The organism is Pseudomonas sp. 5.2 (genome assembly GCF_059025405.1).
On sequence record NZ_JBYBHH010000024.1, the window covers coordinates 1 to 57,671 of the forward strand.

The following is a 57,671-nucleotide window of genomic DNA, read 5'->3' on the forward strand; positions in this document are numbered from 1 at the left end:
GAACCGCTCCGAGGTGCGCCGTAGGTTGTTCCTCCACACCGACTCGTACACGAAGTTGTGGAAGTAGTAGTACTCCAGGTGCTTGAACTCGGTCTTGCAGGCCGAAAACAGCTCTTCGCAGACTTTGACGTGGGCATCCATCGAGCCACCGATGTCGAACAGCAACAGCAGCTTGACGGTGTTGCGCCGCTCCGGGCGCATCTGGATGTTCAGCAACCCGGCGTCGCGTGCGGTGTGGTCGATGGTGCCGTCGATATCCAGCTCTTCGGCAGCGCCTTCACGGGCGAACTTGCGCAGCCGGCGCAAGGCCAGCTTGATGTTGCGCGTGCCCAGTTCGACCTGGTCGTCGAGGTTCTTGTACTCGCGCTGGTCCCACACCTTCACCGCCTTGCCCTGGCGCTGGCCAGCCTCGCCCACGCGGATGCCTTCGGGGTTGAAACCGCCTGAACCGAATGGGCTGGTGCCGCCGGTGCCGATCCACTTGTTGCCGCCGGCGTGGCGTTCCTTTTGCTCTTCAAGGCGTTTCTTGAATTCCTCGATTAGCTTGTCCAGGCCACCCAGCGACTGGATTTGCGCGCGTTCTTCATCGGTGAGCGAGCGCTCGAACTCCTTGCGCAGCCAGTCTTCGGGGATCAGCGCTTCAAGGTGGCGGTCGAGGTTTTCCAGGCCCTTGAAGTAGGCCGAGAATGCTCGGTCGAATTTGTCGAAATGCCGCTCGTCCTTCACCAGGATCGCCCGTGCCAGGTAGTAGAACTCGTCCATGTCGGCGAACACCACGCGTTTTTGCAGGGCATTGAGCAGGTCGAGCAATTCGCGTACCGACACCGGCACCTTGGCCGCGCGCATTTCGTTGAACAGGTTGAGCAGCATGGCCGGCCCCTCAGCGGTTGCCGCGTCGGCTCATGAACGCCAGGCGCTCGAGCAATTGAACGTCCTGCTCGTTCTTCACCAGGGCGCCCGCCAGGGGCGGGATGGCCTTGGTTGGGTCGCGCTCGCGCAGCACTGCTTCGCCGATGTTGTCGGCCATCAGCAGCTTGAGCCAGTCGACCAGCTCGGAGGTGGAGGGCTTTTTCTTCAGGCCCGGCACCTTGCGCACATCGAAGAACACGTCCAGCGCCTCGCTGACCAGCGATTGCTTGATGTTCGGGTAATGCACGTCGACGATCTGTTGCAGCGTGGCGCGGTCGGGGAAGGCGATGTAGTGGAAGAAGCAGCGGCGCAGGAAGGCGTCGGGCAGTTCTTTTTCGTTGTTCGAGGTAATGATGATGATCGGGCGCTGCTTGGCCTTGATGGTCTCGTCGGTTTCGTAGACATAGAACTCCATCTTGTCGAGTTCTTGCAGCAGGTCGTTGGGGAACTCGATGTCGGCCTTGTCGATTTCGTCGATCAGCAGGATGACCCGCTCTTCAGCCTCGAAGGCTTCCCAGAGCTTGCCCTTTTTCAGGTAATTGCGCACATCGTGGACTTTTTCGGTGCCCAACTGCGAGTCGCGCAGGCGGCTGACCGCATCGTACTCGTAGAGGCCCTGGTGGGCCTTGGTGGTGGACTTGATGTGCCAGGTGATCAGCCGGGCGCCGAAGGAGGCGGCGAGCTGTTCGGCGAGCATGGTCTTGCCAGTGCCCGGTTCGCCTTTGACCAGCAGCGGGCGTTCGAGGGTGATGGCCGCGTTTACCGCCAGTTTCAGGTCGTCTGTGGCGACGTAGTCGCGGGTGCCTTCGAACTTCATGGGAGTGTCCTCTGCGGGTGGCTGTGCCGGCCTTTTCGCGGGGCAAGCCCGCTCCCACAGGAGCACCACAAGCCTTGAGAACTGTGGTATCCCTGTGGGAGCCGGCTTGCCGGCGATAGGGCCATAACAGCCAGTACCTATTGTTGATTTGTTACCGACTATAACGCGGGGCTCGGCGCCTGCAAACGCAGACCGGGTATTCAGTCCCTGAATGCCCCGTCACGCGCTTTCAGTCGGACTTTGGCGCAGGCTGCTCATACCGGGCATTGAACGCCTGGACAAAGCCATTACGCAGGATCTGCAAAAACGCCTCGAAGGCACTGACATCCTGCTTGTGCACACTGCCACTAAGCTCCACCCGGGTGGCGAACTGGTTTTTCGGCTGGTTTTTCAACACCGATTCGGTGCCCCCCACCAGCGCCTCCCACACCGAGCGGAAAAAGCCCTTGTCCTTGTTCTGCACGTCCTGCTGCCAGTTGAACACATCGACATCGCGCAGCAACGGCTTGATATAGCCCGTAAGCCGGCCCTTCTCAGCCTGGGCTTCGATCACCAGGTCGCCATGCCCGGCATTGAAGTCGAACTTGCCATAAGCGCTGGCAAAGTCATTGAGCTTGCGCAACTGAATGTCAGTGGCGCGCAGGCGGAATTCGAAGTCGTCGAAGTCGCTGAACGGGTCGAAGGTAGCGCGGCTCTCGACCTTGGCATCCCCGAACAACACGGCATGGGCGTCGAAACTGGCGTCGCGTCGGCCTTTTTCGTTGCGCACGTTGGTCAGGTTACGAATGCTGGCGTCGAGCCGGGTGGCCTTGAGGTTAACGGGGGGCTTGGAGGTGAAGTTGCGAAAGGTCAGCACGCCGTCTTCGATGCGTACTTCGTTGAGGGTGATCGGCAGCAGTTTTTCCAGTTGTTGGCGCCAATCGGTGCCGCGGCCGGTCTGTGACGCCTGCTTGCTGCCGCCGTCGACAAAGTTCAGCGCTGGCCGCACGAAGGTCACCTCGGCCACTACGGCGCGGTCGTGCCACAACGCGTGCCAGCTCACCGACAGGTCGATCAAGGGCGCATCGAGCAGCGGCACCGGGACCTTGCCGCTGGTCTTGACGATCTTCAGGCCGTTGATCTGGTAAGCGCCGCGCCACCAGGCCAGGTCGACGTCGACGACCTGGCCGCGGTAGTCACCCATGTCGGCCAGCTTGTCGTTGAGGTAGTCGCGCACCAGGTAGGGCAGGGCCAGGTGCAGGGCCACCAGCAGCACGACCAGGCTGGCCAGGCCGACCAGCGGCCAGCGGTAGCGACCTTTCATCGAAGGTTCTCCTAGGCTGGATGTGCGGTTGACCGCAGCCGCCGCCTGGGAGTTCGAACAGGCTTTACGGGCCAACGGGGCAGGCTTACCCTTGAAGTCTTTCCCTGCATCTTCATGTTCAAGGACCCCTGCCATGAGCCGTATCTACGCAGACAACGCCCATTCCATCGGTAACACGCCGCTGGTGCAGATCAACCGCATCGCCCCGCGTGGGGTGACCATCCTGGCCAAGATCGAAGGGCGCAACCCGGGCTACTCGGTCAAATGCCGGATCGGCGCGAACATGGTCTGGGACGCCGAAAGCAGCGGCAAGCTCAAACCCGGCATGACCATCGTCGAGCCCACCTCGGGCAACACCGGCATTGGCCTGGCGTTCGTTGCCGCCGCCCGTGGCTACAAGCTGATCCTGACCATGCCGGCCTCGATGAGCCTTGAACGGCGCAAAGTGCTCAAGGCCTTGGGTGCCGAATTGGTGCTGACCGAGCCGGCCAAGGGCATGAAGGGCGCCATCGAGAAGGCCAACGAAATCGTCAACTCCGACCCGGCCCAGTACTTCCAGCCAGGCCAGTTCGAAAACCCGGCCAACCCGGCAATCCATGAAAAGACCACCGGCCCGGAGATCTGGAACGACACCGACGGCGCCGTCGATGTGCTGGTGGCCGGTGTGGGCACTGGCGGTACCATCACCGGCGTTTCGCGCTACATCAAGCAGACCCAGGGCAAGTCGATCCTGTCGGTGGCGGTGGAGCCGGTGGCCTCGCCGTTGATCAGCCAGACCCTGGCCGGTGAAGAACTCAAGCCCAGCCCGCACAAGATCCAGGGCATTGGCGCGGGCTTTGTGCCGAAGAACCTCGACCTCTCCATGGTCGACCAGGTCGAGACGGTGACCGACGAAGAGTCCAAGGCCATGGCCATTCGGCTGATGCAGGAAGAGGGTATTTTGTGCGGTATTTCCTGTGGCGCAGCGATGGCGGCGGCAGTGCGCCTGGCGGAAAAACCAGAGATGCAGGGTAAGACCATCGTCGTAATCCTGCCCGACTCTGGCGAGCGTTACCTGTCGAGCATGCTGTTCAGCGATATGTTCAGCGAGCAGGAAAACCAGCAGTAATCGCCTCGTCCTCTGATCAGGCGCAACACTCGGTAAACCGGTTTATTGCAGAATCTTCATGAATGAGATCCCGCCCAGGTTGTTTTTACCGGGGCGGGATGGGTTTATGATGGCCGGATGATTTTTTCGGGAGCAGGCGGCGCAGGCCTGCTTCCTTTCCAAGGAGTGTTGCATGACCTTTTCCTTTGCAGCCAAGGCGGGTGTCCTGCTGGTGTTTTTCGGCAGCGTGCTGTTCGTGCACCTGCGCGGCAAGGCGCGCCTGCCGGTGTTGCGCCAGTTCGTCAACCATTCGGCGCTGTTCGCCCCCTATAACGCCTTGATGTACCTGTTTTCTGGCGTGCCGTCCAAGCCGTACCTGGACCGCCAGCGCTTCCCCGAGCTGGATGTGCTGAAGGACAACTGGCAGGAAATCCGTGAAGAGGCCATGCGCCTGTTCGACGAGGGCTACATTCGCGCAGCTGAAAAAGACAACGACGCCGGCTTCGGTTCGTTCTTCAAGAAGGGCTGGAAGCGCTTCTACCTGAAGTGGTACGACAAACCGCTGCCGTCGGCCGAGGCCTTGTGCCCGCGCACCGTCGAGCTGGTCAGCAGCATCCCTAACGTCAAGGGCGCGATGTTCGCCTTGCTGCCCGGTGGCAGCCACCTGAACCCGCACCGCGACCCGTTCGCCGGCTCTTTGCGCTATCACCTGGGCTTGTCCACGCCCAATTCCGACGACTGCCGCATCTACGTCGATGGCCAGGTGTATGCCTGGCGTGACGGCGAGGACGTGATGTTCGACGAAACCTACGTGCACTGGGTCAAGAACGAGACCGACGTCACCCGCGTGATCCTGTTCTGCGACATCGAACGCCCGCTGAGCAGCCCGCTGATGACCCGCATCAACCGCCAAGTCAGTGCCTTCCTCGGCCGCGCCACCGCGCCGCAGAACACCGACGACGAGCGCGTCGGCGGGATCAACCAGGCGTATGCCTGGAGCAAGCGTTTCAGCAACAAGATCAGTAGCCACGTGAAGCAGTTCAAGCGCGCCAACCCCAAGGCCTACCGCATTCTGCGGCCGGTGTTGGCGGTGGTGGTGGCGTATCTGTTATATCGCTGGTTGATCTGATTTCTACCCACTGGGGCTGCTTTGCAGCCCTCTCTGGCCCAAAATCTGTAATCGGATGCAAGTGCTTGTGTATTAGGGGTGTGCTATCTCAAGAAGTCGAACCCGTCGAACGTATAGGAAATACGAAAAGTTCCGGGTACAGGAAGTATGCTGCCCTGTGTTTCAGTGGATTGATGCAAGGCTTCAAGGTGCATAAAAAGTTGCTCTACGTAAGCGGAATGCATGTCGAATGCACGGTATTCCCCCCTGAGGGAATAGTCACCTTCTAGGGCATAATATCGCAGTATTCGAGGGTCCTCGCTTGGCGGTGTTCTGGGGGTTACTTCAATGTTTCTAATTATTCCGTTGCAGGCCTCTGTGACGAACGCTGAATGAGCGAGTGGCAGTTGTGAGTTTCTGAAGAAACTACTCGTTGATTCGAGGCTTTCCAGAACTTTGTCTACATTGCCAAAAGCCATCCTCCATGTGGCCTTGCGGATACAGAAATTGGGCAAGGCATCACTGTCCGTGTCAGACGCATAGAGGCCGTAGAACGTCCCAGTCTTCTTCTCAAATACTGAAATGCCGAGTGTTAATTTGAAAACAAGCAGCGCTTCGTCCGAGAAGGTTGCGCTGATTGTTGTGGCCTCGTGCATCAAGGCGCTCACCAGCTGGCGTGCCCCTGGAGGGGAGATATAAGCTTGCATGCGGGATTGATGACCAGCAGGCGTTTGGGTCAGGTCTTTTTCCCATGAGAGGTTGTGCATTATCATTTCCTTCGCATGTCTTTCAAGCGGCCGAGGAATTCGGGGTTTGTTGATTTGAACCGATCTACAGTCCAAACATTAGAGCGGGAGTCGATGGCGAGGTTTCGCCGTGAGTCCCCATAGTTAGCTTTTTCCTCGTGTGCATCAACACCTTGGTTTTTCCACCATTTATCATCCCGAGCCGTCAGCTTTCCAACCGGCGCATCAGGGATTTCGAAATCATCATCCGATGCCTCATTGTGCTCCTCGTTGAAGCTCAGGCGGTTTTTCCAGCTAGAGGTGTTGTCTTGATCTGCCCACGAAGGCGTATTGTCAAGCTTGAATGAAGATTCAAACCCACCAAGGTCCTGGTTTGAGCCGTTGTTGGAGTTTGTCGTGATGGTGCGACCGGTCAGCGCGCTAAGCAACCGAGCAAAGAAACTACTAAGCGTCTGACTCAATGCTTGCTTGCCATCAGGGTCCACATATTTGTACGGGTTACCCAAGTATCTCGACGCGAGCAGTCTCCCCCCAGGTAGCGGTGCAAAGCGGCCAGACGGTGTTGCTGGGGGGCTTGATCAAACAGAACGAGGCCGACAGTCAGAGCCGTGTGCCTTGGTTGGGCAGGGTGCCTGGGGTGGGCTGGCTGTTCAGCGATACGCAGCGTAGCCATGGCCGTACCGAGTTGATCGTGCTGATCACGCCGAAGGTGGTGAGTGATGCCAGCACGGCCCGCCAGGTGACGGATGAGTATCGGCAACAGTTGCAGCTCATACGGCCTGGATTGAGTGAGGGGTGAGCCACTGATTAACTGATTATCCCGCCGTGTTGCGCTGAGTAATGCTGTGTGTGGAAGGTCCGGGCCGGGCGTGATAGCACAGCCCGGACCTTAGCGATCAGTTAATCAGCTCCCGTCGCAACGATTGGTACAAGAGGAGCGAGGGCAGCGCCCTCGCACTTGGTGTTGCTGGAGTCATTATTGTTGCGTGATGCCAAAATTTTTCAGATAGGTTTGCGCGAGCGTCCCATCGGGCCCAGGTTTTTTTGAAATGGCTGCAAGTTCGCCAATGGAAATGAAGTGATCATGGATCACCTCTTTGAACTCGCCATTAAAGAATTCTCGCTTGACCGCTATTACCGCCAATTCGTCGCATGCGCTTTCAATGGCTAGCCATTCCATGTTGCGGCTACATAGAACTATCGGGTAATCGAGCGTGCCGTCAAAAAAAGTCCTGTTGCCATGCTCAAATTCTTCAAGGTCATTGAGGGTATTCTTTCCACTGAAGGAAAGGCAGCTACCCTCTTGAGTGGCCTCACCCAGATATTTGACGATCACCGGTGCGCAAAATTGATGGGTGCTGGAGTCGATAAGTGACGCCATTACCGTGTCATTGTCCAGCATGGGCCTTTCTATAAAATAGAAAACACAATCACGATATTTGAATACGTTCTGTGGGAGCTCCTTGTCAAACGCTAAATGCTCAGAGATTTTGGTTGTAATATCAACGGTGTCTTGAAAATTTAACTTTAGCATCATGGTGTTGATCCAAATCGTATTTTTGTCAGATCTTTTTTGCCACCTGTCATGCGCATCGCAGCTGACGGGCCGCCGGTGCTCGTGGCTTTTTCATAGAATCTATAGGTTTTTCTGGCTATTGGTGAGTGGGGACGGATCCGTCTTTCGAGGTGCTGTGTTTGTAGCCATTAGATTTAGCGTCGATTGCTGCCTCGGGCGTGCGGTCTGCTTGAATTTGGTTTGAACTGTTTTTTGTGAATTTTGAGGGGGAACTGACAGGCGTCCAAGGCGCGTTTTCGGCAGTCGTCAGCGTTTTTCCGAAGCTTGCTATATTTTCCCACCCCGTATCGCGTCTATCGCGTCTATCGCGACGCTTGCGAGGCCAGGGACAGAGGGAATTACAGAAATCACAGCATCGAAGGCAAAATACCAACACAACCACCTGGCTATCCCCCTGCATTATCAGGGCGCACAAAAAAGGCGGTCATTGCCGTGACCGCCCCTCAAGCCCGCGCTACGCTAGCTCACGCCGGCTCCAACGCCTCGACCACCTTCCCGCGGCTCAGGTGCACCACCTTGTCCGCCGTATCGAAGTAGCGGTCATCATGCGAGATCACGATGATGGTCTTGCCCAACCGCTTCAGGTCCGGCAGCAGCTCGGTGTAGAACACCCGGCGGAAGGTCGGGTCCTGGTCCGCCGCCCATTCGTCAAACACCAATACCGGCCGCCCATCCAGCCAGGCGTTGACCAGCGCCAGGCGTTTGCGTTGGCCGGTGGAAAGGTCGGTGGTGGTAAACGCACCATCGCGCACGCTCACCTTATGGGCGATTTCCAGCCGCTCCAGGTAGCGCGTGGCATCGCTGGGCAGGCTGTGCTCGTGCTCGGGCAGGTCTTCGAACAGGTAGTAGTCGGCGAACACGGTGGTGAACAGCTGGCGGTAGTCGTCCAGCCCTTGCGGGTCAACGGCCTTGCCGTTCAGGCGCACTTCGCCGCGTTGCGGGGTATACAGGCCCAGCAGCAGCTTGATCAGCGAGGTCTTGCCGCAGCCGTTTTCGCCGACGATGAACAGGATCTCGCCCGGCGCGATGCTCAGGTTCACCGGCCCGACGCGGAAGGGTTCGTTACCGTCCACCGGTGGGTAGGCGTATTCGACATTGTGCAGCTCCAGGTGCGCGCTGCCGGGGGCGGTGTGCTTGATCGGCTGGTCCAGCAGCAGGTGCGGTTCGGGCGAGGAAAAGCGCTCGGACAGGTCGGCGATGCGGCGGAACGCCACTTGCGCGCGGCCGAGAATCGGCAGGTTGCCGATCAGTGTCTCCAGCGGGCCTTTCATGTACAGCAGCACCAGCACGAACCCGCTCATTACGGCCGGGTCGTTGCTCGGCCACAGCGACTGCAGGGCCAGGGTCAGGCCGATGACCACGAAGAACAGCATCGACCCGAGGCTCTTGGCGGCCACGAAAATGTTGATGGCGCGGATGTGGGTGTTGGCGATGAAGTCGGCGGTGCCCTGGATGTTGCGGGTCAGCATGGCATGGCGGCGGCGGCGGTCGATGCGCAGCTCTTTGGCGCCTTCGGCAATCGCCGAGTAGTGCTTTTGCAGGTTGTCCTCGGCATCGCGGGCGGCGTTGAAACCGGCCACGCCTTTTTGCCGGGCCACGTACTGCACGGCGCTGCCGATGCCGATCGCCACCAGGGTGATGAGGAAGATCGGCCACGACAGCCAGGCCAGGTAGGCCAGGCAGCCAGTCACGGTGGTCAGCGAGATGGCCAGCGGGGCGAAGGCGAAGGCGAAGTCGCTGATGGTGTCGACGTCACGGGTCAGCACCGGGATCAGGCGGTGGGTGCGGTAGCGCTCGATCTGCTCGATCGGCGCCGACAGCACCTTGGCGCCGAGGTCTTTGCGCAGCCGGGCGATGACCTTCTGGCCAACGTAGTTGGTGCCACTGTCGGCGGCCACGCTGCTCACCAGCGCCAGCACGCACAGGCCGGCGAAGGCCAGGATCACGCCCTGGCTCATGCCGTCGGGGGCATGCAGGCCCTGGTTGACGGTGGCCAGCAGCGCGGTCACGGCCAGGCCGCCGACCATGCCCAGCAGCACCGAGACGATGACCGCTGGGCGGTAGGGTTTGAGCAGGCCCAGCAATTCGCGGATGGCCCCGGGGGAAGACGTTTTCATGAAGCGCGATCTCGGTGAGGGAGTGGAGGTGGGCGGCGCGGCGGGGTCAGCTCCCGAGGGCCAGGGTGCCCTTCATCAAGGTGCTGTGGAACGGGAACGAGCAGTAGAAGCTGTAGGCAGTGCCGGCCTTCAACGAACGGGTGTCGAGGGTGACGCTGTCTTTTTCGCCACCGCCAATCAGGCGGGTATGGGCGATGACCCGGGTATCGCCTGGCTTCACGTAGTCCTGTGCCTCGCCTGCCTTCAGGCCGTCGTCCAGCACGCCTTGCATATCTGCCTGGGTGCTCAGGACCCAGTTATGACCCATGACGTTCTTCGGCATTTCGCCAGGGTGGGCGAGGGTGACGGTGAACGACGTGCAGGCCTTGGGGATGGTGATTTCGGCCTTGTCGAAGGTCATCTGGTCGGTGCCGTGTATTTCCACGGCGCAGTGCTCGGCCGACCAGGCGACGGCAGGGGCCGCGGCAAGCAAGGCGAGGAGCAGAAGCTGGCGAGTCATGTAGGGTTCCTGGACGATAAAAGGGTGCACATCGTTCAGACGAACCGGCGCGCGTTCGCTTTACCTGTGTGTTCGCGCGGGTGAATTTCTGCCGGGCATGCTCGTTCATCTAGTCAGGCGCCCTGATGGCGCAGCATCCCTTTCGCCGCCACGGCGGCCCTGGCTTGAGGTGACGGTACATGAGTGAATTGCTGAGCTTTGCGATCGAACCCCTGGACGCTGCCCGCGGCGACCTGCCGTTGTTGGTGCGCGCGCCGGAGCCTGGCATCGACCTGCTCGACGCGTTCGACGAGCTGAAACCGCTGGTTGACCGCCACCTGCTGCACGCAGGCGGCATCCTGTTCAGGGGCTTCCAGGTGGGCGGGGCTGAGGCTTTTCGCCAGTTCGCCGCCGCGTTCGGCCACCCGCTGCTCAACTACGAGTTCGGATCCACGCCGCGCAGCAACGTGACCCAAGGCGTTTACACCTCGACCGAGTACCCGGCGCACCAGAGCATCCCGCTGCACAACGAGCAGGCCTACACCCTCGAGTGGCCGATGAAGATCTGGTTCTACAGCGTGATCCCCGCCGAGACCGGCGGCGAGACGCCGATTGCTGACAGCCGCGAGGTGTATCGGCGGATGCCAGCGCGTATTCGCGAGCGCTTGGTCGAGAAGGGCCTGATGTATGTACGTAACTACGGCAACGGCCTGGACGTGGAATGGTCGCAGGTGTTCAACACCGAAGACCCGCGGCAGGTCGAGGCCTACTGCCGTGCGCATGCCATTGAGTGCATCTGGAAGGAGGATGGCGAGTTGCGCACACGCCAACGCTGCCAGGTGGTGGCGCGTCATCCGGTGACGGGGGAGGACGTGTGGTTCAACCAGGCGCACCTGTTCCATGTGTCTAACCTGCAGCCGGAGGTGCGGGAGGCGTTGATGGACATCGTCGAGGAAGAGGACCTGCCGCGTAATGTGTATTACGGCGATGGCTCGATCATTGAGGACGCGTTGCTTGATGAGATACGCGGGGTGTTGGATGAGTGCACTATCAGTTTCCCTTGGCTGGAGAATGATGTGCTGATGCTCGACAACATGCTCGCGGCGCATGCGCGTTCGCCGTTTACGGGGAAGCGCAAGGTGGTGGTGGCGATGGCGGAGGGGCATTCGCAGGTGGGGCGGTGAGGAGGTGCATGCCTTGGGAGTTTTGTCGCCTGTGAGATCGAGCGCCGCCCGCGCGGCGCTTCGCAGCACAAGGCTGCTCCTACATCTGTTTCGGGCCAATTATTCCTGAGGCATCAGCGCGCGGCCCCTTGGCGCCTGACACGATATCGAGTCGAACAAACAAGGCGGTCGCGCGCCTCTATCACAGGCTTTACTGGCCGGAGACAGATGTAGGAGCAGCCTTGTGCTGCGAAGCGCCGCGCGGGCGGCGCTCGATCTCATAGGCGCCACAACCCTTAAGGCATGCGCCCAGCAGCCCCCAAAACTGGCCACCCCTAAATCAGCCCCCCATGCCTTCGTCTGACAGTTACCGCTCGACTGCCAGGACACCGCTCGACATGAATGCTGAACAGACGCTCAAACTCGCCCGCCGCTTCATCGAACTCAGCCCCGACAAGCGTCGCCTGTTCCTCAAGGCGTTGCAGGGCGAGGGCATGGACTTCTCGGTGTTGCCGATTGCGCCGGGTGTCGAGGTCGACGAGCGTGACCGGTTGTCCTACGCCCAGCGGCGCATGTGGTTCCTCTGGCAGCTCGACCCCCAAGGCGCAGCCTACAACCTGCCGATGGCCGTGCGCCTGAATGGCCCATTGGACCTGAGCGCCCTGCAACACGCCTTCGACGCCTTGGTCGCCCGCCACGAAACCCTGCGCACCCGCTTTGTCGCCGACGGCGATGATGTGCGTCAGCACGTGGATGCCGTCGCGGCCCCGCTGCAATTGCGCCAGGACTGCCTGAGCGAACTGGCCGAAGCGGCCCGCCAACACACCCTCGAATCGATTGCCGAAGCAGAGGCCCTCGCGCCTTTCGACCTGGCCACCGGCCCGCTGCTGCGCGTGCGCCTGCTGCAACTGGCAGCGCAGGAACATGTCCTGCTGCTCACCCTGCACCACATCGTCGCCGATGGCTGGTCGATGAACGTGCTGATCGACGAATTCCTGCACCTGTACGACGCCGCCGTGGCCGGCACCCCAGCCACACTCGAGCCCCTGCCGATCCAGTACCGTGACTACGCCCTGTGGCAGCGCAGCTGGCTCGAGGCCGGTGAGCAGGACCGCCAGCTGGCGTACTGGCAGGCGCGCCTGGGCGATGATCACGCCCCACTGGAGCTGCCGCTGGACCGCACCCGCAAAGGCCGGCCAAGCTACCGCGGCGCTCGCCACGCATTCCCGATTGCTGCCGATGTCGCCGAGCGCCTGCGCGGCCTGGCGCGTCGGCACAACGTTACCTTGTTCATGGTTTTGCTGGCGGCCTTCAAGCTGCTGCTGCAGCGCTACAGCGGGCAGGGCGCAATCCGCGTCGGCGTGCCCATCGCCAACCGCAACCGCGCCGAAAGCCAGGGTTTGATCGGCTGCTTCATCAATACCCAAGTGCTGCACACCGAGCTCGACCCGTTGCTGGATATCACCGGCCTGTTGCAGCGCGTGCGCGAAACCGCCGTGGGCGCGCAGAGCCACCAGGACCTGCCGTTCGAGCAACTGGTCGAAGCCTTGGACCTGCCCCGTAGCACCGACAGCCCGCTGTTCCGCGTGCTGTTCAACCACCAGGCCCAGGTGGCGGATGTCGAAGCCATCAAGACCCGCTCCGGGCTGAGCCTGGCGCCGATCACCCTGGAAAAGCACAGCGCCCGTTTCGACCTGGCGCTGGATACCCACGAGCGTGCCGGGCAGCTGCATGCGGCCTTCACCTATGCCCTGGACGTGTTCGATGCGGCCACGATCGAGGCCCTGGGCGAGCAATGGCTGGCCCTGGTGCAGGCGCTGGCCGATGACACCGCTGGCGCGGTGGGCGAGTTGCCGTTGCCTGGCCTGGCAGCCACTCGGGGTGTGCCAGGTCATTTGGTCGAGCCGCTGCTGGTTCACCAGCGCTTTGCCGACGCCGCCCGCCGCCACCCCACACGCACCGCAGTGATTGCCGCTGGCGAGGCAGCCAGCTACGCCGAACTCGACGCCCGCGCCGAGGCCATCGCCGACAGGCTGGTCGAAGCCGGCGTGCAGCCAGACACCCTGGTCGGCGTGCTGGCTGACCGCAGTGTCGGTATGCTCGCCAGCATCCTCGGCGTGCTCAAGGCGGGCGGCGCGTACCTGCCCCTGGAGCCTGAACAACCGGCCGAACGCCTGGCCTACTTGCTCACCGACAGCGGCACCCAGCGGGTGCTGGCGCCTGGCAACTGGCAGGCGGAACTGCCAGAAGGCGTTTCCCGCCTGGCGTGGGAACATACCCAAGCCCTAAGCCAAAAAACGCCACGCCCTAGTGCTGCCGCAGCCAACCTCGCCTACGTGATCTACACCTCCGGCACCACCGGCCAGCCCAAGGGCGTCGCGATCAGCCATGGCGCCTTGGGCAACTACGTTGAGGGCATCGCCGCACGCCTGCCGGTGGGGCAGATCCACAGCATGGCGCAAGTCTCGACCCCGGCTGCGGACCTCGGCCACACCATGCTGTTCGGCGCCCTGTGCGGTGGCCAGACCTTGCACCTGATGCTGCGCGAGCAAGTGTTGGATGCCGAGGGCTTTGCGGCCTACCTGGCACAGCACCAGGTGGACGCCGTTAAGATTGTGCCCTCGCACCTGGAGGCCATGTTGGTCGCCGGTCGCGCGGCACTGCCTGGCCAGTGCCTGGTGCTGGGCGGCGAAGCCATCAGCCCGGGCCTGCTCGGCAAAATCCGCGCCCTGGCGCCGGCACTCAAGGTGTTCAACCACTACGGCCCGACCGAGACCACGGTCGGCGTGCTGGTGGCTGAACTGGACGATCAGGCGTCGCTCGGCCAACCGCTGGCCAACGCAACCGTCAGCGTGCTCGACAGCTGCCTGCAGCCACTGCCGGCCAAGGCCAAGGGCGAGCTGTACATCGGCGGCGCCGGCCTTGCCCGTGGCTACCTCGGCCGCCCGGCGCTCACCGCCGAGCGCTTCGTGCCCGACCCAAGTGGTGCCCACGGCGAACGCCTGTACCGCAGTGGCGACTGGGTACGGCACAACGCCGCTGGCGAGCTGCAGTTTGCTGGGCGCATGGACGGCCAGGTGAAAATCCGCGGTTACCGCGTGGAACTGGCCGAGATCGAGCAGCAGTTGCTTAGCCTGGAAGGCGTCGCCAACGCCGTGGTCCGGGTCAAGGGCCAGGCACCGGAAGCGGTGCTGGCTGCCTGGCTGGTGCCCAGCCAAATGCCGGCAGACAGCCAAGCTTGGCAGGACACGATTCGCGCCACGCTCAAAGGCCTGCTGCCCGAGCACATGGTGCCGACCCACCTGATGGTGCTGGCGCAACTGCCGGTCACGGTCAACGGCAAGGTCGACGTCAAGGCGCTGCCCGAGCCGGTGGCCACCCAGGCGGCTTACCAGGCACCGGTGACCCCGCTGCAGGTGCAACTGGCGCAGATCTGGGCTGAAGTGCTGCAGGTGCCGCAGGTGGGCCTGAGCGACAACTTCTTTGCCCTGGGCGGGCACTCGCTGCTGGCCACCCAGGCCGTATCGCGGGTGCGCAAGCACCTGGGCCTGGACATCCCGCTGCGTACCCTGTTCGACACGGTCGACCTGCAGGCCTTCGCCCAGGCAGTGGCTGAGGGCGAGCAGGGCGCTGGGCTTGAGATCGAGATCCTCGACCGCGAGCAGCCACTGCCGGTGTCCCGCTCGCAAAACCGCCAGTGGCTGTTCTGGAAGCTCAACCCCGAAAGCCTGGCCTACAACACGCCAATGGCCGTGCGCATGCAAGGCCCCCTTGACCGTGCTGCGGTGCAGGCCGCGCTGGACGCGCTGGTGGCGCGCCACGAGTCACTGCGCACGGTATTCGTCGAAGCCAACGGTTTGCCGTGGCAACGCATCCTGCCCGCCGCCTCGGTGCCGATCGGTTTCGAAGACCTCAGTGGCCAGGACGACGCCGCGCAAATGCGCAAGCTGGAGGCCGAAGCCTTCGCCCCGTTCGACCTGGAGCACGGCCCACTGCTGCGTGCCCGCCTGTTCAAGGTGCATGCGCAGGAGCACCTGCTGTCGCTGACCCTGCACCACATCGTCTCCGACGGTTGGTCGATGAGCCTGCTGGTACGCGAGTTCGCAGCGGCCTACAACGCGGCCGCCAGCGGCCAGGTGCGGGCCTTCGAACCGCTGCCGGTGCAGTACGCCGACTTCGCCGCCTGGCAGCGCAAATGGCTGGCCGAGGGGCAGATGCAGGCACAGATCGACTATTGGAAGGCGCGCCTGGAAGACGACTTCGAAGTCCTCGAACTGCCCGCCGACCGTATTCGCCCGCAGGTCAAAAGCTACCAGGGCAGCCGCTTCGATGTGCGCCTGCCGCTGGCCCTGACCGAGCGCCTGCGGGCATTGGCGGTGGCGTCCAATGCCACGCTGTTCCATGTCTTTTTGGCGGCCTATGCCATCGTGTTGTCGCGCTACAGCCGCAAGGACACGATCAACATCGGCGTGCCAGTCACCAACCGCAACCGCCTGGAGCTCGAAGGGCTGATCGGCTTCTTCATCAACGTGGTGGTGGCGCGGGTGGGCGTCGATGGCAGCCTGCCGTTCCCGCAACTGCTGGCCGCGATCAAGGAGACCACGTTGCAGGCCCAGGCCAACAAGGACGTGCCGTTCCTTGAGGTGGCCGAAGCCCTGTACCCCGAGCGCGACCAGGGCGTGAACCCGTTCTTCCAGGTGCTGTACAACCACTTGCGCGACTTGGGCGAGCAGGTGTCCAGCGATGCCCTGCACGGCCTCAAGGTCCGGGAAGTGGACCTGCTGGAGCCGGGCGCGCAGTACGACATCTCGCTTAACACCCTGGAACGCTCCGACGGTGTAACGGCCTCGTTCAACTACTCCACCGACCTGTTCGATGCCCCGCGTATCGAGCGCATGGCCGGGCACTGGCAAGCGCTGCTCGAAGCCATCTGTGCCGAGCCGCAGCGCTGCATCGCCGAGCTGGACTTCTTGGCCGACGCTGAGCGCCGTCAACTGACTCAAGGCTGGAACCCGGCACCGCAGGCCAGCAGCGGCCTGTGTGCGCACCAGTTGCTGGAGCGTCAGGCAAGTGCGCGGCCCGACGCCGTGGCGCTTATTTTTGACGACCAGCAACTGAGCTACGCCGAGCTGGACCGCTGCAGTAATCAGTTGGCCCACCGCCTGCGTGCCCTGGGCGTAGGCCCAGACCGCCTGGTAGGTGTAGCCGTCGAGCGCGGCCTGGGCATGGCGCTGGCGCTGATCGCCATTCACAAGGCTGGCGGTGCCTATGTGCCGCTGGACCCGGACTACCCGCAAGAGCGCCTGGCGTACATGGTCGAGGACAGCGGCATCGGCCTGCTGCTGGCCGATGCGCCGTCGCTGGCGCGCTTGCAGTTGGATAAGCAGCTGCCTTGCGTGGTGCTCGAACCCGGCACCCAGTGGCTGCACGCCTGGCCAGCCGAGCCGCTGCCGAACCTGGCCGCGCCGCACAACCTCGCCTATGTCATCTACACCTCCGGTTCCACCGGCATGCCCAAGGGCGCGGCCATCGATCACCATGCCTTGTCGGTGTTCTGCCAGGTGGCTGGCGACTACTCGCGCCTGAGCCCGGAAGACCGTGTGCTGCAGTTCGCCACCTTCAGCTTCGACGGCTTCATCGAGCAGTTTTTCCCGCCGCTGGCGCAAGGCGCTTGCGTGGTGCTGCGCGACCTGCGGCTGTGGGACACCAACACCCTGGTGGACGAGATCAACCGCCACGGGGTTACTGTGGCCGACTTGCCGGCGGCCTACTGGCGGCTACTGGCCCTGGAGCGTCGCGCACCCGAGGCCTATGGCCGGCTCAAGCAGATCCACGTGGGCGGTGAAGCGGTGCCGGAAGATGCCCTGCGCGCCTGGCTGGCCGACGGGCCGCCGGCGGTGCGCCTGCTCAACACCTACGGCCCGACCGAGGCGACCGTGGTCGCCACCACGTTCGACTGCTCGCCAATGACGCCCGAGCAGATCAGCGCAGGCGGCGTGCCGATTGGCCGAGCGTTGCCAGGCCGGACCTTGCACGCCCTGGACGACGGCCTGGCGCCGACCCCGGTCGGCGTGTCGGGCGAACTGTTCATCGGCGGGGCTGGGTGCCTGGCGCGGGGTTACCACCAACGCCCATCGCTGACAGCCGAACGCTTCATTCCCGACCCGTTCGACCCCGTGGGTGGAGGCCGGTTGTACCGCACCGGCGACCTCGGGTACTACGACGAGCAGGGGCAACTGGCCTATCGCGGGCGAGCTGACCACCAGGTGAAGGTGCGCGGCTTCCGCATTGAACTGGGCGAGATCGAGCAGTACCTGCGCGCGCACCCGGATGTGCGCGAGGCAACGGTACTGGCCATCGACCTGCCCAGCGGCAAGCAGCTGTGCGCCTATGCCGTGCCTGTCGAAGGCAGCACTGGCGACCTGCGCCAGGCGCTTAAGCAGTACCTGAAGGCCAGCCTGCCGGACTACATGATCCCGTCCTACCTGGTGACCCTGCCGAACATGCCGCTGACCCCCAGCGGCAAGCTCGACCGCAAGGCGCTGCCGCTGCCCGACCCCAGCCAGCCGCAGCACGACTACGAAGCGCCGCAGACCGAACTGCAACAGCAACTGGCGCAGATCTGGGCGCAATTGCTGAACCTCGGCCAGGTTGGCCTGAACGACAACTTCTTCGAGCTCGGCGGCCACTCCCTGCTGGCCGCACAGGCGGTTTCGCGCATCAACGTGGAGCTGGGCCTGGACCTGCCCCTGCGGCTGATCTTCGCCCACCCCGAGCTGCGTGCGTTCGCCCAGGCACTGGACGAGCAGGGCCTGTCGCTGAGCGACGATGGGCTGAGCGATATCGAAAAAATGATGAATGAATTCACAGAGGCCTGACATGGAACTCACTGCAGCACAACGCATTGCCCAACGCTTCGTCGGCCTCCCTGTGGAGCAGCGTCAGCAGATCCTGGAGAAAATGCAGGCCACTGGGCAAAGCTTCCGCCTGTTGCCCATCGTGCCCGCACGCCAGGGCCTGGCGCGCATTCCGTTGTCGTTTGCCCAGCAGCGCTTGCTGTTCCTGTGGCAGTTGGAGCCCGACAGCCCGGCCTATAACGTGCCGATGGCCGTGCGCCTAAAGGGCGCACTCAACCTGGCGGTATTGCAGCAGGCGCTGGATGCGCTGGTCAGCCGCCATGAATCACTGCGTACCCGCTTCGTCTCGGATGAAGGCGAGTTCCATCAGGACATTCTCGACGCCTGCCCGCTGGTGCTGGACGTGGTCGAGTGCCAGGACGATGAAGCCGCCTTGAGCGTGGCTGTCGATGCCGCGCTGAAGCAGCCGTTCGACCTGCTGGCCGGGCCGTTGATGCGGGTTACGCTGCTGCGCGTGGACGCCGAGCACCATGTGCTGGCCCTGAGCATGCACCACATCATCTCCGACGGTTGGTCGAGCGACCTGCTGGTGCAGGAATTCATCCAGTTGTACACCGCGTTGGCTGAAGGCCGTCAGGCCGAATTGCCGGCTCTGCCGATCCAGTACGCCGATTATGCGATCTGGCAGCGTGCCTGGCTGGAGGCCGGTGAGGCCCAGCGCCAGCTGGCGTACTGGCAGGCGCAACTGGGTGACGAGCAGCCGTTGCTGAGCCTGCCGCTGGACTTCGAGCGGCCGGCCACGCCGAGCTATCGCGGCGCGGTGCTCAAGCTGAACATCGGCGCCGAGCAGGCCGAGGCTTTGCGCGCCCAGGCACGCAAGGGCGGCCACACCGTATTCGTGCTGATGCTGGCGGCCATGGCGGTGGTGCTGTCGCGCTACAGCGGGCAGTCGGACATCCGCATCGGCGCACCGAATGCCGGGCGTAACCGCAAAGAGCTGGAAGGCCTGATCGGCTTCTTCATCAATACCCAAGTGCTGCGTGTGCAAGTGGACGAGCGCGCGACCTTCGCTGCGCTGCTGGAGCAGGTCAAGGACGTGATCGGCGGCGCCCAGTCGCATCAGGAGCTGCCGTTCGAGCACCTGGTGGATGCCTTGCTGCCAGAGCGCAACCTGGCCCACAACCCGCTGTTCCAGTTCAAGATCAACCAGCACGTGGTGGCCGGCGACCCCTCGCGCAAGCGCCTGGGCGAGCTGGAGGTAGAAGGCTTTGCCCGCGAAGGAGGCGATGCGCGCTTTGACCTGGCCTTCGACTTCTCGGACAAACCCGAAGGCATCGAGGGGTACTTCACCTACGCCACCGACCTGTTCGAGCAGGCCACCATTCAGCGCCTGGCGGATTCGCTGCGGCGTGTGCTGGACGTGCTCAGCCACGCCCCGCACGCGCCGATCGTCGAGCACCTTGAAGTGGCGGCGCAGCAGCAGGCCGCGCCAGCAGTTTACCCGCACCGCGACTTCCTCGCCTTGTGGCACCAGGCGATGGCCCAAGGGCAGGCCCAAGGTGGCGTGCGCGCAGGTGACCGCTTCATGACCCAGGCCGGGCTGGACGCTGCGTCCAACCGCGTGGCCGACTACCTGCGCCAGCGCGGCGTCGGAGCTGGCAGCATCGTTGCCCTGTGCCTGCCGCGCTCCATCGAGTGGGTCATGGCCTTGCTGGCAGTCCTCAAGACCGGCGCCGCCTACCTGCCGCTGGACACCCAGCAGCCGCAGGAGCGCTTGCAGCAGTTGATCGTCGACAGTGGCGCTGCCGTGCTGCTGCATGAGCCGGGCGATACACGCTTCGCGGGCCTCGACGGGGTGCAGGCGGTTGCCTGTGAACCCGCCACCTGGGCAGGCTGCAGCGACAGCCGGGTAGAGGTTGCAGTCAGCCCTGAACAGCCGGCCTACCTCATCTACACCTCGGGCTCGACCGGCCAGCCGAAAGGCGTGGTGGTCAGCCACGGGGCGCTGGCCAGCTACCTCCAGGCCGTGCTGGAGCGCCTGCAACTGCCCGCCGGCGCGAGCATGGCCATGGTGTCCACCACCGCCGCCGACCTGGGCCACACCGTGCTGTTCGGTGCCCTGGCCTCGGGCCGCCTGCTGCATTTGTTGCCGCAGGAACTGGCCTTCGACCCCGACGGTTTCGCCAGCTACATGGCGCAGCACCAGGTGGGCGTGGTGAAGCTGGTGCCAAGCCACCTGCAAGGCCTGCTGCAAGCGTCCCGCGCCGCCGAGGTGCTGCCTGCCGAAGCGTTGATTCTGGGCGGCGAAGCGTGCCCTTGGAGCCTGTTGGAAAAAGTCCGTGAGTTGCGCCCGGGGTGCCGGGTGATCAACCACTACGGCCCGACCGAGACCACGGTCGGCGTGCTGACCTTCGAGCCAAGCCAGCGTCTGCAAGGCTGCCGCACAGTGCCGGTCGGTCGCCCGCTGGGCAATGCCTGCGCCCAGGTGCTCGATGGTTACCTCAACCCGCTGGCGCCGCACGTGGTCGGCGAGCTGTACCTGGGTGGGCAGGGCGTTGCCCAGGGCTACCTGGGCCAGCCGGGGCTGACGGCCGAGCGCTTTGTGCCGGCTGCGGGTGGCGCCCGCCTGTACCGCGCGGGCGACCGAGCGCGAATGAGCGCTGAAGGCCTGATCGAATTCATCGGGCGTGCCGATGACCAGGTGAAAATCCGTGGCTATCGCGTCGAGCCGGGTGAAATCGGCCGAGTCATCGCCGGGCTGCCCGGTGTCAGCGACGCCGTGGTCCTGGCCGTGCCGCTGGAAGGCGATGCCGAGCGCCTGCAGTTGGTGGCCTACGTGGTGGCTGAAGGGGGCATGAGCACGCAGCAGTTGCAGGCGCACCTGCAAACGCGCCTGCCTGACTACATGGTGCCCGCACACATCCTGTTGCTCGAGCGCCTGCCACTGACCGCCAACGGCAAGCTCGACAAGCGTGCCTTGCCCACACCGGGCGCGGTGAGCCGCGGCTATGTGGCCCCAGAAGGCGAGGTCGAAGAGAAGCTCGCCGCCGTGTGGGCCGATGTGCTCAAGCTGGAACGCGTGGGCAGCAGCGACAACTTCTTCGAGTTGGGTGGCGACTCCATCCTCAGCCTGCAGATCATTGCCCGGGCCAAGCGCCAAGGCATCAAGATCACCCCCAAGCAGCTGTTCGAACAGCAGACTGTTGGCCAACTGGCCCAGGTCGCCAAGCGCATCGAAGCCAAGCAACCGCTTGCAGCCCCCGTGGATACCGCGACCCGCGGTGAGGTGGCGCTGCTGCCGGCCCAGGTGCGTTTCTTCGAGATGGACATCGCCCAGCCTGCGCATTGGAACCAGTCGGTGCTGCTGAAACCGGCCCAGCGTGTGCAAGTGGAGCACCTGGAAGCGGCCCTGCGTGCGGTGCTGGAACAGCACGATGCCTTGCGCCTGCGCTTCAGCCGCCAGAACGGCCCGTGGCAGGCCCGCTTCCAGGCCGTGGACGCTTCGCCGGTGCTGCGCCAGCGCAGCCTCGCGGCGTTGAGCGAACTGGACGCTGCGGGCACTGAGGTGCAAGCCAGCCTCGACCTGGAGCACGGGCCGCTGCTGCGTGCCGAACTGTTCGACGTCGCCGATGGCCAGCAGCGTTTGCTGTTGGCCATTCACCACCTGGTGGTAGACGGCGTGTCATGGCGGGTACTGCTGGAGGACCTGCAAGAGGCTTACCAGCAACGCCTGAACGGGCAAGTCGTTAGCCTGCCGGCCAAAACCTGCGGCGTGAAAACCTGGGCCGAGCGCTTGGTCACTCACGCCAGCAGCCCAGCGCTACACGCCCAGGCTGACTACTGGCAGCAGGTGCTGCAAGGCAGCCCGGCAGAACTGCCGCGTGACAACCCGCAGGGCAGCCTGGGCAACCAGCATGCCCGTACCGCTGCATCGCGCCTGGATGCCGCGCGTACCGCCCAGTTGCTGAAGCAGGCACCCGCCGCCTACCGCACCCAGGTCAACGACCTGCTGCTGACCGCGCTGGCGCGTACCCTGTGCCAGTGGAGCGCGCAGGACGAGGTGCTGGTGCAACTGGAAGGCCATGGCCGCGAAGAGCTGTTCGACGACCTTGACCTCAGCCGCACGGTGGGTTGGTTCACCAGCGTGTTCCCGGTACGCCTTGCCCCTGGCCAGGCGCTGGGCCCGTCGATCAAGGCAATCAAAGAGCAATTGCGCGCGGTGCCGGACAAGGGCATCGGTTACGGCCTACTGCGTTACCTGGGCGATACCCCGGTCCGCGAGCGGCTCAGCGGCACTGCGCAGCCACGCGTCACCTTCAACTACCTGGGCCAGTTCGACAGCAGTTTCACGACCGACGATACCGCCGTGTTCAGCCCGAGCGGCGAAAGCGCCGGGCGTACCCAATGCGCCGGTGCGCAACTGGGCAACTGGCTGAGCATCACCGGCCAGGTGTATGGCGGCGAGCTGTTCCTGGAGTGGACCTACAGCGACGACGTCTACCGCCCGGAAACCATCCAGCAGCTGGCCCAGGCCTACGAGCAGGCACTGGCCGAGTTGGTCGAGTATTGCTGCCAGGCGCAGCACCACGGCGTGACGCCTTCGGACTTCCCATTGGCCGCGCTCACTCAGGGCCAGTTGGACAGCTTGCCTCTACCTGCAGCGCAAATCGCCGATGTGTATCCGCTGTCGCCGATGCAGCAGGGCATGCTGTTCCACACGCTCTACGACCAACAGGCCGGCAACTACATCAACCAGTTGCGGGTCGATGTCGAGGGGCTGGATGTACAGCGCTTCAAGCAGGCCTGGCAGGCCGCGCTCGATGCCCATGACATCCTGCGCAGCGGTTTCGTGCTGCAGGGCGAGCTGGAGCAGGCCGTGCAGGTGGTGCGCAAATCGGTGGCGTTGCCGTGCAGCGAGCATGACTGGCGTGGCCAGCCGGCGCTTGAGCAGGCCCTGCAGACGCTGGCCGAAGGCGAGCGCCAACAAGGGTTCGACCTGACCGAAGCGCCGCTGCTGCGCCTGGTGCTGGTGCAAACGGGCGAAGCCCGCCACCACCTGATCTACACCAACCACCACATCTTGATGGATGGCTGGAGCACCTCACGCCTGCTGGGTGAAGTGCTGCAACGTTACGCAGGCATGGCGCCAAAGGCCCAGGCCACGCACTACCGCGACTATATCGCCTGGCTGCAAGGCCAGGACGCGGCGGTCGCCGAAGCCTTCTGGCAGGCCCAGTTGGCCGCGCTCGACGAGCCGACGCGCCTGGCCCAGGCCATTGCCGGTAGTGCGGGCGTTGCGGGCAGCGGCTACGGTGATCATCGCCTGGCCCTCGATACCGAGCAGACCGCCCGCATCGAAGCCTTCGCCCGCGCTAACCGCGTCACCGTCAACACCCTGGTGCAATCGGCCTGGCTGCTGCTGTTGCAGCGCTATACCGGCCAGGCCAGCGTCTGCTTCGGCGCCACCGTGGCCGGCCGCCCCGCGGACCTCGCCGGGGTGGAAGAGCAGATCGGCCTGTTCATCAACACCCTGCCGGTGATTGGCGCGCCCCGTGCCGAGCAGACGGTAGCCGAGTGGATCAGCCAGGTGCAGGCTTGCAACCTGGCCGTGCGCGAGTTCGAGCACACCCCGCTGTACGACGTACAGCGCTGGGCCGGGCAGGGCGGTGACGCGCTGTTCGACAGTATTCTGGTGTTCGAGAACTACCCGGTGTCCGAGGCGCTGCAACAAGGCGCGCCGGGCGGGTTGCGCTTTGGCGACGTGGCTGTGCAAGAGCAGACCAACTACCCGCTGACGCTGGTAGTAGAACTGGGCGCGACTCTGTCGATGCAATACAGCCATGACCGTGCCCTGTGGAGCGACGAGAGCATTGGCCGGTTGGCGGGTTATTTCACCCGCCTGCTGCAGGCATTGGTCGCCGATGCGGATGCAGTAGTCGGCGAGCTGCCGATGCTGAGCCTGCAAGAGCAGCAGATGATGGTCGAAGGCTGGAACGACACCCTCGCGGCGTATCCGAATGAGCGCAGTATCCACTCACTGATCGAAGCCCAAGTGTTCGCCACCCCGGACGCCCCGGCGTTGATGTTTGGTGAGCAGACCCTGAGCTACGCCGAACTCAATGGCAAAGCCAACCAGCTGGCGCACAAGCTGCGTGAACTGGGCGTGGGCCCGGACGTGCTGGTAGGCATCGCCATGGAGCGCAGCCTGGAGATGGTCATCGGCTTGCTGGGTATCGTCAAAGCCGGTGGCGCCTATGTGCCGCTGGACCCGGAGTACCCGCAGGACCGCCTGAGCTATATGTTCGAGGACAGCGGCATTGCCTTGCTGCTGACTCAGTCGCACCTGCGTGATGCCTTGCCGATCCCCGTCGGCCTGCACAGCCTGGACCTGGACAGCGAAAACCTCGATGGCTACAGCGATGCCAATCCTGGCATCGACGTAGCCCCGCTGAACCTCGCCTATGTGATCTACACCTCCGGCTCCACCGGCCGCCCGAAAGGCGCCGGCAACAGCCACCAGGCACTGGTTAACCGCCTGTGGTGGATGCAGAAAGCCTATGGCCTGGACGCCAGCGACAGTGTGCTGCAGAAAACCCCGTTCAGCTTCGACGTGTCGGTGTGGGAGTTCTTCTGGCCGCTGATGACCGGCGCGCGCCTGGTCATGGCTCAGCCGGGTGCCCACCGCGACCCGCAGTTGCTGGTCGACACCATCAACCAGTACGCCATCAGCACCTTGCACTTCGTGCCGTCGATGCTGCAGGCGTTCATGACCCACGAAGCGGTGGAAAGCTGCCGCAGCCTCAAGCGTGTGGTGTGCAGTGGCGAGGCATTGCCGGCCGAGCTGGCGCGCCAGACCCTGCAACGCCTGCCAGCCGCCGGCCTGTACAACCTGTACGGCCCGACCGAAGCGGCCATCGACGTCACCCACTGGACCTGCCGCCCGGACGAAAGCATCAGCGTGCCGATCGGCCAGCCGATCGACAACCTCAAGACCCACATCCTCGAAGGCAGCCTGCAACCGGCGGTACGCGGCAGTGCCGGCGAGCTGTACCTGGGCGGCGTAGGTTTGGCACGTGGTTATCACCAGCGCCCGGCGCTGACGGCCGAGCGTTTTGTGCCGGACCCGTTCAGCGACAACGGCGGGCGCCTGTACCGCACCGGTGACCTGGCGCGTTACAACGCCGATGGCGTGATCGACTACGCCGGGCGTCTCGACCACCAGGTGAAGATCCGCGGGTTGCGGATTGAACTGGGTGAAATCGAAGCGCGCCTGTTGGAATTGCCAGCGGTGCAGGAAGCGGTGGTACTGGCCCAGGACGGGCCGAGCGGTAAACAGTTGGTGGGCTATGTGGTACCCGCCGACAGCACGCAAGACGAGGCCGCATTGCGCGACAGCCTGCGTGAGGCCCTCAAGGCCGGGCTTCCGGATTACATGGTGCCCACGCACCTGCTGTTGCTGAGCAAGCTGCCGGTAACACCGAACGGCAAGCTGGACCGCAAAGCCCTGCCACAACCGGATGCCAGCCTGCTACAAGGCGAGTACGTGGCGCCGCAGAGTGAGCTGGAGCAACAGATCGCGGCGATCTGGGCCGATGTGCTGAAGCTGGAGAAGGTCGGCCTCACTGACAACTTCTTCGCGCTAGGTGGCCATTCCCTGTTGGCGACTTCGGTGATCGTGCGCATCCAGGAGCAAGCCGGTGTCTCGGCCGAGCTGAAAGAGCTCTTCGAGTTCCCTGTCCTGGCTGACTTCAGCCGCCAGCTTGAAGCCAAGGCGCCCGCCATCGACGCTACCCAGGACCAGTTGGCCAAGTCCCTGGCGTTGCTCGACAGCTTGAGCACGGAAGAGCTCGATGAGCTGGTTTCCTAGCTTTTTGACTTAGCAGGGAGCGTGTGGGAGCCGGCCAACCGGCGCCCACACGGTAAGCGGCGCGAATTTCCATCTAAATCCTTGCCAGTGCTCAATCGTCTACCTACGGAGGAAATTGAAGAGCTGATTTCTTAGGAGATTCCCTGTGCAAGAGCTGCTCGATACGGTCGTATCGTTGTCCACCCAAAAACGTAAGGCGTTGGCAGCCTTGCTCAAGAAACAAGGCGTCAACCTGTATGGGGTCACGCCGATCTTCCCGAGGGATCCAGAAGAGCCGGTACTGCTGTCCTATGCCCAGCAGCGGCTGTGGATACTGTCACAACTGGGGGAGGTGAGTACCGCGTACAACCTCTCGTCCGTCTTGCGCTTCAAAGGGCAGTTGGACACTGCTGCCCTGCAGCGCAGCTTCGAGGCGTTGATCGCCCGTCACGAGACATTGCGCACCACCTTCCGCCTGGAAGGCGAGCAGGCCATACAAGTGGTCCATGCACACACCCCCTTCGAATTGATGTTCGAACAGCTGGAGCAGGCCGATGACGCCAGCGTGCGTCGTCACGTCGAGCGCGAAGCCCATCTGCCCTTCGACCTGCAAACGGGCCCGCTGTTGCGGGTGAAGTTGCTGGGGCTGATGCCGGGCGAACAGGTGCTGGTGCTGACCCTGCACCACATCGTATCTGACGGCTGGTCGATGCCGCTGATGATCAATGAACTGGTGCAGCTCTACCAAGGCTACAGCCAAGGGCAGGCGGTGGACCTGCCTGTGCTGCCGGTGCAGTACGCCGACTACGCCATCTGGCAGCGAAACTGGATGGAGGCCGGCGAGCAGGCGCGACAGCTCGCCTACTGGACCGAACAACTGGGTGACGAACAGCCCGTGCTGGCGCTGCCCACCGACCGGCCGCGGCCCACGACCAGCAGCTACCACGGCGCCCGCGTTACTGTGGCAATCGACAGCACGCTGGCTGGCGCGCTGAAGCAGTTGGCCCAGCAACAGGGCGCCACGCCCTTCATGGTGTTGTTGGCCAGCTTCCAGGCATTGCTGCACCGCTACAGCGGGCAGTGCGATATCCGCGTCGGTGTGCCCGTCGCCAACCGGAATCGGGTCGAGACCGAGCGGCTGATCGGCTTCTTCGTCAACACTCAAGTGCTGCGCGCAGAATTCGACCTGCAGATGACCTTCACTGCGCTGCTGCAACAGGTCAAGCAACGTGTGCTGGGTGCTCAGGCGCACCAGGACCTGCCGTTCGAGCAACTGGTGGAGGCCCTGCAGACCGAGCGCAACCTCAGTCACAGCCCTTTGTTCCAGGTGATGTACAACCACCAGACCCAGGCCAAAGGCGAGCGCCGCCGTCTGCAGGGGCTGGAAATGGAAGAACTGGCCTGGGACAGCCACACGGCCAAGTTCGACCTGACCTTGGACACCTTCGAGCATGAGCAAGGCATCAGTGCTGCGCTGACCTATGCCACTGACCTGTTCGAGGCTAAGACTATCGAACACATGGCCCGGCACTGGCTGAACTTGCTGCAGGGGATTGTTCACGAACCACAGCAGCGCGTTGCCGATCTGCCTCTGCTGGCAGAACAGGAGCAGGCCCGAATCATTCAGGACTGGAACCGCAACCCGGCGAAATTCCCCAGCGAGCACACGCTTCATCAGTTGATCGAAGCCCAGGTCGCGTTGTCGCCGAATTCACCCGCCTTGAGTTTTGCCGGCCAGACACTGAGCTACGGCGAATTGAACCGCCGCGCCAACCGCTTGGCGCACAAACTGTGCGAACTGGGTGTCGGGCCCGACGTACTGGTGGGGCTTGCCGTGGAGCGCAGCCTGGACATGGTCGTCGGCCTGCTCGGCATCCTCAAGGCGGGCGGCGCTTATGTGCCGCTGGACCCGGAATACCCCCAGGATCGCCTTGCCTACCTGTTCGAGGACAGTGGCATCGGCTTGTTGGTGACCCAAAGCCACGTGCGCGATGCCTTGCCGATTACGCCAGGCATGCAGACCGTGAACCTGGACGATAGGGCGCTGGCCGACTACAGCGAGGCGAACCTGGATCGCGTGGTATCACCGCAGAACCTGGCGTATGTGATCTACACCTCGGGTTCCACGGGCAAACCCAAGGGTGCGCTGCTGGCGCACCATAACGTGGTGCGCTTGTTCGCGGCGACCCAGGGCTGGTTCCGGTTCGATGCCAGCGACGTATGGACGGTATTCCACTCCTACGCGTTCGACTTTTCAGTGTGGGAGCTGTACGGCGCGCTGCTGTATGGCGGCAAGGCGGTCATTGTGCCGAGGGATGTGGCGCGTTCACCGCAAGATTTCCATGCGTTGTTGGTCAGCGAGCAGGTCACAGTCCTGAACCAGACGCCCTCGGCGTTTCAGCAACTGATCCCGCTGGCCTGCAACGCAGCGCAGGCTGGCAACCAGCTGGCACTGCGGCATGTGGTGTTTGGCGGTGAGGCGTTGGATGTGAGCAGCCTCAAGCCCTGGTTCGACGTTTTCGGTGACCACCAGCCGCGCCTGATCAACATGTATGGCATCACCGAGACCACGGTGCATGTGACCTATCGGCCAATCCGTCGGGACGACCTCAAGCAGGTTGGCAGCAGCCCGATTGGCGAGGTGATTCCTGACCTGAGTTGGTACCTGCTGGACGGCGCCTTGAACACGATCGTGCCCGGTAGCCAGGGTGAGCTGATGATTGGCCAGGAGGGCCTGGCACGTGGCTATCACGGTCGCCCGGCGTTGACTGCGGAGCGTTTCGTACCGAACCCATTCGATAGCCACGGTGGCCGCCTGTACCGCTCGGGAGACTTGGCCCGCTATGGCGGTGATGGCGTGATCGAGTACCTGGGGCGCATCGATCACCAGGTGAAGATTCGTGGTTTCCGTATCGAGTTGGGTGAGATCGAAGCACGCCTTCAGGAGCAGGGCGCAGTGCGCCAGGGGGTGGTGGTTGCCCAGGATGGCCCGCATGGCAAACAGTTGGTGGGGTATGTGGTACCTGTCGACAGCGCGGTCCTGGACAGCCTCGAAGGCCAGGTTGTGCTGCGGGCTTCCCTGCGCGAAGCGCTCAAGGCAAGCCTGCCGGAATACATGGTTCCGACTCAGGTGCTGTTCCTCGCCAGCTTGCCGCTGACCGGCAACGGCAAGCTGGACCGCAAGGCGCTGCCGCAACCGGATGCCAGCCTGCTGCAGGGCCAGTTCACGGCGCCACAAAGTGCATTGGAGCAACGGATCGCAGCGGTCTGGGCCGATGTGCTGAAGCTGGACAAGGTGGGCCTTTACGACAACTTCTTTGAACTGGGTGGCCACTCCTTGCTGGCGACCCAGGTGATGGCTCGCCTGCAGGTTGAGCTGGGCATCAACTTGCCGCTCGCCTTGCTGTTCCAGGCCCAAAACCTGCAGGCATACGCAGCCATGATCAGTGGCTTGAATACCAATACCGATGCAGACCTGGACGACCTCCAGGACTTCATGAGCGAGCTTGAGGCAGTTTGAGATGCAAACGGATAACAGAAATTTGGAACTGGTAAAACGCTTCATTGGCCTGCCCCTGCCACAGCGCAAGCTCTTTCTTGAAAAGCTCGCATCGAAGGGCATGAGCCTTGCGCAGTTACCGATCCCGCAGAGCCGTGGCGATGTCGACCCGATACCGCTTTCCTTTGCTCAGCAAAGGCAATGGTTCCTTTGGCAGCTGGAGCCGCAAAGTTCTGCCTATAACATTCCTGCTGCCTTGAAGTTCACAGGTGCACTGGACATCAGCGCTTTGCAGCGCAGTTTCGAGTCGTTGATCGCCCGCCACGAAACGCTGCGTACCACCTTCCGGCTGGAGGGTGAACAGGCGGTACAGGTCCTTCATCCGCACATGCCGTTCGCGCTGGTCGTGGAGCCTGTCGAGGCCACTGCGCCTTCTGTTCGTGCCTGCCTTGAAGCTGAGGCCCAGCTGCCCTTCGACCTGGAACATGGGCCACTGATGCGGGCCAGGCTGTTGCAGTTGGGGGCGCAAGAGCACGTGCTCACACTGACGTTGCACCACATCGTGGCTGACGGGTGGTCCTTGCCAGTGATGGTGCAAGACCTGGTCAAGCTTTATGAAGGGTTCAGCCAAGGCCGCGACGTGCAGTTGCCGGCGTTGCCGATCCAGTACGCCGACTACGCCATTTGGCAGCGGGCCTGGATGCAGGCGGGTGAACAGGACCGGCAACTTACCTACTGGAAAGCACAGTTGGGTGATGAGCAACCGGTGCTGGAGTTGCCGACCGATCGTCCTCGCCCGGCGGTCCACAGCCAACAGGGTGCACGGTTGGAAATCCCTTTGGACGGGGAACTGGTCGGTTCGCTCAAGCAATTGGCGCAGCAGCAGGGCGTGACACCGTTCATGCTGTTGCTCGCCAGCTTTCAAACGCTGCTGCACCGCTACTCAGGGCAGGCGGATATCCGCGTGGGCGTTCCGATCGCCAACCGCAACCGTGCCGAGACGGAGCGCTTGGCGGGCTTCTTCGTCAATACCCAGGTGCTGCGTGCCGAGTTCGACCTGGGCATCACCTTTACCGAGCTGCTGGAGCAAGTCAGGCAACGTGCTTTGGGCGCGCAGGCGCATCAGGATTTGCCTTTCGAACAACTGGTCGAAGCTTTGCAGCCGGAGCGCAGCCTCAGCCACAGCCCGTTGTTCCAGGTGATGTACAACCACCAGACCGAGACCAAAAAAAGCGAAGGGCGCAACCTGCCAGGCCTGCTGATGGAGGAGTTGGCGGCGCAAAGCCATGTGGCCAAGTTCGACCTGGCACTGGACACGTTCGAGCACGAAGCGGGTATCAGCGCGGCGTTGACGTATGCGACCGATCTGTTCGACGCGGCCACCATCGAGCGCATGGCAGGGCACTGGGTCAACGTGCTCGTCAGCATCGCAGGGCAGCCGCACCAGCCTGTTGCAGGCTTGTCGATGCTGAGCCCGCAAGAGCAGCAACGCGTCATCAGCGACTGGAACAGCACGCAAGCGGATTACCCTGCCGATAAAGCCATGCACCAATTGTTCGAAGCTCAGGTGCGTGTGTCACCCGACGCCCCGGCTTTGTTGTTTGGCGAACAGGTGTTGAGTTATGCAACGCTGAACGAACGGGCCAACCAGTTGGCGCACAGGCTTCGTGAGCAGGGGGTAGGCCCGGATGTGCTGGTGGGCATCGCTATGGAGCGCAGCCCTGAAATGGTGGTTGGCCTACTGGCGATACTCAAGGCGGGTGGCGCCTATGTGCCGCTCGATCCTGAATACCCGCAGGACCGTATCGAGTACATGCTCGAGGACAGCCAGTCGGTTTTGCTGTTGTCCCAGTCGCACCTGCTTGCGCGCATGCCTGAGGAGTTCCATGCCAGGACTTTGTTGCTGGATCAGTTGTCGCTGCAGGCATACCCGGTAACCGATCCGGTCTGCCTGACCGAACCGGGCAATTTGGCCTACAGCATCTATACCTCTGGGTCCACAGGCAAACCCAAGGGTGTTCTGATCGAGCACCGCAACGTAACGGCGCTGATTGGTTGGGCACTGACGGTTTACAGCCAAGAGGACCTGTGCGGTGTGCTGGCCTCGACCTCGATCTGTTTCGACCTGTCGGTGTGGGAGCTGTTCGTCACGCTGTCGGCCGGAGGCTACGCGGTGCTTGCTGCCAACGCGCTGGAGCTGCCACACCTGGCGGCCAAAGACCGCGTACGCCTGGTCAACACCGTACCTTCGGCAATCAAGATGCTGCTTGAGACCGATGCCCTGCCGGCAACCGTTCGCACCATCAACCTTGCCGGGGAAGCGCTGAAGCAGTCGCTGGTCGACGACTTGTACGCGACCGGGCATGTGCAACAGGTTTATGACCTGTACGGCCCTTCCGAGGACACGACCTACTCCACCTTTACCCTGCGTTGCGCCAATGGCAAAGCCAACATTGGCCGGCCGATCGCCAACAGTGCGGTTTATCTGCTGAGTGAAGCGGTAATGCCGGTACCGGTAGGTGTAAACGGCGAGCTGTACATGGCCGGTGCGGGGTTGGCACGGGGTTATCTCGGCCGCCCAGGCCTGACAGCCGAACGCTTCATTCCCGACCCGTTCGATGAGCAGGGCGGCGGCAGGATGTACCGTACCGGCGACCTCGCCCGCTACCAGGAAAACGGGCTGATCGAGTATGCCGGTCGCATCGATCACCAGGTGAAGATTCGTGGCTTCCGTATCGAGCTGGGTGAGATCGAGGCGCGGCTGCAGGCCCAGGAGGCTGTCCATGAAGCGGTCCTGTTGGCTCAGGATGGCCCAAGTGGCAAGCAATTGGTGGGCTATGTGGTACCGGCCGATGATGCCGTGATGGACACACTCGAGCAGCAGTCAGCGCTGCGTGATGCGTTGCGTGGCCAGCTCAAGCAAAGCCTGCCGGAGTACATGGTCCCGGCGCAGCTTGTGTTCCTCAAAGCGTTGCCGCTGACGCCCAATGGCAAGCTGGATCGCAAGGCGCTTCCACAGCCCGATACCAGCGTGTTCCAAGCCCAGTACCTTGAGCCTCGTACCGAACTGGAACGCAGTATTGCTGCGGTCTGGGCGGGTGTGTTGAAACTGGAAAAGGTCGGGCTGACCGATAACTTCTTCGAGCTGGGTGGCGACTCGATCATTTCCTTGCAGGTGGTCAGCCGTGCGCGCCAGGCAGGCATCCAGTTCACGCCCAAGCAATTGTTCCAATTCCAGACCGTACAAGGCTTGGCATCGGTTGCGCGGTGTGCCGATAACGTTGTCATCGACCAAGGCGCAGTCACCGGCACCTCGCCGCTGACACCTGTTCAGCACTGGTTCTTCGATCAGGCGATGCCCCAGCCTGAGCACTGGAACCAGTCGGTACTGCTGGCACCCAGCGTAAGCATCGACCCGCAGCATCTGGGTGCCGCACTGCAACACGTGCTGCAGCACCACGACGCGCTGCGCCTGGGTTTTGATCAGGCAGGCGGAAGTTGGCAAGGCACGTTCAACGATGTCGAAGCCCAGGACGTACTGTGGCATCGCTCGTTCAGCGACATGGACGCGCTTTTGCGCGCGGCCAGTGATGCGCAGCGCAGTTTCACGCTCGGTGGCCCCTTGATGCGGGTATTGCTGGGCACGTTGCCTGATGGTGACCAACGGCTGCTGTTGGTGGTCCATCACCTGGTCGTTGACGGTGTGTCATGGCGCGTACTGCTTGAGGATCTGCAGCAGGCCTATCTGTCAGTCTCGGCCGGCCAGCCTGTCGAATTGCCTGCCAAGACCAGCGCCTACAAGGCTTGGGCCGAACGGCTGCAGGCGTACGGCAAAAGCGCCGATCTGGCTCAGGAGCTGAGCTACTGGCACGCACAGTTGCAGCATGCTGACGACGATTTGCCCCGTGATCATCTGCAAGGCGGTAACCAGGTCAGGCACGCCGCCTACGCAAGCACCCATCTGGATGCACAGTGGACGCGCAAGCTTTTGCATGAAGCGCCCATGGCCTACCGCACCCAGATCAATGACCCGCTGCTCGCAGCGCTGGCGCGTGTGGTGGCCCGTTGGACCGGGCGGACTAACGTACTGGTGCGCCTGGAAGGGCATGGCCGTGAGGACGTGTTCGACGACCTGGACCTGACGCGCACCGTGGGTTGGTTCACCAGCATCTATCCGGTGACCTTGACCGCTCAGGCGCAACTCGACAGCTCGATCAAGGTCATCAAGGAGCAACTGCGGGCAGTCCCCAACAAGGGTATTGGATACGGGCTGCTGCGCTATCTTGGCAGCGATGACAGCCGGCAGGTGCTGGAGAGCCTGCCGCAGGGTGAAATTGTCTTCAACTACCTGGGGCAATTCGACGGCAGTTTCCAGGAGCAAGACAGCGTCTTCACGCCAGCCAAGGAGGATGGCGGGGCCAATCAAAGCGAAGAGGCGCCCTTGGGCAGCCTGTTGGCACTGAACGGGCAGGTCTATGCGGGCGAGCTGAAAATGGGGTGGACCTTCAGCCGGGAACTGTTCGACGCGTCGACCATTCAGCGCTTGGCTGATGAGTATGCCCAGGAACTCAAGGCGCTGATCACCCACTGCTGCCAGGCGGCCAATCGTGGGGTCACGCCTTCGGATTTCCCGCTGGCCCGCTTGAGCCAGGCCGAACTGGACAGCCTGCCGGTACCCGCCGCCGAAATCGCCGATATCTACCCGCTGGCACCCATGCAGCAGGGCATGTTGTTCCATACGCTGTACGAGCAGTCGGCCGGCAACTACATCAACCAGCTCCGTGTAGACGTGGACGGGCTGGACGTGGAACGCTTCAAGCATGCCTGGCAGGGCGCGCTGGGGGCGTACGATATTCTGCGAACCGGTTTCGTCTGGCAGGGAGACCTGGACCACGCGGTGCAGATCGTACGCAAGCACGTCGAGCTGCCGTTCACTGAACAGGATTGGCGCAATCAGCCAACGGCAGATCAAGCGCTGGACGCGTTGGCCGAGCGTGAGCGACAACGCGGCTTCGTGCTGGATGCAGCCCCCTTGTTGCGCCTGGTGTTGGTGCGTACCGGTGAGCAACGTCATCATCTGATATGCACGCATCATCACATCCTGATGGATGGCTGGAGTACGTCGCGTCTGTTGGGGGAAGTGCTGCAGCGCTATGCCGGTCAGGCACTGCCGACCCAGAGCGCGCATTACCGCGAATACATCGCGTGGTTGCAGCGCCAGGATGCGGTTGCCGCTGAAACCTTCTGGAAGGAGCAATTGACGGCGCTGGAACAACCGACGCGTCTGGTGCACGCGATACGCATGGCGCCGGGTGAGCAGGCGTCTGGTCACGCAGCCTTCCACCAGGTTTTCGACCGCGAGCAGACCGCACGTGTCGAAGCGTTCGCCCGGGCTAACCGGGTCACGGTCAATACGCTGATGCAATCTGCGTGGATGCTGCTTCTGCACCGCTATACGGGGCAATCGACCGTGTGCTTCGGCGCTACGGTAGCAGGGCGACCGGCTGACCTGCCGGGTGTGGAGGAACAGATCGGCTTGTTCATCAACACCTTGCCTGTGATCGGTTCCCCTCGCGTGGAGCAGACGGTGGCTGAGTGGATCAGCCAAGTGCAAGCGAGCAACCTTGCCCTGCGTGAGTTCGAGCACACGCCGTTGTACGAGGTGCAGCGCTGGGCAGGCCTGGGCGGGGAGGCACTGTTCGACAACCTCCTGGTGTTCGAGAGCTATCCGGTGTCCGAAGCCCTCCAGCAAGGCGCGCCGGCCGGCTTGCAGTTTGGGGAAGTGGCTAACCGAGAGCAGACCAACTACCCCCTCAGCGTGGCAATCGGGCTCGGCAATGTGCTGTCCGTCCGCTACACCCATGATCGAACGCTGTGGAGTACGCAAGCGATCCAAGGGGTCGCCAGCCACTTCGCCAATCTGCTCGAGGCGCTCGTCGACAATGCCACCACGGCACTGGGCGACCTGCCTCTGCTGGATCCGCAAGCAGCTCGCCTGATGGTCTCGGACTGGAACTACCAGGCCGCCGTCAGCACCGATGAGCTGAGTGTCAGCCAGTTGATCGAAGCGCAGGTAGCACAGACGCCTGATGCCGTGGCGGTGCTTTTCGAGGGGCAGTCGTTGAGCTATGCCGAGCTGAACCACAGGGCTAACCAACTGGCAGGCCGGTTGCGTGAGCTGGGTGTAGGCCCCGATGTGCTGGTCGGTATCGCCATGGCGCGCAGCCTGGAGATGGTGGTGGGGTTGCTGGCTGTGCTCAAGGCGGGCGGCGCCTATGTGCCGCTGGACCCGGACTACCCGCAGGACCGCTTGGCCTATATGCTCGAGGACAGTGATATTCAGCTGTTGCTGACGCAGGCATCATCGGTTGCGCACGTACCGGTGCCGGCACGGATGCACTGCGTTGTCGTCGACCGACACGATGAATTTGCAGGTTACCCGGGCGAGAACCTGACGCAAACCAGCGTCGCGCAGAACCTGGCCTACGTCATTTACACCTCTGGCTCGACCGGCAAACCGAAAGGTGCAGGCGTTGATCAGCAAGCACTCTGTGGCCGCCTGCGCTGGATGCAGAACGCCTATGGCCTCAACGAGCACGATGTGGTCTTGCAAAAAACATCGTTCAGCTTTGACGTGTCCGTGTGGGAGCTGCTCTGGCCATTGACCTGTGGTGCCAAGGTGCTGCTGGCACGGCAGGGTGATCAGCGTGACCCGGCGCTTCTGATCGATCTGATTCGTGCCCATGGCGTCACGACCCTGCACTTCATTCCGTCCATGCTCAAGAGTTTCCTCGACGCGGAGCACGTTGCCCACTGCCATAGCCTGAAGCGTTTGTTCTCGGGTGGCGAAGCCATCACCCATGACCTGCTCAACAGGGCCCTGGAGTGCTTGCCGCACGTGGCAATCTACAACCGTTACGGCCCGGTCGAGGCGACGATCAATGCGACTCACAGTGAGCGTTTGAGCGTTCGGCAGGGCGACGTCGAGATCGGCAAGGCGCTGCCTGATACGCGGATCCATATCCTCGACTCGGGCCTCAATCCGGTGCCGGTTGGCGTCTGTGGAGAGCTGTACATCGGTGGTAAAGCCCTGGCACGCGGTTATCACCGCAAGGCCCAGCTCTCGGCAGAACGGTTCATCCCCGATCCGTTTGGAGCCCCGGAGGGTGAGCGCCTGTACCGCACCGGTGACCTGGCGCGCTACCGCATCGATGGGGTCGTCGAGTACGTCGGGCGTATTGACCATCAGGTGAAAATTCGCGGTTTCCGTATCGAACTCGGTGAAATCGAAGCGCGCCTGCAGGCGTTACCAGGGGTGCGTCAAGCCGTGGTATTGGCTCAGCCAGGGCCGCAGGGACACCAGTTGGTGGGTTATGTGGTGCCGACCGAGCCATCGGTGATGCAAGGCGGCCCTGATAATCAGTCGACGCTGCGTGATGCCCTGCGGGTCGAACTCAAGGCCGCACTGCCTGAATACATGGTGCCTGCACACTTGCTGTTCCTGGATCAGCTGCCGCTGTCGCCGAATGGCAAGCTGGACCGCAAAGCCCTGCCACACGCGGATGCCAGCCTGTTACAGCAGGCCTACCTTGAACCGCAAACGGACCTGCAGCGTACGATTGCAGTGATCTGGGCGGACGTATTGAAACTGGACAAGGTGGGGCTGGCCGACAACTTCTTCGAGTTGGGCGGCGACTCGATCATTTCCTTGCAAGTGGTCAGCCGGGCACGTCAGGCCGGCATTCAATTCACGCCCAAGGAGTTGTTCGAGCACCAGACGGTACAGGGGCTGGCATCGGTTGCCCGGTTGTCGGCAGGCTTGAGCATCGACCAAGGCCTGGTCGTGGGCGACATGCAACTGACCCCGATCCAGCGTCGCTTCTTCGATGCGGATATCCCCGAGCGCCATCACTGGAACCAGTCGTTGCTGCTCACGCCGAATACCGCACTGGAAGCGGATCGACTGAATGCGGCGTTGCACGCGTTGCTTGCGCATCACGATGCGCTGCGCTTGCAGTTCGCACCGTCAGGTGGCAATTGGTCGGCCAGCTTCGGCACAGCAGCGCCGTCAGCGTTGTTGTGGACCCGTACGCTGCGCGACGACGAAGCGCTGCGCGGGCTTGTCGACGAGGCGCAACGCAGCCTCGACCTGGAACAAGGGCCGTTGATGCGTGCGGTGCTGGCGTTGCTGCCTGATGGTGGCCAGCGGTTGCTGCTGGTGATCCACCACCTGGTCGTGGACGGTGTTTCATGGCGGGTATTGCTGGAAGATTTGCAACAGGCCTATGCCTCGCTGGGTTCCGGTCAAGCGCCGAGCTTGCCGGCCAAGACCAGTTCGTTCCAGGCCTGGGCCCAACGCTTGCAGGCCTATGCCAGTAGCGTCGAGCTGGAGCATGAGGTCAGCTATTGGCAAGGTAGCCTGCAAACGGCACGAGGCGCGTCGTTGCCTGTGGACCATCCGGGTGGCGAAAACCTGGTCAGGCATGCCGCCTCGGTGACGACCCGCCTGGATAAAACCTGCACCCGTCAGCTCTTGCAGGATGCGCCAGCGGCCTATCGCACGCAGATCAACGACTTGTTGCTGACCGCGCTGGCGCGGGTGCTTAGCCGCTGGATAGGGCAGCCGGACGTAGTAGTTCGTTTGGAAGGGCATGGACGGGAGGATGTGTTCGATGACCTCGATCTGACCCGCACCGTTGGATGGTTCACCAGTGTTTATCCGGTGAAATTGACCCCGAGCGCTGGCATGGCTGATTCGGTCAAAGCGATCAAAGAGCAACTGCGCGCGGTGCCTGAAAAAGGCATTGGTTATGGTGTGCTGCGCTTCCTGGGGAGTGACGAACAGCGTCAGGCACTGGCGCAGTTGCCACAGGGTGAAATTGTCTTCAACTACTTGGGCCAGTTCGACGGCAGCTTCGGCGATGAGGCAGGCCTGTTCGTTCCCGCTAAAGAGTACAGCGGTGACCCCCATGACCAAGCCGCGCCACTGAGCAATCTGCTGGCAATCAACGGTCAGGTGTATGCCGGTGAGCTCAAACTTGGCTGGACCTTCAGCAGCGCGTTGTTCGATGCGTCGACAGTGCAACGCCTGGCCGACGAGTACGCTGAAGAGCTCAAGGCGTTGATTGCCCATTGCTGCGTACCCGGGCATCGCGGGTTCACCCCGTCGGACTTCCCGCTGGCACGTTTGAGCCAGGTACAACTGGACCACCTGCCGGTGGCGGCGGCTTCGATCGCCGATGTCTATCCGTTGTCGCCGATGCAGCAGGGCATGCTGTTCCACACGCTCTACGACCAACAGGCCGGCAACTACATCAACCAGTTGCGGGTCGATGTCGAGGGGCTGGATGTACAGCGCTTCAAGCAGGCCTGGCAGGCGGCGTTGGATGCGCACGACATTCTGCGCACCGGGTTTTTCTGGGAAGGGGACCTGGACCAGGCGATGCAGGTGGTCCGAAAGCAGGTGACGCTGCCGTTCAGCGAGCACGACTGGCGTGGAGCACCAGCGCTCGAAGCGGCGCTGCAAGCATTGGCCGAAGACGAGCGTCAGCGTGGTTTTGCGCTTGATGAGCCGGCGCTGCTGCGCCTGGTGCTGGTCCGTATCGACGATGACCGTTACCACCTGATCTATACCAACCACCATATTTTGATGGATGGCTGGAGCACCTCGCGCCTGCTGGGCGAAGTCCTGCAGCGTTATGCTGGCCCGACGACCGGGTTCCAGGCCACGCACTATCGGGATTACATCGCCTGGCTGCAACGTCAGGATACGGCAGTTGCCCAAGCCTTCTGGCAGGCCCAGTTGGCCGCGCTCGACGAACCGACGCGCCTGGCCCAGGCCATTGCCGGTTGCGCAGGCGATGCGGGCAGCGGCTACGGTGATCATCGCCTGGCCCTCGATGCCGAGCAGACCGCACGCATCGAAGCCTTCGCCCGCGCTAACCGCGTCACCGTCAACACCCTGGTGCAATCGGCCTGGCTGCTGCTGTTGCAGCGCTATACCGGCCAGGCCAGTGTCTGCTTCGGCGCCACCGTGGCCGGCCGCCCGGCAGATTTGCCAGGCGTTGAGGAGCAGATCGGCTTGTTCATCAACACCCTGCCGGTGATTGGTGCACCCCGCGCCGAGCAGCGTGTCGGCGAGTGGATCGCCCAGGTTCAAGGCTGCAACCTGGCGTTGCGCGAGTTCGAGCACACCCCGTTGTACGACGTGCAGCGCTGGGCCGGGCAGGGCGGTGACGCGCTGTTCGACAGCATTCTGGTGTTCGAAAACTACCCGGTGTCCGAGGCGCTGCAACAAGGCGCGCCCGGCCGCTTGCGCTTTGGCAACGTGGCCGTGCAGGAGCAAACCAACTACCCACTGACCCTGGTGGTTGAGCTGGGTAGCAGCCTGGCGATGCACTACAACCACGACCGTACGCAGTGGAGCGACGAGACCATTGGCCGCCTGGCGGCCAACTTTGCGGATTTGCTGCAGGCACTGGTCGCGGATGCGGATGCAGCAGTCGGCGAGCTGCCGATGCTGAGCCTGCAAGAACGGCAGTTGATGGTCGAAGGCTGGAACGATACCGTCGCGGTGTACCCGAATGAGCGCAGTATCCACTCACTGATCGAAGCCCAGGTGTTCGCCACTCCGGACGCCCCGGCGTTGGTGTTTGGTGAGCAGACCCTGAGCTACGCCGAACTCAATGGCAAAGCCAACCAGCTGGCGCACAAGCTGCGTGAACTGGGCGTGGGCCCAGATGTGCTGGTGGGCATCGCCATGGAGCGCAGCCTGGAGATGGTCATCGGCTTGCTGGGTATCGTCAAAGCCGGTGGCGCCTATGTGCCGCTGGACCCGGAATACCCGCAGGACCGCCTCAGCTACATGTTCGAGGACAGCGGCATTGCCTTGCTGTTGACCCAGTCGCACCTGCGTGATGCCCTGCCGATTCCGGCTGGCCTACACAGCCTGGATCTGGATGTCGAGGATTTGACCGGCTTCAGTGATGCCAATCCTGGCATCGACGTAGCCCCGCTGAACCTCGCCTATGTGATCTACACCTCCGGCTCCACCGGCCGCCCGAAAGGCGCCGGCAACAGCCACCAGGCACTGGTCAACCGCCTGTGGTGGATGCAGAAGGCCTACGGCCTGGACGCCAGTGACAGCGTGCTGCAGAAAACCCCGTTCAGCTTCGACGTGTCGGTGTGGGAGTTCTTCTGGCCGCTGATGACCGGCGCGCGCCTGGTCATGGCCCAGCCGGGCGCCCACCGCGACCCGCAGTTGCTGGTCGACACCATCAACCAGTACGCCATCAGCACCTTGCACTTCGTGCCGTCGATGCTGCAGGCGTTCATGACCCACGAAGCGGTGGAAAGCTGCCGTAGCCTCAAGCGTGTGGTGTGCAGTGGCGAGGCATTGCCGGCCGAGCTCGCGCGCCAGACACTGCAGCGCCTGCCAGCGGCCGGCCTGTACAACCTGTACGGCCCGACCGAAGCGGCCATCGACGTCACCCACTGGACCTGCCGCGCGGACGAAAGCATCAGCGTGCCAATCGGCCAGCCGATCGACAACCTCAAGACCCACATCCTCGAAGGCAGCTTGCAACCTGCAGTACGCGGCAGTGCCGGCGAGCTGTACCTGGGCGGCGTAGGTTTGGCACGTGGTTATCACCAGCGCCCGGCGCTGACGGCCGAGCGTTTTGTGCCGGACCCGTTCAGCGACAACGGTGGGCGCCTGTACCGCACCGGTGACCTGGCGCGTTACAACGCCGACGGCGTGATCGACTACGCCGGGCGTCTCGACCACCAGGTGAAGATCCGCGGGTTGCGGATTGAACTGGGTGAAATCGAAGCGCGCCTGTTGGAATTGCCAGCGGTGCAGGAAGCGGTGGTGCTGGCCCAGGACGGGCCGAGCGGTAAACAGTTGGTGGGCTATGTGGTACCCGCCGACAGCACGCAAGACGAGGCCGCCTTGCGCGACAGCCTGCGTGAGGCCCTCAAGGCCGGGCTGCCGGATTACATGGTGCCCGCGCACCTGCTGTTGCTGAGCAAGCTGCCGGTAACACCGAACGGCAAGCTGGACCGCAAGGCCCTGCCGCAACCGGATGCCAGTTTGCTGCAAGGCGAATACATCGAACCCCAGACCGAAATGGAGCAGCAGATCGCGGCGATCTGGGCAGATGTACTCAGGTTGGAACGCGTCGGCTTGAGTGACAACTTCTTCGAGTTGGGGGGCGACTCTATCGTGTCGCTGCAGGTGGTCAGTCGCGCACGCCTGCAAAACATCCAGTTCACACCCAAGGAATTGTTCCAGGCTCAAACAGTTCAAGGCCTGGCAGCCGTGGCCCGCCGCGCGGCGAGTGCTGTCATCGATCAAGGGCCGGTAACCGGCGTCACGCCGCTGATACCGATTCAGCACTGGTTCTTCGAGGCGGATATTCCTCAACGACACCACTGGAACCAGTCGGTACTGCTGACACCGAGTGAACGACTGGACTCGGATACGCTGGACGCAGCTTTGCTCGCACTGGTCGAGCACCATGATGTACTGCGCTTGCGCTTCGAGTCGAAGGGTGGCGCCTGGCAAGCCGAGTTCCGCGAAGCGCTACCCCATCAACTGTGGACGCGCTCAGCCGTCAATGCAGACGACCTTCAGCCCCTTGTCGAAGAAGCCCAGCGCAGCTTGAGCCTGGAGCAGGGCCCGCTGGTGCGGGCGGTGCTGGCTAACCTCGCCGATGGCAGCCAACGCGTGCTGCTGGTGATCCACCACCTGGTTGTGGATGGTGTGTCGTGGCGGGTGCTGTTGGAGGATTTGCAACAGGCATACCAAGCACTGCGGGCCGGTAATGCGCTGCGCTTGCCGGCCAAGACCTGCGCGTTCAAAGTCTGGGCGGAGCATGTACAGCGTCATGCCACCAGCCCTGAGTTGCAGGCCGAGCTGGGCTTTTGGCAAACACAACTGCAGGGCGCCAATGACGCGCTGCCGTGTGACTACCCGCAAGGCGAAAACCTGCTCAAACATGCGGCGTCGGTCAGCACCAAATTGGACCGCGAGACCACGCGGCAACTGCTTCAGCAAGCCCCGGTGGCCTATCGCACACAGATCAACGACTTGCTGTTGACTGCGTTGGCCAGGGTAGTGGGCCGTTGGACGGGGCGCCCGGAAGTGTTGGTGCGCCTGGAAGGCCATGGTCGGGAAGACCTGTTCGATGGCATCGACCTGAGCCGCACGGTAGGCTGGTTTACCAGCATGTATCCGATCACCTTGCGCCCTCACGCTGGCCTGGCCGACTCGATCAAGGCCATCAAGGAGCAATTGCGCGCAGTACCCAATAAAGGGGTCGGGTATGGTCTGCTGCGATACCTGGGCGGGGACAACGCGCGTGATGTGCTCGCGGCGCTGCCCCAGGGGGAAATCGTGTTCAACTACCTGGGGCAGTTCGACGGTAGCTTTGACGGCGAGTCGAGCCTGTTCGTGCCTGCCAAGGAGTACGCGGGTGCTAACCAGGACGCAGACGCGCCATTGCCCAGCTTGCTGACAGTGAACAGCCAGGTGTATGGCGGCGAATTGAAGGTGAGCTGGAGTTTCAGCCGCGAGCGGTTCGACGAGGCGACACTCAAGCAGCTGGCGGACGCGTATGCCGACGAGTTGAGAGCGTTGGTGGCCCACTGCTGCGAACCGTCCCATCGAGGTGTCACTCCATCGGACTTCCCATTGGCGGGCCTTACCCAGGCTCAGCTGGACAGCTTGCCGGTTGCAGCTGCGGACATTGCCGATCTCTACCCGCTATCCCCGATGCAGCAGGGCATGCTCTTCCACACGCTGCAGGGCTCGGAAGCCGCGCTCTACATCAACCAGACCGCAGTAGAAGTCGAAGGCCTTGAAGTCGAGCGTTTCATCGCGGCCTGGAACCATGTGATTGCGCGCCATGACATCCTGCGTACCGGCTTCTGGTTGTCTGCCAAAGCAGACCAGCCGCTGCAAGTGGTCCATCGCCACGCCACCCTGCCTGTGCAAGTGCTTGACTGGCGCGGCCGTGATGATACCGCTCAGGCATTGCAAGACCTGGCTGCAAGGGAGGCGGCAGAAGGCTTTGACCTGATGGCTGCACCGCTGATGAGGTTGACATTGGTCAAGCTCGAAGACGCACGCTTGCACCTGATCTGGACACGCCATCACATCCTGATGGATGGCTGGAGCAACTCACGCCTGCTGGGCGAGGTGCTGCAGCATTACCACGGTCATGCTGCCAAGGCGCCGCTCGGCCGCTTCGCTGACTACATCCGTTGGCTGGGCGAGCAGCCGCAAAGCGCGCTGGAGACGTTCTGGAGCAGTAAGTTGCAAGGGCTGGAAAGCCCGACGCTGCTGGCGGGCAGCATAGCGCCACAGCCTGATGCCAAGCAGGTTGGCCATGATGCCCTGTATCTGAAATGGGACCGCCAGCAGACTTCCCGTTTACGCGAACAGGCACAGCGTCTGCGCGTCACCCCGAACACCTTGATTCAGGCCACTTGGCTGTTGCTCTTGCAGCGCTATACCGGTCAATCCACGGTGTGCTTCGGGGCCACGGTAGCTGGGCGGCCAGCAGGTTTGGCCGGCGCCGATGAGATGCTCGGGCTGTTCATCAATACCTTGCCAGTGGTGCAGTCAGCACAACCTCATCACGTTGTCGGTGAGTGGGTACGTCAGCTTCAGGCCTACAACCTGGAACTGCGAGACCATGAACATGCTGCCTTGTCTGACGTCCAGCGTTGGGCAGGGCGCGCGGGGCAACCGCTGTTCGACAGCATCGTGGTCTTCGAGAACTATCCAGTCGATGAGCGTCTGCGCGAGGAAGGGGCTGGCACACTGCGGTTCGGTGAAGTCAGTAGCCGTGACGTGACCAACTATGCCATGGACCTCGCCGTGCACCTGGGCGAGACCTTGTCCGTCGAGTTCCTGTACCTGCGAAACCGCTTGACTCATGCGGCAACGGACATGATCCGGGGCAGCTTTGAGCGCTTGCTCACCGGCATACTGGATAACCCGAACGCAGCGATAGGCAGCCTGGACATGCTCACGCCGATGCAGTCGCTCAAGGCACGCGAGCGCAACCAACTGCAACCTAAGCAACCGGGCCTGCCGTTGCTGGCTGAGCGCATTGCCCAACACGCGGTAGCCAGGCCGCAAGCTGTGGCTGTCATCTGTGCTGGGCAGCAACTGACGTATGCGCAACTGGACGAACGCGCCAACCGCCTTGCGCACCATTTGATCAGCCTGGGCGCGCAGCCTGAAGCGACGGTGGGGGTTGCGCTGGAGCGTTCGGTCGAGACGATCGTGGCCTTCCTGGCCGTGATGAAAACCGGCGCGGCCTATGTACCACTGGACATTGACTACCCGCAGGAACGTCTGCAGTGGATCGTGGAGGATTCGCACATGCACCTGCTGCTGACCAGCAGCAGCCTGCGTGAGCGTTTGGGTGACGTACAACACGTGGTGGCACTGGACCAGTTGTCGCTGTCGCAGCTGCCGTCGACTGCACCCCAGCTTCAGGTACAGGAAGACAACCTCGCTTACCTGATCTACACCTCTGGCTCTACCGGCAAGCCGAAAGGTGTGGCGGTAAGCCATGGGCAAATCCGCATGCACTGCCAGGCCATCGCCCAGTTGTATGAAATGGACGAGGCCACGCGCGAGTTGTTGTTCATGTCGTTTGCCTTCGACGGAGCCCAGGAACGGTGGCTTTCCACCCTGTCCTCCGGTGGTTGCCTGGTGGTTCGCGAGAACCGCTTGTGGACCGCGGAAGAAACCTGGCAGGTGCTGCAGGCACAAAGCATCGATATTGCGTGCTTCCCGCCAGCCTACCTGCAGCAGTTGGCCGAGTTCGCCGAGAGTCAGCCAGAGGCGCCACCTGCGGTACGCATCTATTGCTTCGGCGGGGATGCGGTACCCGATGCCTTGTTCGAATTGGTCAAGCGCACCTTGCAACCGCAGTACTTGACCAATGGTTATGGGCCTACAGAAACGGTAGTGACGCCGATGCTGTGGAAGGTATCGGCACAGCAGCGTTGCGCGGCGGTGTATGCGCCGATCGGTGATCGGGTCGGCCAGCGCACGTTGCATGTACTCGATGATGACCTCAACCCGCTGCCCGAGGGTGTCGCGGGTGAGCTGTACATCGGAGGCGAGGGTGTGGCGCGGGGTTACCACCAGCGCAGTGCCCTGACGGCCGAGCGTTTCGTGGCCGACCCCTTCGCCGAAGGTTCGCGCCTGTATCGGACGGGGGACCGCGTGCGCCGCCGTGCCGACGGGGTGATCGATTTCATTGGGCGACTGGACAGCCAGCTGAAGGTGCGCGGCTTCCGTATCGAACCGGGCGAGATCGAAGCGCGCTTGCGTAACCTGGCCGATGTCAGGGATGCCGTAGTCGTGGCGCGTGAGGGCGCTGCCGGCAAACAGCTGGTCGGGTATGTGGTCACCGGTACGGCCGCAACCGATGCGATGCAGCTGCGTGAGGCTCTGCGCGCCGAGCTGCCTGACTACATGGTGCCTGCGCAGTTGGTGCTGTTGCCGACGCTGCCGCTCACACCTAATGGCAAAATCGATCGCAATGCATTGCCTGCCCCTGAGTTTGCAGCACAGCGGCAGCGGATTGCACCGCGCAATGCCGTGGAGCAGGCCTTGGTGAACATCTGGCAAGAGGTGCTGGGCGTGCAAAGTGTGGGTGTGGACGACAACTTCTTCGAGCTTGGCGGTGACTCGCTGCGGGTGCTCAAGATGTTGTCGAAGGTCCGCGCCAGCGATGATATTCCGATAGAGCTGAAACTGCGGGACGTCATGGCTAAACCGACCATCGGTGAACTCAGTGGCTATGCCGCCGCTGATGAAAGCCTCGATCCCTTGTTGCTGCTCAACAGCCGGGTGCCCGATGTGGCCCCCCTGTTCTGCCTGCACGCGGGCTTTGGTACGGTGTTCGATTATGAACCACTGGCCCGACGCCTGGAGGGGCGCTGCAGCGTATACGGTGTGCAATGCCGAATGCTGCTCGACCGTGACTGGGTGGACGATTCGCTTCAGTCGATGGCCATCGATTACGCCCAGTACATCCGCCAGAAGCAGCCCGAAGGGCCTTACCGCCTGCTGGGTTGGTCGTTGGGGGGGACGCTGGCCGTGCTGGTGGCCCAGGAACTGGAAAGCCAGGGCCAGCAGGTATCGTTGCTCGGGCTGGTCGACAGCTTCATGCCGGGGACCGAGCCAAATGACGTGCAAGGTGACTGGAGCGATGACCTACGCGGCTTCCTGGGTGTCGTGTTGGGCGTACCCAAGGAACAACTGGCTATTGGCTCAGTGCCAGCCGGTACTGCAACTGCAATGCTGGAGCAGGTGATCGACGAGGTCTGCGCGATGCAAGGTGGGCAGTCAGCGTTTGCCGAAGTCGGCAGCGCTGAATTGGCTCATACATTCATCGTTGCCATGCGGCTGAAGGTGTTGTCGCAAGGGGTCGAGCCGCTTCCGGCCACCCAGGCATTGGCATCGTGCTGGTGGGCAGGCGGCAGCGTGAGCCCTGCCTGGACCCATGCCTATGCTGAAAGCAACGCTGTCTTAGCTGGCCACTATGACATCCTCAAGCATGCAGAGGTGATCGAGAGCCTGGTGGCTAAGTTGAGGGAGGTGGATACGGTCGCGTAACAACGGCCTTGTAGAAGTACCAAGAGGGGCTATCCGTACGGGATAGCCCCTTTTTGTATGCAGGCGTAAATGGCGCTCGCCTTCGCAAAGGCTGGGCATGAAAAAACGGCGCTCCGGTTAGGGAAGCGCCGTTATCAACAGGCCTGTCGTATGGACCGTGGCCGGCTAGACCCGCCTGGCTAGATGAACGCCATCAGAAGTCGTAGCGCAGGTCGAGCGTGGCATTACGCGGTGCACCATAGTGGCCATAACTGCCGGCCATGCCGGAGTAGTACTTTTCGTCGAACAGGTTGTTCACATTCAGCGTTGCCGCCAAGTGGTCGGTGACCTGGTAACGCGCCATCAGGCTGGCCACGGCATAGTCGTCATCCTTGACCTTGGCATTGTTGAAGTTGGTGAACGTCAACGCTTTGCTGGAATCCCAGTTGACGCCACCGCCTACGGTCAGCTTGTCCCAGTTGCCCTGGAGGCGATAAGTGCTCCACAGGCGGAACGTGTCCATGGGCAATTGGGTCGTCAGACGGTCGCCGTCGGCGTTCTCGGTACGGGCATGGCTGTAGCCGGTTTGGACATTCCAGCCAGGCGCGATCTCACCCGCGATTTCAAACTCGAAGCCCTTGGTTTTCGCGCCGTCTACGGCACGATACGCCTGGCCATTGGTCGGTGTGAGTTGGCCCGGATCAATTTCGGCGAAGTTGTCCCGCTCTACCATGAACACGGCGGCGCTGGTATTCAGGCGGCCATCGAAGAACTCGCCTTTCCAACCCAATTCGTAGTTCTTGCCGACCACAGGCTCGAGTACCTTGCCGTCTTTGTCCATCGACGTCTGCGGCTTGAAAATGTCGGTATAGCTGACATAGACAGACTGTTCAGGGGTCAGGTCGTAGACCACACCGGCATAGGGGGTTACCTGGCCGGTTTCACGCATCTTGCTGACCGTGTTGGTGTTGGCAATCAGCGAGGTCAGGTCGGAGTCGTAAGTGTATTGCGAAACCCGTGCACCCAGCAGCAGGTGCAGGTCATCGGTAATGTTGAAACGGTTGGCCACGAAGTAACCGCTTTGTCGTGTCTTGATGTTGAAAATCAGAGAGGGCCGGTAGCCGTCGCGGGCCAGGTAGTTATCCCAGGTGTAGAAATTGAACGTGGCGATACCACCGGTCTGCGAGTGGTGGTCGTTTTCATATTCGGAATAGTTGTACCCCACGACCAAGTCGTGGGAACGGCCGAACAGCTCGTAAGTGCCGGCGAGGTTGACGTCCAAGCCCTTCTGGGTTTGATCGGCGGAAATCTTTGCCCGTTCGGCGCTTGCAGCGCCGGTTTCCTCGTTCAAGTACGTGACCCCGGACGTGCTGCGGTACCAGCCCAGGTCAGCATCGCGATCGACGTCCATGTAATTGGCCACCACCCTGAGCTTCCAGTCGTTGACCAACTGCTGCTCCAAGGTCGCCGTGTAGTTCATGGTCTCGAAATCATCGTACATCCACCGAGCGCCAGAGCTGGTGGATCGCGAGAAATCGGTTTGCTTGCCATTGGTGAACAGCAGCGGGACACCCGGCGCGCCCGTCGATTTGTACTTCTGGTAGTCGACACCAAAACGCACGAGGGTTGTGTCGGTCAGGTCGGCTTCAACGACGCCGTAGAGGATTTCCCGCTTCTGGTCATACCAGTCCATGAACGTGTGGTTGTCTTGCTTGGCCGCAACCATGCGCCCTCGGACGTTACCTGTTTCTGTCAGTGGGCCGGAGACATCGACTTCGCTGCGGTAGTTATCCCAGGATCCAACACTGCCCTTGACATAGGATTTGAACTCGCGGGTCGGCTTCTTGCGGATCAAGTTGATCACGCCGCCAGGCTCGCCGGCACCGGTCATCAGGCCCGTGGCGCCACGGACGATCTCGACCCGGTCATACAAGGCCATGTCCAGCAGCGTGCTGGGCATGTTGCGCGTCTGGTTTTCCTGGCTGGTATTGACGCCGTCGAACTGGTAGGTATCGATGGCACTCCCGCGAGAGTAGATGTTGAAGCGCTCCCCGCCATCCTGGGACATGGTGATCCCTGGGGTCTCTTTGAGCACATCGGTGATGGCGCTGAGGTGTTGATCATCCATGCGTTGACGCGTCATCACGGTGACCGATTGAGGCGTTTCACGAAGCGACAGGTTCATCTTCGTGGCTGTACTGGTGATACCTGTGGTGTACGAACCGGTGCCTTCGGTAGTAGCGCCGAGGCCCACGCTATTGACGTTGGTCGCCGAAAGCTCGACCTGGCCTTCCTTTGCGGCCGAACTCGCTGTCACCGTCGCCGAGTTGCCATCAATCTGGTACCTCAACCCCGTCCCTTGCAACAGGATGCGCAGCGATGACGCCAGGTCATGGCGCCCCTTCAGTGCCGAAGAACGCAGCCCGCTGATATCTTGTGGGCTGTACAACAACTGCGTATCCGTCTGCTTGGCCAGCGCCTGCAGCGCCGAGTTCATCGACTGCGCGGGAATATCCAGGGTCCATTCCTGTGCCTGCACCTGTGCAACCAGCGCAGAGGACAGCGCCAGGCCCAGGCCAATGCGTGACAGCGCACGCTGGGGGCGAAGGGAATGACGAATCAGTAAGGCTTTGGCAAGCGGGTTGAGCGCACTGGGCAATGGCATGGACATCTGTTGCGTTCTCGTTGGCAGAAGGGTTTTTTTCTATGTGCTGTATGTGACGCAGCACCTGTGAAAAACCGGAACGATTCTTATTGACTGTTTTTCCGCAGGTGCTGTTAACCGCGTCACAACGTTCAGAGTTCGCGGGCTACGCGAAAGCCGAGGAAGTCGCCACGGGTGGTCTTGAGGCGGTCGTTGCGGTTGGCCGAGCGCGAGAAGATCGGTGGCTCGCCCCAGTCGTTGCCGCGCATGTGCGCGCGGATGCACTTGGGGTCCTGGATCCAGGCGCTGCCGTCGCTGGGGGCGCCTTCGTAGCTTTCGTGGTAGCAGTCGGCGACCCACTCGTAGACGTTGCCGTGCATGTCGTACATGCCGAAGGCATTGGCCGGATAGCTGCCCACGGGGGCGGTGAAGGTGTAGCCGTCACGGGGGCCGTAGGTGTTGGCGTGCTTGCTGATCTCGTACTTGCCCGGCTCGTCGAACGGGAAGGGGAACGGGCCGGTAGAGCCACCGCGGGCGGCGTATTCACGTTCAGCCTCGCTGACCATGCGGTAAGGCTTGCCGGTTTTTTTTGCCAGCCACACGGTGTAGGCCTGGACTTCGTCATAGTCGACGCAGACCGCAGGTTGGCGGGCCGTTTGTTTGTAGGTGGGCTTGCTGGCTTCGCACCAGCGGCCGGGGCGGTCGTCGCCGCTCTTGATGACGGTGCCGGTGGCCTTGATGTACGCGTCCAGCTCGCCGGCGGTGACCTGGTAGCGGCTCATCGCGAAAGGCTTGGCGAAGGTCACGGTGTGCAGCGGGCCTTCGTCGGGCTGGCGGCCGGCTTCGTCATCGGGTGCGCCCATCACGTAGCTGCCGGCGGGCAGTACCACCATCTCTGGGCAGTCTGTGCAGTCCTGGAAAACATCACCTGGCTTGGCCGCGTGGGCGTAGGCGCTGACCAGCAGCAGGCAGGTGATCTGGGCTGGCCGGTAGAGCCAGGCTTTTGCGTTCATGAGTGGTCCTCGGAGCGGCTGAATGCGTGCGGCGTTTCGCATTCAGACGAGCCAGGGCGGTGAAAAATTAACCAACGGCCGCGCCTACAAAGGTCGGTTTAGCCAGTTGCCAGCCAGAAAACGCCGGGCTATAGTCCAGGCCATTGATCTCATCCTGAAGACCTGTTCATGCCAGCCATCCCTTCCACCTCATGCTTTGCCTTCGCGCCAGTCGCGGGCGAGGTCGTGCGTGGTAGCCAGCAGCCGGCCATGATCAGTCACTACCCACCACCTGTCAGTGGCGTTGTAGGCGGCGTAGCTCCGCCTCTTTGCGTGGTCGTGCTGGGCTGATCGGCTTCTGGCCGCTGCTCACCGCACTCGCAACCTACTGAACACGGTCGGCTACTTCCCTCGCTGAAGCGTACGCCCTCCGTTCGGCTCATTCGCCCGAAAGGTGGCAATACATGTCTGTCATTTCCAAAGCATCCGTGGCCTCGGCGGCCACCACCAGCCTGTTCGTCTTGCTGTGGAGCAGCGGGGCAATCGTCTCCAAGCTGGGCCTGGCGCACGCCAGCCCGTTCGCTTTCCTGTTATTGCGCTCGGCGCTGGCCCTCGCGGGCCTGTTGATGATCGGCCCCTTGTTGGGCCTGCGTTGGCCGCGCAGTCGTGGGGCGGTGCTGCGCGCCCTGGGCACTGGCTGCGTGTTGTTGGGGGCCTACCAGATCTTCTATCTGCTGGCGCTCAATACCCATGTCACCCCTGGCGTGATGGCCACGGTGATGGGGGTGCAACCGATCCTCACCGTAGTACTGATGGAGCGTCAGCGTTCCTGGAGCCGGCTGTTCGGCCTGGGGCTGGGCCTTGCTGGCCTGGTGATGGTGGTCTATCAAAGCATCAACCTGGGTGGGGTGTCCCTGGCCGGCATGCTGTTCGCGCTGCTGGCGCTGGGCAGCATGACCTTGGGTTCGATCCTGCAGAAACGCATCACCGACAACCCCATGGGCACCTTGCCGTTGCAGTACCTGGCAGGGTTTGCCCTGTGCGCGCTGTTCGCCCCCTTGCAACCGTTGCACGTGCAGTGGACCGGCGGCTTCGTCGGTGCACTGCTGTGGATGGGGCTGGTGGTGTCGTTGCTGGCGACCCTGCTGCTGTATCGCCTGATCGCCAAGGGCAATCTGGTCAATGTCACCAGCTTGTTCTACCTGGTGCCTGCGGTGACTGCGGTGATGGATTTCCTGATCTTCGGTAACCGTTTGGCAGCGCTGAGCCTGCTGGGGATGGGGCTGATCGTGGTGGGCTTGCTGTTCGTGTTCCGCAAGCCGGCTGCGCGGTTGGCGGAGGCGTAAGCGTAGCGCGCTAGCGAAACTCTTCGGGGATGGTGTGCCGCAGCACGCCTTCCTCGAAGTCCAGCAGGTCGGCTTCGCGCTGGGTCAGCAGGTAGTAGAGCAAGGTGTCGAGCGCGCGCTGCGAGGGGACTTCGACGGCAAGCATCCTCACCGCCTGTTCTGCTTCGCAGTTGCAGCCAAAGTCTTGCAGGGCTGCGCGCACCTGGTCGAGCGTTTCCGGTGGCTTGACGATCACCCGGAACACCGAGCGGCCGCTGCTGATGCGCAAGCTGTCGAACCAGGTTTCACCGCTGTCCTCCCGCGTGTCGATGATGTCGCCCGGCGCAATGCCATAGACATAGAACGGGATGCCATCGACTTGGTAGCCGCCGTCGACTGCCTTGGCCCACAGGCCCTCGACCGAGGCCGGCGGGTAACCGTCTGCGTCCTGTACCAGGCGGAACAACACCTTCTTGTATGCACTGTTCATCGTGTGCCCCGCTTCAATGGCGCGTCGGCCGCAGCACTAGCCACAAGGCCGCGCCAATCAGCACACCGCCGTACAGGTGTGCCATCGACAGCGGTTCATCCAGCAACCATGCCCCCCACAATACGCCGAATACCGGGATCAGGAAGGTCACGGTGCTGGCCTTGACCGGGCCAATTTCTTCGAGCAGGCGGAAGTACAGGATATAGGCAAATGCGGTACACAGCAGGCCCAACCCGAGCAGCGACAGCCACACCTGCCAGCCGCCCCAGCTGGCAGGGGGCTGAGCCAAGGCGCTCCAGGCGAACAGCGGGCTCAGCAGCAGCGTAGCGCCGAGCATGCTGCCCAGGGCCGAGAGGCGGCTGTCCAGGCCGCTGACCCAGCGGCGGGCGAGAAAGCCGGCGAAGCCATAACAGGTGGTGGCCGCCAGGCAGGCGAGGGCGCCTTGCAGCAAGGCCAGGTCCAGCGCGACGGGGCCAGCGCCGCTGAGGATGCCGACGCCGAACAGGCCCAGGAAGATGCCGCAGAGCTTGGGCAGGGTCATCGGTTCACGGAAGAACAGCACGCCGATCAGTACGCCCATCAGCGGTGTGGTGGCGTTGAAAATCGCCGAGTAGCCAGCTGGCAGTACTTGCGCGGCCACGGAGTAGAACGTCGCCGGGATGCCCGAGTTGATCATGCCCAGCACCAGGCAGGCGCCGAGCTTGCCTTGGAAGTCCCAGCGTACCCGCGCGGCGGCGACGATGGCGACCAGGCCCAGGCACGCGATCGACACGCGGAAGAACGCGGTCGGCACGGTGCCGAGTTCGGGGGCGATGATGCGCATGAACAAAAAACTCGCCCCCCAGACAGCGGCAAGGGTCAGCAGGCGGGCTAGGGCAATGGGGGTCACAACGGTCTCCGGGTTTTGGGCAGGGCGCGAGTTTACGCCAGGGGGGAGTGGGATTCTTGTGCTTTCTTGCGCAGTGAATCTAGGCGGGCTGTGGACCGGCTAAGCTGTATCTCTCACCCTGCACCGAGATGCCCTGCATGTCCCAGCACTGGCCTGCCAGCGAAATCGCCCGGATGATCCTCGATGGCTTCGATGACTACCGCGAACACTTTCGGCGCATCACCCTCGGCGCCCGTGAGCGCTTCGAGCAGGCGCGCTGGCAAGACATCCAGCGCGCAGCGGCGGCGCGTATCAACCTCTATGAAGAAAAGGTGGCCGAAGCCAACGGCCGGCTACGGCAGAGCGTTGCCGATGAGGTGCTGCTGGATGTGGAGCAGTGGCCGCTGGTCAAGAGCGCCTACATCCACCTGATCGACCCACGGCTCGACGACGAGTTGTCCGAGACCTGGTACAACTCGCTGTTCTGCAGCCTGTTCAGCCATGACCAGATCAGCGACGGCTGCATGTTCATCCACACCACCCGGCCTTCCATGCGCAGCCACGAGCGCGCGGCGCAAACCCGCACCTATCAGCTTGAGGACGGGCTCAAGGGCCTGCTGCGGGCGATCTTCGCCGATTACCCGTTCGATGTGCCCTATGGTGACCTTGAGGGCGACCTGACACGGCTGGAAGAACAACTGCGCGAATGCCTGCCGGACTGGGTGTGCAAGGACCCGGCCTTGGCGGTCGAGCTGTTTTCGCCGGTGTTGTACCGCAACAAGGGCGCCTACCTGGTCGGCCGCCTGTACACCCGCGACGAGCAGTGGCCGCTGGTGATCCCTTTGTTGCACCGCGAAGGCCATGGCATCGAGGCCGATGCGCTGATCACCGACGAGGCGGAGGTGTCGATCATCTTCTCCTTCACCCGCTCTTACTTCATGGTCGATGTGCCGGTGCCGGCGGAGTTCGTCAACTTCCTCAAGCGCATCCTGCCCGGCAAGCACATTGCCGAGTTGTACACCTCGATCGGTTTCTACAAGCATGGCAAGTCGGAGTTTTACCGGGCACTGATCAACCACCTGGCCAGCAGTGACGACCGCTTCATCATGGCGCCTGGGGTGCGTGGGATGGTCATGAGCGTGTTCACGTTGCCGGGCTTCAATACCGTGTTCAAGATCATCAAGGACCGCTTCTCACCGTCGAAAACCGTTGACCGTGCCACGGTGATCGACAAATACCGCCTAGTGAAAAGCGTCGATCGGGTGGGGCGCATGGCCGATACCCAGGAGTTCGCCGATTTTCGCTTTCCGCGCAGTAAGTTCGAGCCGGAATGCCTGGCCGAGCTGCTGGAAGTGGCGCCGTCCACGGTCGCCCTGGAAGGCGATACAGTGCTGATTCGCCACTGCTGGACCGAGCGGCGCATGACGCCCCTCAACCTTTACTTGGAGCACGCCAGCGAAGGCCAAGTGCTCGAAGCGCTGGAGGATTACGGCTTGGCCATCAAGCAACTGGCGGCGGCGAACATCTTCCCTGGCGACATGTTGCTGAAAAACTTCGGCGTCACCCGCCATGGCCGGGTGGTGTTTTACGACTATGACGAAATCTGTTTTCTGACCGAGGTGAACTTCCGTCATATACCGCCACCGCGCTACCCGGAAGACGAAATGTCAGGCGAGCCGTGGTACTCGATCGGGCCGCATGACGTGTTCCCCGAAGAGTTTCCGCCGTTTCTGTTTGCCGATATGGGCCAGCGGCGTTTGTTCAGCCGCTTGCATGGTGAATTGTATGACGCGGATTACTGGAAGGGTTTGCAGGCAACGATTCGCGACGGGAAGGTGATCGATGTATTCCCGTATCGGCGTAAGGTGCGGTAACCCCTGGGGCTGCGCTGCGGCCGCAAAGTATCAGCGCCACGCACGTCTGGGGTTTCAGCCCTTCAGGCACTTCAACTCGCTGAAATTGGTGCGCACCTTGCTCAATCGCGCCTGCAGTTGCTGACGCTGCTCCGGGGTGCTCAAGTGCATCAGGTCGACCAGCAACCTGCGTGCTTGCAGCTCGGTGTTCTGGTAGGCGATGCGGTATTCCGGGGTCCACAGGCTCTCTTTACGCTGCAGCAACTGCGCCAGGCGCGGTTCGAAGCTGGCATCGCTGCGTTGGTCCATCGCCAGCACCAGCTGTTGCTGCCAGTGGGCACGGTTGGCGATCCACTGGCGGTTCTGATCGCCCAGCGCCTGTGACCAGGTCAGCACGCGTAGCCGTTGCGCTGCGTTGAGTTCACCCAGCCACGGCGTCAGGCGTTTTTCCATGCGCTCGGCGCGGCGGGCAATCTGCTTGGGCAGAGGCGTATCGACATACTGCTTTTGCCGTTCGCTGATGTCGTCGCGGAACGCCTCGCGCATTTCCGCCACCTGCGCGTCGCTCATGCCACGCAGCAGTTCGGTGGCGGAGGGGGTGATTTCTTCGGCAACCCGGCCAATCGCCTCGCGCGCTTCGCGGGTGCGCTGCTGCAACGCCTGGTCAGTCACCTGGTCTTCGGCGACCATGGCCCGCACCCGGTCCAGCCAGTCGAGGTAACTGGGCAGTTGGGTTTTGCAATGCCAGGCCAGGTGCTGCCTGAGCCGCTCGTCGAGCAGCACCTTTTGGTCGCGGTTCATGTCCAGGTAGTCACCGAGCGACCACGGCACCAGGCGGTCCAGGTTGCGGTAGGCCAGGTCGATGCGGCTGCACGCGACCAGGGCCAGGGCGAGCGCGACGGTGATGAGCAGGGGCTTGAGCAGGCGTCGAGGCATGTGCTGATCCTTGCAGTGGCTGGCCAGTCGGTAGACGCAAGGGGGAAGATGACGGTTCCACCGAATCAGCGGTCGGGCAGTACGGTGGCTTCAGGTGTAGAATAGCCGTCTTGTCTTGAGGAACATCGGAAATGGCTCTGCTTGGGCGTTACAACAGTTTGCAAATCGTTAAACACGTGGAATTCGGCCTCTACCTGGACGGCGGCGCCGATGGCGAGATCCTGCTGCCGGGGCGTTACATCCCGAAGAACGCCGAGACCGAGGTAGACGATTGGTTGAACGTGTTCATCTACCTGGACAGCGAAGACCAGCTGATTGCCACCACCGAGAAGCCCAAGGTGCAGGTCGGTGAGTTCGCCAGCCTCAAGGTCAAGGACATCAATGGTGCCGGTATCTTCCTGGATTGGGGCCTGTCCAAGGACCTGCTGATGCCTTACTCGGAAGAGTTGCGGCCACTGAAGATCGGCGACTACTGCGTGGTGCACGCGTACCTCGACAAGCGTACCCGCCGCATCACCGCGACCGCGCGCCTGGACCGCTACCTGGACCGTACCCCGGCCGATTACCAGGTCGGCCAGCCGGTTGAGCTACTGGTGGCCGGCGAGACGCCGATGGGCTTCAAGGCGATCATCAACAACCGCCACTGGGGCCTGATCCACAAGAACGAGGTGTTCAAGTTCCTGCGTTCGGGGATGCACGAGAAGGGCTTCATCAAGGAAATCCGCCACGACGGCAAAATCGCCCTCAGCCTGCAACCGGTGGGCGCGGCCCTGGCTGACAGCCTGCAGGAGCAGATCATGGCGCGGCTGGACGCCGAAGGCGGTGTGCTGCCGGTGTGCGACAAGAGCGACCCGGCAGTGATCACCAAGTTGTTCAACGTCAGCAAGGGCAACTTCAAGAAGGCCATTGGTGCGTTGTTCAAGCAAGGCCGCATCGTCATCCATGACGATCGCATCGAGCGGGTCTGATCAGGCCTGCACGAACGTACGGAAGTCCAGCTGCTCGCCACCCGGGCGGGTGTCGCGCAGCAGCGAGTCGCGGTCGGCGCTCAGGGCCAGGCTGATGGTCGAACGGCGTTTGCCCGGCTTGCGCACTTCCATCTGCTCCAGGTGAGCCTTGAGGAAGTTGGTCGGTACTTTCAGGTGCTGCAGCTCATCGCTGTCCGGGTTGTGCAGCAGCAGGTTGACCCAATCGGGCTGGCCTTTGCCCAACAGTGCTACCGGCACTTCGAACCACCACAGGTTGCGTTTGGGGTCGAGGATGGCGAACAGGGTGTTGCTGCTGGTCAGCACGGGCCGGGCCAGTGCTTCGTTGCGCCGGGCGATGGCGGCGGGTTTGTCGAGTTTCATGCAGGTTCCTGCGGGTTGACGCGTGATAAGGCCTGCATTGTGAGGGGTGGCGGTTAGCGGGGCAAGGTTTGCCAGTTGCTTT

The 57,671-nt window shown here is 62.6% G+C and carries 24 protein-coding genes and 1 pseudogene; 11 read left to right on the forward strand and 14 right to left on the reverse strand.

What is annotated here, in order from left to right:
* The 3 genes from AC5PZ0_RS26425 to AC5PZ0_RS26435 form a co-directional block, all read right to left on the reverse strand.
* A partial coding sequence (locus AC5PZ0_RS26425; RefSeq protein ID WP_493856050.1) for a vWA domain-containing protein occupies positions 1 to 870 on the reverse strand: 870 nt, incomplete at its 3' end.
* Between the two features lie 10 nt (positions 871 to 880).
* A complete protein-coding gene (locus AC5PZ0_RS26430; protein ID WP_027594591.1) occupies positions 881 to 1,726 on the reverse strand; it encodes an AAA family ATPase in 846 nt (281 codons plus the stop codon).
* Between the two features lie 229 nt (positions 1,727 to 1,955).
* Complete coding sequence (locus AC5PZ0_RS26435) at positions 1,956 to 3,029, reverse strand: DUF748 domain-containing protein (protein ID WP_493856051.1); 1,074 nt, start codon at positions 3,027 to 3,029, stop codon at positions 1,956 to 1,958.
* A gap of 133 nt (positions 3,030 to 3,162) precedes the next feature.
* Here AC5PZ0_RS26435 and cysK point away from each other — a divergent pair, with 133 nt between their 5' ends.
* Together cysK and AC5PZ0_RS26445 are read left to right on the forward strand one after the other, a co-directional pair.
* Complete coding sequence (cysK, locus tag AC5PZ0_RS26440) at positions 3,163 to 4,137, forward strand: cysteine synthase A (RefSeq protein ID WP_027594589.1); 975 nt, start codon at positions 3,163 to 3,165, stop codon at positions 4,135 to 4,137.
* Between the two features lie 172 nt (positions 4,138 to 4,309).
* Positions 4,310 to 5,245, forward strand: a complete 936-nt coding sequence (locus tag AC5PZ0_RS26445) for an aspartyl/asparaginyl beta-hydroxylase domain-containing protein (protein ID WP_238215933.1) — start codon at positions 4,310 to 4,312, stop codon at positions 5,243 to 5,245.
* An 83-nt stretch (positions 5,246 to 5,328) separates the two neighbouring features.
* Here the strand turns inward: AC5PZ0_RS26445 and AC5PZ0_RS26450 are convergent, their stop codons facing one another.
* Together AC5PZ0_RS26450 and AC5PZ0_RS26455 are read right to left on the reverse strand one after the other, a co-directional pair.
* The gene (locus tag AC5PZ0_RS26450; RefSeq protein ID WP_454243089.1) at positions 5,329 to 5,991 is read right to left on the reverse strand and encodes a hypothetical protein; all 663 of its coding nucleotides are present in this window, start codon (positions 5,989 to 5,991) and stop codon (positions 5,329 to 5,331) included.
* Between the two features lie 2 nt (positions 5,992 to 5,993).
* Positions 5,994 to 6,476, reverse strand: coding sequence for a hypothetical protein (locus AC5PZ0_RS26455; protein ID WP_493856062.1), 483 nt, complete (start codon positions 6,474 to 6,476; stop codon positions 5,994 to 5,996).
* On the opposite strand from AC5PZ0_RS26455, the pseudogene AC5PZ0_RS26460 reads away from it, so the two are divergent.
* Positions 6,467 to 6,769 (forward strand): annotated as a pseudogene (locus AC5PZ0_RS26460) (type II secretion system protein GspD); the annotation flags it as partial. The gene AC5PZ0_RS26455 and the pseudogene AC5PZ0_RS26460 overlap by 10 nt on opposite strands.
* Positions 6,770 to 6,946: 177 nt before the next feature.
* On the opposite strand, the gene AC5PZ0_RS26465 reads toward AC5PZ0_RS26460, so the two are convergent.
* The 3 genes from AC5PZ0_RS26465 to azu form a co-directional block, all read right to left on the reverse strand.
* Complete coding sequence (locus tag AC5PZ0_RS26465; protein ID WP_454243090.1) at positions 6,947 to 7,372, reverse strand: hypothetical protein; 426 nt, start codon at positions 7,370 to 7,372, stop codon at positions 6,947 to 6,949.
* 638 nt (positions 7,373 to 8,010) lie between these two features.
* On the reverse strand, positions 8,011 to 9,663 hold the full coding sequence (locus AC5PZ0_RS26470) for a cyclic peptide export ABC transporter (protein ID WP_238215939.1): 1,653 nt from the start codon (positions 9,661 to 9,663) through the stop codon (positions 8,011 to 8,013).
* A 46-nt stretch (positions 9,664 to 9,709) separates the two neighbouring features.
* Positions 9,710 to 10,162, reverse strand: a complete 453-nt coding sequence (gene azu / locus AC5PZ0_RS26475) for an azurin (protein ID WP_265968501.1) — start codon at positions 10,160 to 10,162, stop codon at positions 9,710 to 9,712.
* Positions 10,163 to 10,341: 179 nt separating this feature from the next.
* Between azu and AC5PZ0_RS26480 the strand changes: the two genes are divergently transcribed.
* From AC5PZ0_RS26480 to AC5PZ0_RS26500, 5 genes are all read left to right on the forward strand, one after another.
* Entirely contained in the window at positions 10,342 to 11,325 is a 984-nt protein-coding gene (locus tag AC5PZ0_RS26480; protein ID WP_493856052.1) for a TauD/TfdA family dioxygenase, read from the forward strand.
* 377 nt (positions 11,326 to 11,702) lie between these two features.
* Positions 11,703 to 18,182 (forward strand): amino acid adenylation domain-containing protein, encoded by a 6,480-nt coding sequence (locus tag AC5PZ0_RS26485; protein ID WP_493856053.1) that lies wholly within the window; start codon positions 11,703 to 11,705, stop codon positions 18,180 to 18,182.
* A 1-nt stretch (position 18,183) separates the two neighbouring features.
* Complete coding sequence (locus AC5PZ0_RS26490; RefSeq protein WP_493856054.1) at positions 18,184 to 26,028, forward strand: amino acid adenylation domain-containing protein; 7,845 nt, start codon at positions 18,184 to 18,186, stop codon at positions 26,026 to 26,028.
* A gap of 145 nt (positions 26,029 to 26,173) precedes the next feature.
* The gene (locus AC5PZ0_RS26495) at positions 26,174 to 29,527 is read left to right on the forward strand and encodes an amino acid adenylation domain-containing protein (RefSeq protein ID WP_493856055.1); all 3,354 of its coding nucleotides are present in this window, start codon (positions 26,174 to 26,176) and stop codon (positions 29,525 to 29,527) included.
* Position 29,528: 1 nt separating this feature from the next.
* On the forward strand, positions 29,529 to 47,153 hold the full coding sequence (locus tag AC5PZ0_RS26500; protein WP_493856056.1) for a non-ribosomal peptide synthase/polyketide synthase: 17,625 nt from the start codon (positions 29,529 to 29,531) through the stop codon (positions 47,151 to 47,153).
* Positions 47,154 to 47,346: 193 nt separating this feature from the next.
* Here the strand turns inward: AC5PZ0_RS26500 and AC5PZ0_RS26505 are convergent, their stop codons facing one another.
* A complete protein-coding gene (locus AC5PZ0_RS26505; RefSeq protein WP_238217037.1) occupies positions 47,347 to 49,803 on the reverse strand; it encodes a TonB-dependent siderophore receptor in 2,457 nt (818 codons plus the stop codon).
* 125 nt (positions 49,804 to 49,928) lie between these two features.
* On the reverse strand, positions 49,929 to 50,789 hold the full coding sequence (gene pvdO, locus AC5PZ0_RS26510; protein ID WP_493856057.1) for a dihydropyoverdine dehydrogenase: 861 nt from the start codon (positions 50,787 to 50,789) through the stop codon (positions 49,929 to 49,931).
* 443 nt (positions 50,790 to 51,232) lie between these two features.
* Here pvdO and AC5PZ0_RS26515 point away from each other — a divergent pair, with 443 nt between their 5' ends.
* The gene (locus AC5PZ0_RS26515) at positions 51,233 to 52,114 is read left to right on the forward strand and encodes a DMT family transporter (RefSeq protein WP_186681965.1); all 882 of its coding nucleotides are present in this window, start codon (positions 51,233 to 51,235) and stop codon (positions 52,112 to 52,114) included.
* A gap of 10 nt (positions 52,115 to 52,124) precedes the next feature.
* Here the strand turns inward: AC5PZ0_RS26515 and AC5PZ0_RS26520 are convergent, their stop codons facing one another.
* Both AC5PZ0_RS26520 and AC5PZ0_RS26525 read right to left on the reverse strand, forming a co-directional pair.
* Positions 52,125 to 52,583 carry a DUF4265 domain-containing protein gene (locus AC5PZ0_RS26520; protein WP_027593173.1) on the reverse strand — a complete coding sequence of 153 codons (459 nt, stop codon included), beginning with the start codon at positions 52,581 to 52,583 and terminating at the stop codon, positions 52,125 to 52,127.
* 13 nt (positions 52,584 to 52,596) lie between these two features.
* Positions 52,597 to 53,472 carry a DMT family transporter gene (locus tag AC5PZ0_RS26525; protein ID WP_099430169.1) on the reverse strand — a complete coding sequence of 292 codons (876 nt, stop codon included), beginning with the start codon at positions 53,470 to 53,472 and terminating at the stop codon, positions 52,597 to 52,599.
* A gap of 137 nt (positions 53,473 to 53,609) precedes the next feature.
* Here AC5PZ0_RS26525 and aceK point away from each other — a divergent pair, with 137 nt between their 5' ends.
* Positions 53,610 to 55,325: a bifunctional isocitrate dehydrogenase kinase/phosphatase gene (gene aceK / locus AC5PZ0_RS26530; RefSeq protein ID WP_493856058.1), complete on the forward strand. Its 1,716-nt coding sequence runs from the start codon at positions 53,610 to 53,612 to the stop codon at positions 55,323 to 55,325.
* A 54-nt stretch (positions 55,326 to 55,379) separates the two neighbouring features.
* On the opposite strand, the gene AC5PZ0_RS26535 is transcribed toward aceK, so the two are convergent.
* Positions 55,380 to 56,240 (reverse strand): DUF6279 family lipoprotein, encoded by an 861-nt coding sequence (locus AC5PZ0_RS26535; protein WP_493856059.1) that lies wholly within the window; start codon positions 56,238 to 56,240, stop codon positions 55,380 to 55,382.
* Positions 56,241 to 56,371: 131 nt separating this feature from the next.
* Here AC5PZ0_RS26535 and AC5PZ0_RS26540 point away from each other — a divergent pair, with 131 nt between their 5' ends.
* Positions 56,372 to 57,208 (forward strand): CvfB family protein, encoded by an 837-nt coding sequence (locus AC5PZ0_RS26540; protein ID WP_027593169.1) that lies wholly within the window; start codon positions 56,372 to 56,374, stop codon positions 57,206 to 57,208.
* Here AC5PZ0_RS26540 and AC5PZ0_RS26545 read toward each other — a convergent pair whose 3' ends face one another.
* The gene (locus AC5PZ0_RS26545) at positions 57,209 to 57,589 is read right to left on the reverse strand and encodes a hypothetical protein (protein WP_493856060.1); all 381 of its coding nucleotides are present in this window, start codon (positions 57,587 to 57,589) and stop codon (positions 57,209 to 57,211) included.
* Positions 57,590 to 57,671: the final 82 nt, after the last annotated feature.

What these genes read in the sequence shown, in the direction of transcription:
- cysK (WP_027594589.1), top strand. Translation starts at nt 3,163, where the DNA reads ATGAGCCGTATCTACGCAGACAACGCCCATTCCATCGGTAACACGCCG.
- AC5PZ0_RS26535 (WP_493856059.1), bottom strand. Translation starts at nt 56,240, where the DNA reads ATGCCTCGACGCCTGCTCAAGCCCCTGCTCATCACCGTCGCGCTCGCC.
- AC5PZ0_RS26480 (WP_493856052.1), top strand. Translation starts at nt 10,342, where the DNA reads ATGAGTGAATTGCTGAGCTTTGCGATCGAACCCCTGGACGCTGCCCGC.
- AC5PZ0_RS26435 (WP_493856051.1), bottom strand. Translation starts at nt 3,029, where the DNA reads ATGAAAGGTCGCTACCGCTGGCCGCTGGTCGGCCTGGCCAGCCTGGTC.
- AC5PZ0_RS26465 (WP_454243090.1), bottom strand. Translation starts at nt 7,372, where the DNA reads ATGCTGGACAATGACACGGTAATGGCGTCACTTATCGACTCCAGCACC.
- AC5PZ0_RS26505 (WP_238217037.1), bottom strand. Translation starts at nt 49,803, where the DNA reads ATGTCCATGCCATTGCCCAGTGCGCTCAACCCGCTTGCCAAAGCCTTA.
- AC5PZ0_RS26430 (WP_027594591.1), bottom strand. Translation starts at nt 1,726, where the DNA reads ATGAAGTTCGAAGGCACCCGCGACTACGTCGCCACAGACGACCTGAAA.
- AC5PZ0_RS26515 (WP_186681965.1), top strand. Translation starts at nt 51,233, where the DNA reads ATGTCTGTCATTTCCAAAGCATCCGTGGCCTCGGCGGCCACCACCAGC.
- AC5PZ0_RS26540 (WP_027593169.1), top strand. Translation starts at nt 56,372, where the DNA reads ATGGCTCTGCTTGGGCGTTACAACAGTTTGCAAATCGTTAAACACGTG.
- AC5PZ0_RS26500 (WP_493856056.1), top strand. Translation starts at nt 29,529, where the DNA reads ATGCAAACGGATAACAGAAATTTGGAACTGGTAAAACGCTTCATTGGC.
- AC5PZ0_RS26520 (WP_027593173.1), bottom strand. Translation starts at nt 52,583, where the DNA reads ATGAACAGTGCATACAAGAAGGTGTTGTTCCGCCTGGTACAGGACGCA.
- pvdO (WP_493856057.1), bottom strand. Translation starts at nt 50,789, where the DNA reads ATGAACGCAAAAGCCTGGCTCTACCGGCCAGCCCAGATCACCTGCCTG.
- AC5PZ0_RS26490 (WP_493856054.1), top strand. Translation starts at nt 18,184, where the DNA reads ATGGAACTCACTGCAGCACAACGCATTGCCCAACGCTTCGTCGGCCTC.
- AC5PZ0_RS26545 (WP_493856060.1), bottom strand. Translation starts at nt 57,589, where the DNA reads ATGAAACTCGACAAACCCGCCGCCATCGCCCGGCGCAACGAAGCACTG.
- AC5PZ0_RS26485 (WP_493856053.1), top strand. Translation starts at nt 11,703, where the DNA reads ATGAATGCTGAACAGACGCTCAAACTCGCCCGCCGCTTCATCGAACTC.
- AC5PZ0_RS26450 (WP_454243089.1), bottom strand. Translation starts at nt 5,991, where the DNA reads ATGCACAACCTCTCATGGGAAAAAGACCTGACCCAAACGCCTGCTGGT.
- AC5PZ0_RS26445 (WP_238215933.1), top strand. Translation starts at nt 4,310, where the DNA reads ATGACCTTTTCCTTTGCAGCCAAGGCGGGTGTCCTGCTGGTGTTTTTC.
- AC5PZ0_RS26470 (WP_238215939.1), bottom strand. Translation starts at nt 9,663, where the DNA reads ATGAAAACGTCTTCCCCCGGGGCCATCCGCGAATTGCTGGGCCTGCTC.
- azu (WP_265968501.1), bottom strand. Translation starts at nt 10,162, where the DNA reads ATGACTCGCCAGCTTCTGCTCCTCGCCTTGCTTGCCGCGGCCCCTGCC.
- aceK (WP_493856058.1), top strand. Translation starts at nt 53,610, where the DNA reads ATGTCCCAGCACTGGCCTGCCAGCGAAATCGCCCGGATGATCCTCGAT.